The sequence below is a fragment of the Pseudomonas sp. Y39-6 genome, assembly GCF_023651955.1.
GTDB lineage: Bacteria > Pseudomonadota > Gammaproteobacteria > Pseudomonadales > Pseudomonadaceae > Aquipseudomonas > Aquipseudomonas veronii.
Map to the genome: position 1 here is coordinate 4,860,116 of NZ_CP069594.1, position 57,671 is coordinate 4,917,786.

52 protein-coding genes and 1 tRNA gene (1 of these 53 cut by a window edge) are annotated in these 57,671 nt (G+C 57.4%); 23 read left to right on the plus strand and 30 right to left on the minus strand.

The window, feature by feature from the left end:
• From JN756_RS22055 to JN756_RS22090, 8 genes are all read right to left on the minus strand, one after another.
• Positions 1-668, minus strand: partial view of a tRNA (adenine(22)-N(1))-methyltransferase gene (locus JN756_RS22055; RefSeq protein ID WP_026140332.1) — the 5' portion only. It extends 28 nt beyond the left edge of the window; only the first 668 of its 696 coding nucleotides appear in the window; the start codon lies at positions 666-668; the stop codon falls past the left edge of the window.
• A gap of 38 nt (positions 669-706) precedes the next feature.
• Entirely contained in the window at positions 707-1,858 is a 1,152-nt protein-coding gene (gene argE / locus JN756_RS22060) for an acetylornithine deacetylase (RefSeq protein ID WP_108524625.1), read from the minus strand.
• Entirely contained in the window at positions 1,855-2,532 is a 678-nt protein-coding gene (locus tag JN756_RS22065; RefSeq protein ID WP_057005961.1) for a DUF1028 domain-containing protein, read from the minus strand. Before JN756_RS22065 ends, argE begins: the two co-directional genes overlap by 4 nt.
• Positions 2,533-2,541: 9 nt before the next feature.
• Positions 2,542-3,273: a class II aldolase and adducin N-terminal domain-containing protein gene (locus JN756_RS22070; protein WP_046382614.1), complete on the minus strand. Its 732-nt coding sequence runs from the start codon at positions 3,271-3,273 to the stop codon at positions 2,542-2,544.
• A 50-nt stretch (positions 3,274-3,323) separates the two neighbouring features.
• Positions 3,324-4,154 carry an ABC transporter substrate-binding protein gene (locus tag JN756_RS22075; RefSeq protein WP_057005960.1) on the minus strand — a complete coding sequence of 277 codons (831 nt, stop codon included), beginning with the start codon at positions 4,152-4,154 and terminating at the stop codon, positions 3,324-3,326.
• A 28-nt stretch (positions 4,155-4,182) separates the two neighbouring features.
• Complete coding sequence (locus tag JN756_RS22080) at positions 4,183-5,055, minus strand: phytanoyl-CoA dioxygenase family protein (protein WP_017849369.1); 873 nt, start codon at positions 5,053-5,055, stop codon at positions 4,183-4,185.
• Between the two features lie 25 nt (positions 5,056-5,080).
• Complete coding sequence (locus JN756_RS22085) at positions 5,081-6,598, minus strand: amino acid ABC transporter permease/ATP-binding protein (RefSeq protein ID WP_046382612.1); 1,518 nt, start codon at positions 6,596-6,598, stop codon at positions 5,081-5,083.
• A 321-nt stretch (positions 6,599-6,919) separates the two neighbouring features.
• Positions 6,920-7,894, minus strand: a complete 975-nt coding sequence (locus JN756_RS22090; RefSeq protein ID WP_017849371.1) for a LysR family transcriptional regulator — start codon at positions 7,892-7,894, stop codon at positions 6,920-6,922.
• Positions 7,895-8,090: 196 nt separating this feature from the next.
• Here JN756_RS22090 and JN756_RS22095 point away from each other — a divergent pair, with 196 nt between their 5' ends.
• The 6 genes from JN756_RS22095 (at position 8,091) to JN756_RS22120 (ending at position 14,337) form a co-directional block, all read left to right on the plus strand.
• A complete protein-coding gene (locus JN756_RS22095) occupies positions 8,091-8,513 on the plus strand; it encodes a RidA family protein (protein ID WP_017849372.1) in 423 nt (140 codons plus the stop codon).
• Positions 8,514-8,567: 54 nt separating this feature from the next.
• On the plus strand, positions 8,568-9,017 hold the full coding sequence (locus tag JN756_RS22100; protein ID WP_046382611.1) for a type II 3-dehydroquinate dehydratase: 450 nt from the start codon (positions 8,568-8,570) through the stop codon (positions 9,015-9,017).
• An 88-nt stretch (positions 9,018-9,105) separates the two neighbouring features.
• Complete coding sequence (locus JN756_RS22105) at positions 9,106-10,356, plus strand: flavin-containing monooxygenase (protein WP_046382610.1); 1,251 nt, start codon at positions 9,106-9,108, stop codon at positions 10,354-10,356.
• Positions 10,357-10,431: 75 nt separating this feature from the next.
• Positions 10,432-10,788 (plus strand): VOC family protein, encoded by a 357-nt coding sequence (locus tag JN756_RS22110; protein WP_193040251.1) that lies wholly within the window; start codon positions 10,432-10,434, stop codon positions 10,786-10,788.
• Between the two features lie 341 nt (positions 10,789-11,129).
• A complete protein-coding gene (locus JN756_RS22115; protein ID WP_079444404.1) occupies positions 11,130-13,151 on the plus strand; it encodes an FIST N-terminal domain-containing protein in 2,022 nt (673 codons plus the stop codon).
• A 145-nt stretch (positions 13,152-13,296) separates the two neighbouring features.
• Positions 13,297-14,337 carry an alpha/beta hydrolase family protein gene (locus JN756_RS22120; RefSeq protein ID WP_201021349.1) on the plus strand — a complete coding sequence of 347 codons (1,041 nt, stop codon included), beginning with the start codon at positions 13,297-13,299 and terminating at the stop codon, positions 14,335-14,337.
• Between the two features lie 54 nt (positions 14,338-14,391).
• On the opposite strand, the gene JN756_RS22125 is transcribed toward JN756_RS22120, so the two are convergent.
• Positions 14,392-15,603 carry a YeeE/YedE family protein gene (locus tag JN756_RS22125; RefSeq protein ID WP_046486823.1) on the minus strand — a complete coding sequence of 404 codons (1,212 nt, stop codon included), beginning with the start codon at positions 15,601-15,603 and terminating at the stop codon, positions 14,392-14,394.
• Positions 15,604-15,742: 139 nt separating this feature from the next.
• Between JN756_RS22125 and JN756_RS22130 the strand changes: the two genes are divergently transcribed.
• Entirely contained in the window at positions 15,743-16,018 is a 276-nt protein-coding gene (locus tag JN756_RS22130; protein WP_017849380.1) for a metal/formaldehyde-sensitive transcriptional repressor, read from the plus strand.
• Positions 16,015-16,935, plus strand: a complete 921-nt coding sequence (gene dmeF / locus JN756_RS22135) for a CDF family Co(II)/Ni(II) efflux transporter DmeF (RefSeq protein WP_201021350.1) — start codon at positions 16,015-16,017, stop codon at positions 16,933-16,935. The genes JN756_RS22130 and dmeF overlap by 4 nt, the downstream gene beginning before the upstream one ends.
• A gap of 24 nt (positions 16,936-16,959) precedes the next feature.
• Here the strand turns inward: dmeF and JN756_RS22140 are convergent, their stop codons facing one another.
• From JN756_RS22140 to JN756_RS22160, 5 genes are all read right to left on the minus strand, one after another.
• Entirely contained in the window at positions 16,960-17,757 is a 798-nt protein-coding gene (locus tag JN756_RS22140) for a DNA/RNA non-specific endonuclease (RefSeq protein ID WP_046382606.1), read from the minus strand.
• A gap of 175 nt (positions 17,758-17,932) precedes the next feature.
• Complete coding sequence (locus JN756_RS22145; protein ID WP_128192370.1) at positions 17,933-18,898, minus strand: fimbrial protein; 966 nt, start codon at positions 18,896-18,898, stop codon at positions 17,933-17,935.
• Between the two features lie 13 nt (positions 18,899-18,911).
• Positions 18,912-21,461 carry a fimbria/pilus outer membrane usher protein gene (locus JN756_RS22150; protein WP_232565901.1) on the minus strand — a complete coding sequence of 850 codons (2,550 nt, stop codon included), beginning with the start codon at positions 21,459-21,461 and terminating at the stop codon, positions 18,912-18,914.
• Between the two features lie 112 nt (positions 21,462-21,573).
• Positions 21,574-22,254, minus strand: a complete 681-nt coding sequence (locus tag JN756_RS22155; protein ID WP_057005953.1) for a fimbrial biogenesis chaperone — start codon at positions 22,252-22,254, stop codon at positions 21,574-21,576.
• Positions 22,255-22,348: 94 nt separating this feature from the next.
• Positions 22,349-22,870: a fimbrial protein gene (locus JN756_RS22160; protein WP_017845895.1), complete on the minus strand. Its 522-nt coding sequence runs from the start codon at positions 22,868-22,870 to the stop codon at positions 22,349-22,351.
• 462 nt (positions 22,871-23,332) lie between these two features.
• Here JN756_RS22160 and arsA point away from each other — a divergent pair, with 462 nt between their 5' ends.
• A complete protein-coding gene (gene arsA, locus JN756_RS22165) occupies positions 23,333-25,093 on the plus strand; it encodes an arsenical pump-driving ATPase (RefSeq protein WP_169865558.1) in 1,761 nt (586 codons plus the stop codon).
• A gap of 147 nt (positions 25,094-25,240) precedes the next feature.
• Here arsA and JN756_RS22170 read toward each other — a convergent pair whose 3' ends face one another.
• Positions 25,241-25,516, minus strand: a complete 276-nt coding sequence (locus tag JN756_RS22170; protein ID WP_046382602.1) for a hypothetical protein — start codon at positions 25,514-25,516, stop codon at positions 25,241-25,243.
• A 299-nt stretch (positions 25,517-25,815) separates the two neighbouring features.
• Between JN756_RS22170 and JN756_RS22175 the strand changes: the two genes are divergently transcribed.
• The gene (locus JN756_RS22175) at positions 25,816-26,046 is read left to right on the plus strand and encodes a hypothetical protein (RefSeq protein WP_017845892.1); all 231 of its coding nucleotides are present in this window, start codon (positions 25,816-25,818) and stop codon (positions 26,044-26,046) included.
• A 210-nt stretch (positions 26,047-26,256) separates the two neighbouring features.
• Here JN756_RS22175 and JN756_RS22180 read toward each other — a convergent pair whose 3' ends face one another.
• The 3 genes from JN756_RS22180 to JN756_RS22190 all read right to left on the minus strand — a co-directional run bounded on the left by JN756_RS22180 (position 26,257) and on the right by JN756_RS22190 (position 29,779).
• A complete protein-coding gene (locus JN756_RS22180) occupies positions 26,257-27,270 on the minus strand; it encodes an isocitrate dehydrogenase (protein ID WP_079444408.1) in 1,014 nt (337 codons plus the stop codon).
• Positions 27,271-27,818: 548 nt separating this feature from the next.
• Positions 27,819-29,063, minus strand: a complete 1,245-nt coding sequence (locus tag JN756_RS22185) for a malic enzyme-like NAD(P)-binding protein (RefSeq protein WP_046382600.1) — start codon at positions 29,061-29,063, stop codon at positions 27,819-27,821.
• Between the two features lie 485 nt (positions 29,064-29,548).
• On the minus strand, positions 29,549-29,779 hold the full coding sequence (locus JN756_RS22190; protein WP_017845889.1) for a hypothetical protein: 231 nt from the start codon (positions 29,777-29,779) through the stop codon (positions 29,549-29,551).
• A gap of 141 nt (positions 29,780-29,920) precedes the next feature.
• Between JN756_RS22190 and JN756_RS22195 the strand changes: the two genes are divergently transcribed.
• Positions 29,921-31,582: a SulP family inorganic anion transporter gene (locus tag JN756_RS22195; RefSeq protein WP_026139891.1), complete on the plus strand. Its 1,662-nt coding sequence runs from the start codon at positions 29,921-29,923 to the stop codon at positions 31,580-31,582.
• Between the two features lie 60 nt (positions 31,583-31,642).
• On the opposite strand, the gene JN756_RS22200 is transcribed toward JN756_RS22195, so the two are convergent.
• The 3 genes from JN756_RS22200 to JN756_RS22210 form a co-directional block, all read right to left on the minus strand.
• Entirely contained in the window at positions 31,643-31,828 is a 186-nt protein-coding gene (locus JN756_RS22200; RefSeq protein WP_017845887.1) for a ribbon-helix-helix protein, read from the minus strand.
• Between the two features lie 131 nt (positions 31,829-31,959).
• Positions 31,960-32,274 (minus strand): hypothetical protein, encoded by a 315-nt coding sequence (locus JN756_RS22205; protein ID WP_108524639.1) that lies wholly within the window; start codon positions 32,272-32,274, stop codon positions 31,960-31,962.
• A 147-nt stretch (positions 32,275-32,421) separates the two neighbouring features.
• On the minus strand, positions 32,422-33,807 hold the full coding sequence (locus JN756_RS22210; protein WP_046483922.1) for an aminotransferase-like domain-containing protein: 1,386 nt from the start codon (positions 33,805-33,807) through the stop codon (positions 32,422-32,424).
• A 521-nt stretch (positions 33,808-34,328) separates the two neighbouring features.
• Between JN756_RS22210 and JN756_RS22215 the strand changes: the two genes are divergently transcribed.
• Together JN756_RS22215 and JN756_RS22220 are read left to right on the plus strand one after the other, a co-directional pair.
• Positions 34,329-35,114, plus strand: a complete 786-nt coding sequence (locus JN756_RS22215; RefSeq protein ID WP_017845884.1) for a sulfite exporter TauE/SafE family protein — start codon at positions 34,329-34,331, stop codon at positions 35,112-35,114.
• Positions 35,115-35,136: 22 nt separating this feature from the next.
• Entirely contained in the window at positions 35,137-35,889 is a 753-nt protein-coding gene (locus JN756_RS22220; RefSeq protein ID WP_017845883.1) for an SDR family NAD(P)-dependent oxidoreductase, read from the plus strand.
• 435 nt (positions 35,890-36,324) lie between these two features.
• On the opposite strand, the gene JN756_RS22225 is transcribed toward JN756_RS22220, so the two are convergent.
• A complete protein-coding gene (locus JN756_RS22225; RefSeq protein ID WP_201021351.1) occupies positions 36,325-37,842 on the minus strand; it encodes an efflux transporter outer membrane subunit in 1,518 nt (505 codons plus the stop codon).
• A gap of 87 nt (positions 37,843-37,929) precedes the next feature.
• Between JN756_RS22225 and JN756_RS22230 the strand changes: the two genes are divergently transcribed.
• The 3 genes from JN756_RS22230 to JN756_RS22240 all read left to right on the plus strand — a co-directional run bounded on the left by JN756_RS22230 (position 37,930) and on the right by JN756_RS22240 (position 42,932).
• The gene (locus JN756_RS22230; protein WP_046382597.1) at positions 37,930-38,550 is read left to right on the plus strand and encodes a TetR/AcrR family transcriptional regulator; all 621 of its coding nucleotides are present in this window, start codon (positions 37,930-37,932) and stop codon (positions 38,548-38,550) included.
• A 177-nt stretch (positions 38,551-38,727) separates the two neighbouring features.
• Positions 38,728-39,849, plus strand: coding sequence for an efflux RND transporter periplasmic adaptor subunit (locus JN756_RS22235; protein WP_057005946.1), 1,122 nt, complete (start codon positions 38,728-38,730; stop codon positions 39,847-39,849).
• Positions 39,846-42,932, plus strand: a complete 3,087-nt coding sequence (locus JN756_RS22240) for an efflux RND transporter permease subunit (protein ID WP_201021352.1) — start codon at positions 39,846-39,848, stop codon at positions 42,930-42,932. Before JN756_RS22235 ends, JN756_RS22240 begins: the two co-directional genes overlap by 4 nt.
• A gap of 242 nt (positions 42,933-43,174) precedes the next feature.
• On the opposite strand, the gene JN756_RS22245 is transcribed toward JN756_RS22240, so the two are convergent.
• From JN756_RS22245 to mobH, 4 genes are all read right to left on the minus strand, one after another.
• The gene (locus JN756_RS22245) at positions 43,175-43,429 is read right to left on the minus strand and encodes a hypothetical protein (RefSeq protein WP_082643913.1); all 255 of its coding nucleotides are present in this window, start codon (positions 43,427-43,429) and stop codon (positions 43,175-43,177) included.
• Positions 43,421-43,493 (minus strand) — tRNA-Asn (locus JN756_RS22250). Before JN756_RS22250 ends, JN756_RS22245 begins: the two co-directional genes overlap by 9 nt.
• A gap of 147 nt (positions 43,494-43,640) precedes the next feature.
• On the minus strand, positions 43,641-44,564 hold the full coding sequence (locus JN756_RS22255; protein WP_201021353.1) for a tyrosine-type recombinase/integrase: 924 nt from the start codon (positions 44,562-44,564) through the stop codon (positions 43,641-43,643).
• Positions 44,555-46,441 (minus strand): MobH family relaxase, encoded by a 1,887-nt coding sequence (gene mobH / locus JN756_RS22260; protein WP_201021354.1) that lies wholly within the window; start codon positions 46,439-46,441, stop codon positions 44,555-44,557. Before mobH ends, JN756_RS22255 begins: the two co-directional genes overlap by 10 nt.
• Before the next feature lie 1,066 nt (positions 46,442-47,507).
• Here mobH and JN756_RS22265 point away from each other — a divergent pair.
• From JN756_RS22265 to JN756_RS22280, 4 genes are all read left to right on the plus strand, one after another.
• Positions 47,508-49,256: an SEN1985 family protein gene (locus tag JN756_RS22265; protein ID WP_201021355.1), complete on the plus strand. Its 1,749-nt coding sequence runs from the start codon at positions 47,508-47,510 to the stop codon at positions 49,254-49,256.
• Between the two features lie 517 nt (positions 49,257-49,773).
• Complete coding sequence (locus JN756_RS22270; RefSeq protein ID WP_201021356.1) at positions 49,774-50,244, plus strand: DUF3577 domain-containing protein; 471 nt, start codon at positions 49,774-49,776, stop codon at positions 50,242-50,244.
• A 110-nt stretch (positions 50,245-50,354) separates the two neighbouring features.
• Positions 50,355-50,849: a RadC family protein gene (radC, locus tag JN756_RS22275; RefSeq protein WP_201021357.1), complete on the plus strand. Its 495-nt coding sequence runs from the start codon at positions 50,355-50,357 to the stop codon at positions 50,847-50,849.
• 187 nt (positions 50,850-51,036) lie between these two features.
• Complete coding sequence (locus JN756_RS22280) at positions 51,037-51,717, plus strand: DNA cytosine methyltransferase (protein ID WP_236255148.1); 681 nt, start codon at positions 51,037-51,039, stop codon at positions 51,715-51,717.
• Positions 51,718-51,804: 87 nt separating this feature from the next.
• Here JN756_RS22280 and JN756_RS22285 read toward each other — a convergent pair whose 3' ends face one another.
• The 3 genes from JN756_RS22285 to JN756_RS22295 form a co-directional block, all read right to left on the minus strand.
• On the minus strand, positions 51,805-52,308 hold the full coding sequence (locus JN756_RS22285) for a GNAT family N-acetyltransferase (protein ID WP_442966396.1): 504 nt from the start codon (positions 52,306-52,308) through the stop codon (positions 51,805-51,807).
• Positions 52,309-52,507: 199 nt separating this feature from the next.
• A complete protein-coding gene (locus JN756_RS22290; RefSeq protein WP_201021360.1) occupies positions 52,508-52,873 on the minus strand; it encodes a histone-like nucleoid-structuring protein, MvaT/MvaU family in 366 nt (121 codons plus the stop codon).
• Between the two features lie 131 nt (positions 52,874-53,004).
• Positions 53,005-54,155 (minus strand): IS3 family transposase gene (locus JN756_RS22295; protein ID WP_104502081.1). Its coding sequence is split into 2 segments (ribosomal slippage): positions 53,005-53,921 and positions 53,921-54,155, totalling 1,152 coding nucleotides; the frame shifts between segments, so codons are not numbered across the junction.
• Positions 54,156-54,324: 169 nt separating this feature from the next.
• On the opposite strand from JN756_RS22295, the gene JN756_RS22300 reads away from it, so the two are divergent.
• From JN756_RS22300 to JN756_RS32460, 3 genes are all read left to right on the plus strand, one after another.
• On the plus strand, positions 54,325-54,819 hold the full coding sequence (locus tag JN756_RS22300) for an SLATT domain-containing protein (protein WP_250690852.1): 495 nt from the start codon (positions 54,325-54,327) through the stop codon (positions 54,817-54,819).
• 475 nt (positions 54,820-55,294) lie between these two features.
• Positions 55,295-55,669 (plus strand): CCDC90 family protein, encoded by a 375-nt coding sequence (locus JN756_RS22305; protein WP_250690853.1) that lies wholly within the window; start codon positions 55,295-55,297, stop codon positions 55,667-55,669.
• A 165-nt stretch (positions 55,670-55,834) separates the two neighbouring features.
• Positions 55,835-56,473: a hypothetical protein gene (locus tag JN756_RS32460; RefSeq protein ID WP_250690854.1), complete on the plus strand. Its 639-nt coding sequence runs from the start codon at positions 55,835-55,837 to the stop codon at positions 56,471-56,473.
• A gap of 383 nt (positions 56,474-56,856) precedes the next feature.
• On the opposite strand, the gene JN756_RS32240 is transcribed toward JN756_RS32460, so the two are convergent.
• Positions 56,857-57,621, minus strand: coding sequence for an 8-oxoguanine DNA glycosylase OGG fold protein (locus tag JN756_RS32240; protein ID WP_350339032.1), 765 nt, complete (start codon positions 57,619-57,621; stop codon positions 56,857-56,859).
• Positions 57,622-57,671: the final 50 nt, after the last annotated feature.

The following is a 57,671-nucleotide window of genomic DNA, read 5'->3' on the forward strand; positions in this document are numbered from 1 at the left end:
ACTTGCCGGGCGACCTCTTGCACCTTGGCCGGCGGTAACGCCTGGCGGGCCTGTTCGAAACCGGCCAGGGTTTTCTGCTTTTGCCGCAGCAGGCGTTGCCACTTGGCCAGGAAGTCCGGGCTGCGGGCCTGCAGGTGCAGCGGGCCGAAGTACAACTCCTCGGCACTGTACACCCGCGGTTCGGCGCGCTCGGCGACGATGATCTCGTAGTAGAAGCGGTTTTCCCGCAACAACTCTTCGACAAGGATGCGGTAACCGTTGTCCATCAGCCATTGGCGCAACGGTTGTTCACCGCCGTTGGGTTGCAGGATCAGGCGCTCCTGGCCGGTGAGGCAGGCCTTGCCGCTGTCGAGGATGTCGCGGATGGTCTCGCCGCCCATGCCGCAGACGCTGATCGCACTGATCGCGTCGCCGGGTTCGATGGCTGCCAGGCCATCGGCCAGGCGCACGCTGACATGTCGCTCCAGGCCATTTTCACGCACGGTGCGTTCGGCGGCCTGGAATGGCGTCGCGGCCACCTCCCCCGCCACCGCCGCCGCGATCAGGCCGCGGCGCAGCAACGCCACCGGCAGGTAGCCATGGTCGGAGCCGATATCCGCCAACCGCGCCCCGGCCGGCACATGCGCCGCCACGCGTTCCAGGCGCATGGACAATGTGTGTTCGTTCAACTGGGGTCCCTTCTTCACCACGAGTGTCAGTGCGAGGGCTATTGACGCACAAACTCCACCACCCGCTCCAGCATTCGATCACAGGCATCCAGTTGTTGCAGGCTGATGAATTCATCCGCCTTGTGCCCCTGCTCCATGCTGCCCGGCCCGCACACCACGGTGGGAATCCCTGCCTGATCGAACAACCCGCCTTCGCTGCCGAAGGCGACGGTACCGAAGTCCCGCGAACCGCAAAACTGCGCGACCCACTCAGCGGCCTGGCTTTGCGACGAAGTCGCCAACCCCGGATAGCTGGACAACTCACTGAAACCGATCGCGCACTGCGCACTCACCGCCTGCATCGCCGGCAGCAGGGTGTGCTCGGCATACAACCGTAACTGGTGCGCCACCTGCCACGGGTCCTGGGCCGGCAGCGAGCGCACTTCGAAATCGAAGCTGCACTGCTGCGGCACGATATTCAGCGCCTTGCCGCCGCTCATCACCCCGGTTTGCACTGTGGAAAACGGCGGATCGAACGCCGCGTTCAGGTGTTGCGGCGCCTTGAGTTCTTCACCGAGCCGCACCAGCTCCCGGATCAAGCAGGCCGCGTATTCGATGGCGTTGACGCCCGACGGCGCATAGGCCGAATGACACGCCGCGCCATGCACATCGCAACGCATGGCCAATTTGCCTTTGTGCCCCAGCACCGGCTTGAGCTCGGTGGGCTCGCCGATCACGCACAACAGCGGCTTGACCGGCTGCGCGCGAAACCGTTCGATCAATGAACGCACGCCCAGGCAACCCACCTCCTCGTCATAGGACAGCGCGATATGCACCGGCATGCGCAACGACGCCCGCACCAGCGCCGGCACACAGGCCAACACACAGGCGATATAGCCCTTCATGTCGGCGGTGCCACGCCCGTACAACTTGCCGTCTTGTTCGGTGAGGTCGAACGGCGCCACGCTCCAGCGCTGGCCGTCCACCGGCACCCCATCGGTATGCCCGGACAACACGATGCCGGGCACATCCGCCGGGCCGATGGTCGCCAGCAGGTTGGCCTTGTTCTTGTGTTCGTTGAACACCAGTTCACAGGCGACGCCGTGGCCCTGCAAATAAGTACGCACGAAGTCGATCAACGCGAGGTTGGATTCGCGGCTGGTGGTGTCAAAGCGCACCAGTTGCGCCAGCAGGTCACGGCTGTGGCTCATCGGTCATCTCCCGGCACCGCATAGCCCGGCGCGATGTGCGGGTGGAGGGCGCGGTCGAGGTAGTCTTGCAGTTGCCCGCGATAGGCCTGCCACAACTGATCGAGGGCGCCGATCGGCTCGGCATCGGCCCAGTCCACGCGCAGATTGACGATGGGCCAGAGCAGATCGTCGACCACCATCAGGGCCGCCGAATGCACCGGCCCCGCTTCGCCGCCGAGGGCCTGGCCTGCGTGCATCGCGGCGAGCAGCCGGTCAGCCAGATGCCCCGAGGCGTTTTCGAACGCGCCGACCATCGCGGCGATCACACCGGGATTAGCCAGCATGTTCCCGGCCGCAACACATTGCTCGCCGCTCTGCGCGGCATGCAGGCCGAGAGTCTGCGCGCCGCTGAAGTGCGCGGTGCGACCCAGCCGATCGATCACCGTCACCTGCCGATAGTCGCGGTGGTCCTGCCCGGCGAACACTGCCGCCACGGCTTCACTCGGCGTCATGCCCTGCTCCAGCAGGTCGAGAATCTGCGGACCCAGGCTCGGCAAAGTGATGTTCTGCGACGCCACCGCGCCCACACCGGGGCGCAGCCACGGGCAACGCGCGCCCACGGCGATGCTCGACGAACTGATGGCGATCCCCAACTGGCCCGTCTCGGCACAGCGGGCAACAACGGAAAAGGTCATAGCGCTTCCTCAGTCGAGCACCGACGCATCGGCATCGATCATCATTTGCTTCATTTCTTCAAAATGCTGGCGCGAGAAATCGGTAATGCCTTCCCAGCCCCGCGCGGTTTTTTCCGCCACTTCATCGGACAACACCCGCAACGGCTGCCCGGTGGACCACGCCGTGACGAGGATCTGGCAGGCGCGCTCCAGGGTCCAGATATCGTCGAACGCTTCACCGATGGACGAAGCGGTCACCATCACGCCGTGGTTGCCCATCAATAGGCGGCTCTTGCCGTCGAGCAGGCCGACCAGGCGCGCGCCTTCGGCTTCGGTATCGGCCATGCCGCCGTAGAGCTCGTCCACCGCCACGCGGTTGAAATAGCGCGCGGTGTTCTGGTCGATCGCCGGGATGTGCGGCTTGGCCAGGCACGCCACCGCCGTGGTGTAGACCGGGTGCAGGTGCAGCACGGCGCGGGTGTGCGGCAGCAGTCGGTGGATCTGCCCGTGGATCGACCAGGCGGTGGCGTCCACGTTCGGGTGGTCGGCACAGCTGGGGTCATCGGCGTTCAATAGCAGCAGGTCGCTGGCGCGAATGCGCGAGAAGTGCTTCCACCTCGGGTTGAGCAAAAACTGTTTGCCATCGGCCGACACGGCAGCGCTGAAGTGGTTGGCCACCGCTTCGTGCATACCCAGGTGGGCGACGATGCGAAAGGTCGCTGCCAGGTCAATGCGCGTCTGTTCTTCGAGGGATAACGCCATGGATCGGTCTCCGCAGGGCGCGACCGCAAGACGGCGGCCGCGCAATAGGCTTACTTGGGCATCAGCGCCGCAAGGTCGGCATCGGTGGGGGCCTCGAAGTTGTACTTCTTGAGCAAGGCCGCGTATTCCGGCGTGGCGCGGTACTTCTCCAGGCCGTCGAGCAAGGCTTTTTTCACCGTGTCATTGCCCTTCTTCACGCCGAAGCCGTTCAGCACCGGGTAGATCAAGGCGTCGGAGGAAATCACCACGCGGCTGCCCAGCTTGTCGATCACGCCACGGGCCACGGCCGCGTCGGTGATCTGCGCTTCGACCGCATGGGCCAGCAACGCCTGGGTGGTTTGCGGGTCGGTGCTGTACTCGCTGATCTGGATCGGCTTCAAGCCCTTGGCCACGCAGTACTCGGCCGACAGTTTGTTCATCTGCGCGAGCCAGGACGTAGCGCCCATGGAACCGATCTTGTGGCCGCAGAATTCTTCCGGGGTCTTGGGTTGGAAAGCACTATCCTTGAGGGTCAGGATCGACTCACCGCTTTTCAGGTAGGGGATCATGTCGATGACCTTGACCCGCTCGGCGGTGATGTACATCGACGAGTTGGTCACATCGAAACGCCCGGCCTGCAGGCCGGTGATCAGGTTGGGGAAACGCGTGTCGAGGGTCTCGACCTTGCGCCCCATGACCTTGCCCAGGCCGTCCATGAACTCGATATCGAAGCCCGCTGGCTTGTTGTTATCCATGTACTCATAGGGGAAGAACGTCACATCGGAACCGGCGATGATCTTGCCGTCCTGCTGGAACGCCGAAGCCGCCAACGAGGTCATCGCAACCGCTGCGCCCAGCAGGCACACGGCAAGGGGACGAACACTTTTACGAAACGCTGTCATGGTCAATACCTGCAAGGGGGTTGGGAGGTTAGGCAGTGGCAGAATCTTGTCCGGCCTGTTGCACGAAGAAAGACGCGCCACGGGGTTTCTGCGGCAAGCGCAGTTGGTTGTCCGTGGAACGTATCAAGCCACTTTCTTCACCGGCCACCAGCAGGCCGGCATGTGCGCTGGGCAGAGGGTTTTCGCCGAATGGCAACGCGTCTTCAGCGGCGTAGACGCTGATGAACAGGGTGCGCGGCAGTTCGGTCTCGTTAGGGCTGGAGGCATGCAAAAGCCGGGTGTGCATGAAGCACACGGAACCGGCCGGGCCGTAGCAGGCGACCGGTTGCCGACAGTGTTGCGCGACCACGGCATCGTCCACCGCGCCGGTGAAACGCTGGTTCTGCCAGTGCGACCACAGCGGGCCTTTATGGCTGCCGGGGATCACATTCAGCGGGCCGTTTTGCGGGGTCACTTCGCTGACCATCAGCAAGGCGGTGATGATGTCGTCGTTGCTGTGGGGCGTGAATAAAAAGTCCTGGTGCCACTTCACCTGGGTCGCGGTGCGGGGCAGCTTCGAGTTGATCTTGCTGTGGTGAAAGCGCGTGCCACTGGCGCCGATCAACTGCGCGGAAATCGCCGCCATGCGTGAATGCAACGCCACGCGCTCATACACTGGGGAAATCTCGGTGGGCGAACTGACCCGCCGCAGCGACGGGTGATCGGCGCGATGGTCGCCCTCCAGATCGAAGCGTGCGCGGCCATCCACGGTGGTGCCCCAGCCCTGGTCATGGCGGCGACTTTCCTCTACCCATTGGTCGAAGTCGTGCTGCAACGCGGCCACTTCGTCCATCGACAACACGCCTTCCACCACCAGGTAGCCGTCGCGCTGGAACTGCTCGATTTGATGTTGCTCGATCATTTTGTTTTTCCTGAACGTTAGAGGGTCACGCCAGCGAGACGTCCTTGAGGAACGCCTCCACGCGTGGGTTCTGGCCGCTGCGCAATACCGCAGGCGTGTCGTCGCAGACCACACGCCCCTTCTCCATGAACACGATCCGATCGGAGACCTTGAACGCGAAATTCATCTCGTGGGTGACGATCACCATGGTGATGCCCTCCTCGGCCAAGGCTTCGATGACTTGCAGCACTTCGTTGACTTTCTCCGGGTCGAGCGCCGAGGTGGGCTCGTCGAACAGCATGATCTGCGGGCGCATCATCAACGCGCGGGCGATGGCCACGCGTTGCTGCTGGCCGCCGGAGAGTTGGTGCGGGTACTTCCAGGCGTGGTCGAGCATGCCAACCTTGTGCAGCAGCGCGTAGGCCTGTTGCTTGAGCGCGTCGGTACGCCCCAGGCCGTGGTATTTCGGCGCCATCAGCAGGTTGTCGAGCACGCTCAAGTGCGGGAACAGGTTGAAGCTCTGGAACACCATGCCGATGTTCAGGCGATGCTCGGCGTGTTCGACGTACTGCGGTTTCTGCGCGCCGGTTTTGTTCAGGTGGATGAACGGCTGGCCGTTGATCTTGATCTCGCCGTTGTCCAGTTGCTCCAGGCCGTTGAGCAGGCGAATCAAGGTGGTTTTGCCCGACCCCGACGGCCCGATCACCGACACCACTTCACCGGGCTGGACCTGCAGGTTGACCGAGCCCAGCACCTCGATGTCGTTGTAGGCCTTGTGCAGCCGCGTGGCTTGCAGCGCCGGGGCCCCGGTGGTTGCCGGACGTTGCAGCGCAACCCGTTGTTGCGTGGCCAGCGCCAGCACCGCCGCATCGGGAACCCGCGACACATTGCGTTGGTTGACGTCGAGAAAGCGCTCCAGGCGTTTGAGCAGGAAGTCGAACACGGTGACGATAAACACGTAAAAAAACGCCACCGCCGCCATGGTTTCGATCACCAGGAAGTTCTGCGAATACAGGCGCTGGCCGACCATCAGGATTTCCGTCAGCGAGATCACCGACACCAGCGAGGTGAGCTTGACGATGGAGATGTATTCGTTGGCCAGGGACGGCAGCGCCACCCGCACAGCCTGGGGGATCACCACGCGCCATTGGGTGCCGAAAAACTTCAAGCCCAACGCCCGCGCTGCCTCGCCCTGGCCTTTGGGGATCGAGAGCAGACCGCCGCGATGGATCTCGGCCACATACGCCGTTTCGCAGATCACCAGGGCCAACAGGCCGGACCAGAACGGGTCGGCCAGAATCGCCGACGTGCCGGGCAGCGCTTGCGGCAGGTTGTAGATAAAGATCAACAGCACCAACAACGGCAGGCTGCGGAACAGCCAGATATAGCCACGCGCAGGAACGCTGAGCAGCCCATGTCTGGATTGCTTGGCCAGCGCCAGCAGAAAGCCCAGACCGATACTCAAGACCCAGGTCAGGGTGCTGAGCTTGATCACCGTCCACGTTGCGCGCCAGAACTCGGCGTCACCCAGCAGACCCAACATATAATTCCAGTCGAATGTCATCGTCGCGCTGCCCTGCCCCAAAAAAGAAGTTGATCTGCGTCAATGAATTCAGAGTCGTGGGGACGGGCCCTTGGGGTCAATTCGTAAAACCCGGTCCACTGGGTAGGCAGAACCTACGCAGCCCGCCGCCACCCTCGAAACCACCAAAAATCAATGTGGGAGGGGCTTGCCCCCGATAGCGGCGCATCAGCAACACATCAGCAAGCTGACCCACTGCAATCGGGGGCAAGCCCCCTCCCACATTGGATAGGCTGTAGGCCCTGACCGAAAGGGTGCGCGCCTGAACTCACCGCGCCGAACACGCCACCTTTTGGTGCAAATTCAGCTCACACTGCTGAGCGAGCGCACCGCATGCGGGTCAAAAAAGCTCGGCGGGGCCATGCCGGGGATGTACTGGTCGGACACAAACATGCGGCAGCGCTCGGCAAACGCCGACACCACACGCGACAGCTGGGTGTTGCTCGCCGTGGCGTAGCCCAGCTTCATCGGCCGGTGCGCGCCCGCCAGGCGCAGGCGGATCACGCGTTTGCCGTCCTGGGACAGGTTCGATTTGGGCCGCGCATTCGCGAAGGAATAACCGATCCCGTTGCCGACCATGGCGCGCACCGTTTCGAGGTTGGTGGAGCGCATGATGATGTTCGGCGTGGTGCCTGCCTGCATAAACAGGCTGAGGAAATAGTCGCGGCTCCAGGGCGTGTCGAGCAGCACCACCGGGTACGCCTCCAGGTCCTGCATGCTGACCGCCGACAGACTCGCCAGCGGGTGGTACTCGCCGACCATCACATACGGCGGCAGGTGCGCCAGGGGTTGGAAATCGATGTCGGGGCTGGTCACCAGGTCGTAGGTCAGGGCGATGTCCAGCTCGCCACTGCGCAGTTTTTCCAGCAGTTCCTCGTGGTTGCCTTCGGCCTGGGTCAGGCGCACGCCGGGAAACGCACGACCGAAACCAAACACCAGCTCGGGGGTGATCATCGGCGCCAGCGACTCCAGGCAACCCACGCGCAGCGGCCCGCGCACGGTGTTCAACGACTCCGAGGCGATGGTGTAGAGGTTGCTCACCTGCTCCAGGATCTGTTTGGCTTCTTGCATCACCAGGCGCCCCACGGCCGTCAGCGAAATGCCCTGGGCGTGATGCCGGATAAACAGCTGGATGCCCAGCTCGGCCTCCATGTGAGTGATCGCCGCCGAGATCGACGGCGACGAAACATGGATGCGTTCAGCCGCGGCACTGATGCTGCCGGCCTCGCCCGACGCGACGAAATATTCCAGTTGGCGCTGAGTGATACGACTGAGCATCAGGCCTGTACCTCGGTAATGACTGTATGCCCAGCGCGTTGCAGGGTTCATGCCGGGATAGGCGCGGGCCCTGCGCAGGGCGATGACCTGCACGGGCTTCGGTTTTTCCTAAGCACTACCCCGCACAAATGCTGGTTTCGTCCGGCGACCGGCGATGTGAAGCTGATTGCATCCCGCTGCCGACGAGTCGCTCGCCATGCCCACTCATACCCGTATCCGCATGTTCAATACCAAACAGACCTATCCCAACCAGGCGCTGGACAACGACCTGTGCCAGGCCGTGCGCGCTGGTAACACCATCTATGTGCGCGGCCAGATCGGCACCGATTTCGACGGCAACCTGGTCGGCCTCGGCGACCCGCGTGCCCAGGCCGAACAGGCCATGAAAAACGTCAAGCAACTGCTTGAGGAGGCGGGTTCCGACCTGTCCCATATCGTCAAGACCACCACCTATCTGATCGACCCGCGCTACCGCGAGCCGGTGTACCAGGAGGTCGGCAAATGGCTCAAGGGCGTGTTCCCGATTTCCACCGGGCTGGTGATTTCCGGCCTCGGTCAACCGGAGTGGTTGATGGAGATCGATGTGATCGCCGTGGTGCCGGACGACTGGAGCGTATGAAGGCGGCCGACGCCCACCTCGTGCTGCACCTCGCCGAATAAGCCGGAGAACCTCATGCCCCACACCGTGTACTTCCTCAATGGCCCCAACGCCAACCTCTATGGGCTGGGCAAGGACGGCACCTACGGCAGTGCCAGCTTCGCCAGCATCGAAGCGCGTTGCCAGGGCCACGCCGCGGAGTTGGGCCTGACCCTGGACTTTCGCCAGAGCAACCATGAAGGCGTGCTGGTGGACTGGATTCAAGAGGCCCGCCTGAACGCCGACGCCATCGTGATCAACGCCGCCGGGCTGAGCTACAGCTCGGTGCCGATCCTCGATGCACTGCTGGCGTTCGACGGCCCGATCATCGAAGCGCACATGAGCAATATCTGGAAGCGCGAAAGCTTCCGGCATCACTCCTACGTGTCCAAAGCCGCCACCGGCGTGGTCGCCGGGCTGGGCGCGCTGGGTTACCAACTGGCACTCACGGCGGTGGCCGAACTGCTCGCAGAGCCGCCGCAGTGAACGGTATCACCCACGCGTCCACATTGGCGGTCCACCGCGACCGCGCCCGTTCTTTTCAGACAGACTTCTTACTATTCAGGCCCTTCCTATGTCAGTAGAAACCATCAACACCCTGGTAGTCGGCGCTGGCCAGGCCGGCGTCGCCATGAGCGAACACCTGTCCCTGATGGGCGTGCCGCATATCGTGCTGGAGCGCAGCCGCATCGCCGAGCGCTGGCGTTCGGAGCGCTGGGACTCGCTGGTCGCCAACGGCCCGGCCTGGCACGACCGCTTCCCCGGCCTGAAATTCGACGGCATCTCCCCCGAAGCCTTCCCGCCCAAGGAGCGCATGGCCGACTACTTCCAAGCCTATGTCGAAATGCTCAACGCCCCGGTGCGTACCGGCGTCGAAGTGCAGCAAGTGGAGCGCCATGTCGGGCGCCCCGGCTTCAAGGTAACCACCTCGGCGGGCGTGATCGAGGCCGCTAACGTGGTGGCCGCCACCGGCCCGTTCCAACGCCCCTCGATCCCGGACATCGTCCCCGCCACCGCGCCGCTGCATCAGTTGCATTCCTGCGCCTACAAGAACCCCGGCCAACTGCCCGAAGGCGCCGTGCTGGTGGTCGGCGCCGGGGCCTCCGGCGCGCAAATCGCCGAAGAACTGCAAAAGGCCGGCAAAACCGTGTACCTCTCGGTCGGCGAACACTACCGCCCTCCCCGCGCCTACCGCGGCCGCGACTACTGCTGGTGGCTCGGCGCCCTGGGCCTGTGGGACGAAGTCAAAATCCAGCCGAAGAAAAAACACGTGGCCTTTGCCGTCAGCGGCTACGAAGGCGGCAAGACCGTCGACTTCCGCCGCCTCGCGCATCAAGGGATCAACCTGGTGGGCGTCACCGAACAGTGGAACGCTGGCGTCATGACCTTCGCCCCAGGCCTGGCCGCCAACGTGGCGCAGGGCGATCGGGCGTACTTCGACGTACTGCGCGACGCCGATGCGTACATCGAGGCAAACGGCTTGCCGTTCCCCGAAGAACCGCAAGCCTGGGAACTGCTGCCCGACCCGCAATGCCTGCTGAACCCGACCCTCAGCCTGGACCTGGCCGAAGCCGGCGTGACCACGATTCTATGGGCCACCGGCTTCAAGTTCGACTTCAGTTGGTTGAAGGTGGATGCGTTCGACGAGAACGGCGAACCGTTCCACAAACGCGGGATTTCGGCGCAGAGCGGGATCTATTTCCTGGGCCTGCCAAACCTGGTGAACCGGGCGTCGTCGTTTATCTATGGGGTTTGGCATGATGCGAAGTACGTGGCGGATCACATCGTGTTGCAGAACGAGTACATGGCGTATGGCAAGGCTTAGCGCCTTGTTCCCAGCGACATTTCAACGCTCGAACCGTTACAATCGCCGCTTTGGACATTCGCCAAGGAGGCAACCATGAGCGTTCGTGGTCAAGATCGACAGATCGACAATATTGAATTCAATGTCAGCGACATTGCCCGCAGCAAAGCCTTCTACGGCAACGCCTTCGGCTGGACGTTCGTCGACTACGGTCCGACCTATACCGAATTCAGCGATGGCCGGCTGACCGGTGGTTTCACCACCGGGGAGCCGGTTCGACCGGGCGGCCCTTTAATCATCTTGTATTCGGACAATCTGGCAGACGCGCTACAGCGGCTCAAGGCTCTGGGCGCGGTGATCTCCCGCGAAACCTTTGCGTTCCCCGGTGGAAGCAGGTTCCACTTCATTGATCCCGACGGCTATGAACTGGCCGTGTGGACCGCGCAACCGTAGATCCAGTTGGAATACCGGCGGCTTCGACACTTTATGTTTGCCGACCTTGAGTTCAATGTCGCCCGCGACCAAAAGACAATTGCGCGCGCAAAGTATATTGGCCTCAATCAATGGGAAATCTGGCTGGAAGGTGTCAAGACCGGTGAAGTTGTCAGTCAACGCCCACACTGATCCGCGATAAAGGGGGCACACTTATTCGCCAGTTAAATGGCGGCAATAAATTGTCCTGTTCACTTTGTCGCACCCCCTCTGTTACGGCTCCAGCCCCCGCCATATCGGCCGATAACTTGATTAACCGCAAGCCCAACGCATGCGCCCCTCACTGGATCGAGCCCGCCGCCATGAACCCACTCAACCTTCTAAAAAAAGCCCGGGCCGATCGACAAGGCACCGCCACCCTCACCTGCACCGCCAATGAACTGGAGTCCTCATTGGCCAACCTGCGCATCGCGCCCGTGCTGATCACCGGTTTCATCTCTCCGCACCTGGACATCGACCAGATTGCCGCCAAGCTCAAGCGTCGCTTTCCCCACACCAGCATCAGCCTGTGTACCACCGCTGGCGAGTTGTGCAACGCGGCGAATTCGCTGTATTGCACTACCGGCGAGCGCTGGGACCGGATTGTCCTGCAGTTGTTCGACGACAGCCTGATCGCTTCGGCCGAGGTGGTGATGGTGCCGCTGGAGTGTGAGGACATCCGCAGCGGCGGCAAGCGCATGGGGATGAAGGAGCGGATTGCCAAGCTGACGAGCAATATCAAGCGGGTACAGGCACACACGCCGATCGACCATCGCGACACCCTGGCCTATGTGGTGTTCGATGGGCTGTCCGCGTCGGAGTCGTTTTTCATGGAGGCGCTGTATGAGTCGGGGCGCTTCCCCTGCCTGTTTGTCGGCGGTTCGGCCGGGGGTAAGTTGGATTTCCAGAAAACCCTGATCCATGACGGCCAGCGCAGTTATCAGAACCACGCACAGATCGTGTTCCTGAAAACCGCCGCGAATGTGCGTTTTGGCGTATTTAAAAGCCAGAATTTCAAACCGGCTGACTTGACCTTCAGCGTGCTGACCGCCTCCGAGGAGGACCGCACGATTGACCAGGTGATCGACAGCGCGGGCAATATCAAGAGCATGGTGCAGGCGCTGTGTGACGCGTTCAGTTGCGCGCCCCAGGCGCTGGAAGCGAAGTTGGCGGATTTCTCGTTTGCCATCCGCGTGGGCAATGAATTGTTCGTGCGCTCCATCGCACGGATCGACTATGAACAGCAGATCGTCCAGCTGTATTGCGACGTGGCCCCCGGCGAGGAGCTGGTGATGGTGCGGCGCACGCCGTTGCGTGAGGCCACCCGCACGGACTACGCGCAGTTCCTGCGCGGCAAGGGCGGCCAGCCGGTGGCGGGCATTCTCAATGACTGCATTTTGCGCAGGCTGAACAACCCCAGCGAATTGGGCAGCATGGCCGGGACGTTTGGCGATGTGCCGCTGGCGGGGCTGTCGACCTTCGGTGAAATCCTTGGCCTGAACCTGAACCAGACCCTGACCGCGATTTTCTTCTTTCGAGTGGCCAAGGGCGCCAGCTACAGCGACGAATACCTGGACAACTTCATTGCGCACTACGGCGAGTTCAAAGCCTTCTTCCTACGCCGCCAGGTAAATAAGCTGGCCGGATTGAACCATGTGGTGGTCAAGCAGATTGCCGCGTTCAAAAACAATGACTTCAGCGGCGCCCTGAATACCCGCGGGCTGGACAGCAATATCCTGCCGGTGTTCGAGGGCCTGGCAGACCTCGGCCAAGTGCTGGCCCAGGCCGAACGTCAACAGGCGGAAATCGCCTCGCAGATCAAGCATTACTCCGGCGAATTGCACGCCTCAATGGACGAACTGGTGGGCACCATCGACCAGCAGAACAGCGTGTCTGCAAAGGCCGGGGCGACGGTCGAGGGCTTGTCCAGCCAGGCGGATGATGCCGTGGTCGGCGCGCGGACCCTGGCCGGTTCGAGTTTGCGTATCCAGTCGATTGTGCAGGTGATTCAGCAAATCGCCGGCCAGACCAACCTGCTGGCGCTCAACGCCGCCATCGAAGCCGCGCGCGCAGGCGACCTGGGCCGCGGTTTTGCGGTAGTGGCGGATGAGGTGCGCAAGCTGGCGGAAATCACCCGCAAGAATGCGGCGGAAATCGGTGTGGATATCGACCTGCTGTCCGGCGAAATCCAGCGTGTTGCCCAGCAGATTGAAGACCAGTCCAGCGGCGTCGGCGCCTTGCGCGAAATGCTCGATGCACTGGAGGCGTCAAGCCGCGCCACCGAGGGGACCGCGCAACGGACCAAGACGATTGCGGATACGCTGACAGGGCTTACGCATGCGTAGGCCCCCACGGGATCGATGTCGGATGTTCGAGTAGCGGGAACAGCGTGTTCAGCCAGAGGGCGCGCGTGTTGGGCTGCTCGCGAGTATCTGGCTGGGCCGCCTTTCAGGCTATGATGCGGCGCTCACATCAAGGACGATAGAAACCGTGAAAACCGCCCTCACCGCTCTGCTCCTGATCTGCCTGACCACGCCCGCGCTCGCGGTCGACAACGCCATCGGCTTCCAAACCGCTACGCTGGCCGATGCTCACCATGAGCGTCCGCTGGAGATGGTCGTCTGGTACCCCGCCACCACCACCGCAACCGCCGAACCCATCGCCGACAGCGTGGCTTTTATCGGCGCCCTTGCGGTGCCCAACGCGCCGCCGGCGAGCGGCGAACATCCGCTGGTTGTGCTCTCCCACGGTTACGGCGGTAATTGGGGCAATCAGGCGTGGCTGGCCAGTGCATTGGCGCACCGGGGTTACATCGTCGCAGCGGTCAATCACCCGGGCACCACCACCAGGGATCGCAGCCCGCAAGCCGCCGCGCAGTTATGGCAACGGCCCAAAGACGTGAGCCGGGCCATCGATGCGGTGCTGGGGCAGCCGAAGCAATTTGGCGCGGTCGCCAAAAACCGGATCGCTGCGGCAGGTCATTCCCTCGGTGGCTGGACCGTGATGGAAATCGCCGGGGCACGGTTCGACCCCGACCTTTTCGCCCAGGACTGCGACGCACACCCGAAGTTGGGCGGTTGCATCGTCTACCACCAGATCAACCCCGCCAACACGCCAGCCGCAAAGGCCCAACTGGCCGCGGACCTGCGCGACAAGCGCGTCAGCGCCGTGGTGTCATTGGACCTGGGCCTGTCACGCGGTATGACCGACGCCAGTCTGGCCGCATTGTCAGTGCCGACGCTGGTGATCGCGGGAGCGGTGCCCTCGGAGGATATGCCCGCCGAGTTGGAGTCCGCCGACTTGGCCAGGCGCCTGCCAACAGCCTCGACGCGCTACGTAGCGATCAGCGACGCCACCCACTTCAGCTTTATGTCGATCTGCAAGCCCGGCGCGGTGGCGTTGATTGAGGAAGATTCGCCAGGCGATGGCGTGATCTGCCGGGACCGCGACGGCGCGCGGCCACGGCAGGTGATCCAGCAGCAGGTCGTCGCGCTGATCACACAGTTTCTGCAGCCGACACCCCACAATTAAAACAAAGGGCGGCTCAAGACAAAGCGTATCGGGGCAGCACGTGTGCGGGCATTCTCAGCACCCGCTCAACGCCACCTGCGGCCGCTCGCCGGCAAAGAAGAACGGGCGCAACCGCACGCCGACGCTGTTGCCGATGAACGCCGCCACCAGCCACACCCAGCCATGCAGGCTGCCGGAGGCGATGCCGCTGAAGTACGCGCCGATGTTGCAACCGTAGGCCAGGCGCGAGCCGTAACCGAGCAGCAGGCCACCGATCACCGCCGCCATCAGCGAGCGCGCAGGAATGTTCAGGTTGGGGGCGAAACGCCCGGCCAGGCCGGCGGCCAGGAGCGCACCGAGGACGATGCCAATGTCCATCACGCTGGTGATGTCTTCCCACACCGGCGCGGCCAGGGCCTTGGCGTTGCCCGGCATTTGCCAGAACGCCCAACTGCCCACCTCCACACCCAGGCCACTCGCCACCTTGGCGCCCCACAGCGCGAACGCCGAGGTGATGCCCCACGGTCGCCCGGCCAGGGCCAGGGTTGCGTAATTGAGCAGGGCCAGGCCAATCGCGCCCCACACCAAGGGCCAGGGGCCACGCAGGAAGCGGCGCAAGCCTTGATGCTCGCTGGTCACGCCGGCTTCCAGTTGACCATGACGGGCCTTTTCCAGGCGCACGCTGACGGCTGCGATAAGGCCGAACACCGCCAGGTTCAGAAGCAGCGCCGGCATGACGCCGACACTTTTGACGATCGACGTCGCCGGGAACGCCGGCAGTGCAAACCACCAGCCCACATGGTGCGTGGCGATCAACGAACCACAGATAAAGAAGAACAGCGTCACCAACATGCGCGCATTACCGCCGCCCACGGTGAACAGGGTGCCCGACGCACAGCCGCCGCCCAGCTGCATGCCGATGCCGAAAATAAATGCGCCGAACACCACCGATACCCCGGCCGGCGCTACCAGCCCGACCACCGGCTGGCCGAACAACGTGCCCGCCCCCAGCGCCGGGAAGAACAGCAATACCGCTATCGCCAGCATCACCATTTGCGCACGCAAACCGGCGCCGCGCCGGTCATTGATAAACACGCGCCAGGCCGAGGTGAAACCGAAGGCGGCGTGGTACAGGGTCAAGCCCAGCGCCGCGCCGACGACCAGCAACAGCACCTGGCGCATGCCGACAAGGTTGTGCAGGAACACGGCGCCCAGCACCAGGAGCACAAAGGCCACCAGGGGCGCGACAGGCTTGCGCGCAGAGGTTGTGGAAAGAGAGGTGCTCATGAGGTATCTCAATTCATTTGAAGGGGGTTGATGACCAGACCGTCGAGTATAAACCGAGAGGGTCTGTCTCTCGGCGGAAGATTGCATAGGGGGGCGGGGTATGCCATGCTCCGCGCCTCATAGGTAGGGGGGGTATATTTTGAGCCATATAGCGGCCAATAAAGACAGTCTGATCAAGCGCGTCAAGCGCATTGCCGGTCAGATTCAAGCGGTGGAAAGAGCGTTGGAATCGGACAGCGATTGCGCCAAGACCCTGCACCTGGTCGCCGCCACACGCGGCGCCATCAACGGCTTGATGGAAGAAATCATCGAAGAACATGCCCGGGCGCATGTGGCGGACCCATCCCTCAGCGAGGAAGAACGCAACCAGGGCGTCGAAGAGTTGCTTGAAGCCATTCGGCGGTACTCCAAATGAGCCTTGATCATACCCACGAGCATGTCTTCCTCGGCTCGGCCCACGAAGAAAACGCCAAGCGCACCTTATGGGTGGTGATGTTGACGGTGGTGATGATGGTCGCGGAAATCGCCGCCGGCGCCCTCACCGGTTCGATGGCCCTGCTGGCCGACGGTTTTCATATGGCCACCCACGCGGGTGCGTTGGGCATCGCCGCCGCGGCCTACGCCTATGCCCGACGCCATGCGTCGAGCCCGCGTTTCAGCTTCGGCACCGGCAAGGTCGGTGATCTGGGCGGCTTTGCCTCGGCGCTGATCCTGGCGCTGGTGTCCCTGGGCATTGGCATCGAGTCGGTCATGCGCCTGTTGCAACCGACCGACGTGCAGTTCGGCACCGCGACGTTGATTGCCGTGGTGGGGCTGGTGGTCAATATCGTCAGTGCGCTGTTGCTCGGCCACGGTCATAGCCACGGGCATGACCACGAACACGAACATGCCCACGGCCACCATGGCCACGATAACAACCTGAGATCCGCCTATGTGCATGTGCTCGCCGATGCACTGACCTCGGTGCTGGCAATCGCTGCGCTGCTGGCGGGGCGGTACCTGGGTTGGGTCTGGCTCGACCCGTTGATGGGTATCGTCGGCGCCATCGTGATCGCACGCTGGGCCTGGAGCTTGATGGGCGTGACTGCCGGCGTACTACTCGATCAGACCCATGAGCATGTTGCTGCGGAGATCCGGGAGCTGGTGGAACAACCGGGCGACGCGACGATTACCGACTTGCACGTCTGGCAGGTAGGGCCCGGTGTGCATGCGGCAATCGTGAGCGTTGTCGGCAGCTCCACAGCGGATGCCGACAGCATTCGCGAGCGCCTCAAACCGGTGCATGAAGTGAGTCACCTCACCGTCGAGTTTCGCACGCTCGATGTGGCGTAGCGCGACGCTGGGTGACTCCCCCTCTTACGTGCGCCCTACTGACCCGGAGACCGGAAGATTACCGAGCAACTTCAGCCCGGTACTCTTCACGAACGCGTCATAGTCCATTGGCCGCTGGATGCGCGTCTGCGCGTTGGGCAGCACGTAAGCCCAGGCGCGTTTCGACGAAGCGTCGTACACCAGCTTGAACAGGCGCGTCGGCACCCAGACCTGGTTGTCGCCGATGGTGCCGTAGCCGGGGTCAAACAACGGGCCGGTGAACACAAACACATCACCGCCAGCGCGCTTGGCGAACTTGCGCACATCCGCCTCGACCTTGCTCCAGATCTTACGGTTGTTGGTAGGGTCTTGCGGCACCATGTTCGACAGTGCAAACGACTGCGCCATGGCATGGGCGTTCGGTGCGTCGGCGGCCGGCGACTGGTGGCCACGGTCGACGGCCGGATGCTGGCTGTGGTAGTCACTCAACTCTGCACGGCCATCCTTGGGGATGCGCGGGTCGGGGTAAAACAGGTTGGTGCGCTCCTCGCCTTTGGCATCCTGCAATTGCTCGGCGTTCAGGCGCTCGACCACCACCAGCGGCGTCTTGCTGGTCTGCGAATAGAGCACCGCAAAATTGTCCGAGCACAGGGCCAGGGGCCGCATGCTGGCGGGCACGGTGGCAGTGTTGATGGGTTTGGCGGCGGGGAAAAGATCGGCACAGCCATCAAAGGAGGCACGTTGTTCGGTGGCCGTGTAGAGGTCAGGCAGACTGCGGGCATGGGCCGCGGTCGAGAGTAAAACAAGGGCCGACAGCCCGACTGCAATGTTGCGTAGGTACATGTTCTAGATCTTTTGGCTGAGGATAAACCGACAACCATCAACGATGGTGCGGGGGCTGTTGACCGTGAAAAACCAGGTTAGTGCCGCAGGGCCGCGCCTGCTCTAGCCCCGGCATTACAGCAGAAAATTCCCACACCCCACACCCCGCAGCGCTACGTCCGACCTTCGGGTTTGGTCAGTTGTAGGTCATGGTAAACGTCGCGGTGCTGTTGGCCTGGCCGGCGGTCACGCTGGCATCGGTCTGGTAGTAACGTGCCACCAACGGGATTGCATAGGGGCCGTCGCTGACCGTAGTGCCCGCGGCAATCGGCGTTCTCAGCGAGACGGGGGCATTGTTGTAGTAGAGCCTTACGCCAACTCCGGTTGCGGCGGTAGGAGACGCATTCAGTGCCAGCACCCCAGCAATCCCGGAGCTGTGGGCGTTGCCATCCAGGGCAACTTTGACCCGTGTATTGGCATCGCAGTCGAGCGGGATGGAAAAGTTGATTTCATCTCCCGCGCTTCCCGGGCCGGTGAACTGGCTTCGCGGCACATTGCCCATGGGCACGGGGATGGACGTATTGGAGACCGAACAAGCGACGGGAATGATGGTATTGCTGCCGGACAGGCTGGCGTAAGCAGCATAAAAATAATTAACGATACTGCCTGAGGCGAGTCTTCCATTCGTCAGAACACCGGCCCCAACTGCCCCCGAAGTGGTTTTTACCAACTGCACGGTAATTCCGGGTTCAGGCAGCGCAACAGTGCTGGGCCCGTTGAAGTTGACATCGTAAGGCATAGCGCCGCCGAAGAATAATACACGAATCCCCACACCCGCTATATTGGTGTTGTATACGTTATTCCCATATGCGCTGATGACTCTGAACTGTTCCATTGCAAAGCGATGCACATAATTCACACTGCAGCCGTAAAAATACCGGCCACCATTGTAGGCGCCGGTATTGGCGGTTGCCAAAACCGTGCCGATGGGAGTATCACGCTGGACAATCAACGTTCCAAAATTTACCGTTCGCGTCAACGCCGACGACACGCCATTGTAAAAACGGCACGATGCCAATGCGTTATTCGATAACACCGTTAAAACCCATGCCGCACTGCCAAAACAGAACAACCTAATCAGCGTCCGTTGTACACCCAGCATAAAAAGCCCTCCATTAATTGCATGACACCGATAACGTCCTGATGATTGAAAACGGCTGCGACCCTTCAATGGATATCGGTAAAACAAAAGCTGCTGTGCATTGTTGGTCCGCTTGCTCGCCCCACTGAACCTTCACTTCACCCTGTTCCGGCATGCCGCTTAGATAAACCTCCCCTTCCAGGCCGACAATGCCGCTGCTGGCAAACGTCGTCGACTCTTGCACCAGCGTTGCGCTGGCGCCGAACGTGACGGGTTTTCCCTGATATGTGAGGGCCATCAGTACCCGGCTGCCGACGCGGGTCTGGAAATCCGCGAGCACCAAGGCGCCACGGGTCGGGATGACCGATTGGGTATTGGCCTCGATGTCGATGTCATCGGCCAGTGTTTCGGTGCTCAACGCAATGCGGTTGCGACGATAGGTGCTGACATGAGGAACCAGCGCATAACCGCGCCAATCGGTATTGACCCCGGTGTTGTTTTGCACTTTGACCCCGGCAGCGCCAGGCGCGCGCACCAGCGCCATGGTTTCGCCCTGAGGTTGGGAGAAAGTAATGCCGAACGGGTGCGCAACGACGCCACCCTGCGCGCCATAGTTGAGTTGTCGGGAGTGTCGCTCGTAGTTGTAACCGAGCTTGGTTTCCGCGTAAGCGCCTTTATACGTCGCGTGAGCATTGCCGCTGTTGCCTTGCCCTGGGCTGGCATAACCCTGGCTGACGCTGTAGATCAGATTATCGTCCGGCAGCGTCGCGCCACTGAGCCCCAGTTCGTGGGCGGTCTTTCCCTGTGCATCGGTATTCAGGTTGTAATTCACCCAGCTATTACGCAGAGCACTCCCCAACGGCAACTGGATATTGAATGCCAGTTGCTGGTCATTGCGCTTGCGCCCGTTATACGCGGGGGTCTGCGTGTAGGCATAACTCAAACCGTAGGTCACGCCGCCCCGGCTCAGGTTATAACCGGCACTCAGGCTCCGTTCGTAACCGGTTTGTCGCCAGAAGTCCTGCTGATAACCATTGATATAAAAGTTGCCGTATTCGCCCAGGGACTGATTGATATTGAGTTGCGCACGGCTGCGCCGGTTATACAGGCGTCGCCAGTCATTGAAGTTGCCGGGGTCGATCTCATTGGCTTCCTGGAAATCGTAATAACCGCTGGTGGAATAACGGTAACCGGCCAGGGTGAACGTGGTGTTGGTGGCCGCGATATCCTTCGCATATTGAAAGCGTACCGACTGGCCATCGTGCCGGGAACCCTGGCGCAACTCGGTGCGGGCCTGGCTCACATCCATGGAAAGCGAGCCCCATTCGCCAAACCCGTGGCCGACACCCAAGGACGTCGCCGAATACTTCGCCGAGGCAAGGACACCCGCGTACACGGTGGTGTCGCCGGGCAACCCGTAAATCAGCGTACCCTGGGCAAATGCGGGGGTGCTGCTCTTGCTCGCCGTCGAACGGTATTCGCCCGCGACCAGCGAATACTTAAAGCGCCCTTCCCGGACCATCACCGGCACCGCCGAAAAAGGCTGAATCGAGCTGCGCACGCTGCCATCAGCCTCGGTGATGGTGACTTCCATATCGCCGCTGGAAGACGTGGGGTACAAATCCGTGATTTCGAATGCGCCAGCGGGCACATAAGTCTGATAGATGATGTAACCGTTCTGGCGCACCGTCACCTGGGCGTTGCTGCGAGCGATGCCTCTCACCACCGGGGCGAACCCACGCAGGCTGTCGGGGTACATGTTGTCGTCCGAGGCCAATTGAATGCCCTGATACTGCACGCTGTTGAACAACTCCCCCGGCGTGAAGCTGTCCCCCACGACCAACTGGCTCTTCAACGAATGCACATCACGCTGAAGGTACGTATTGAGGCTGGCCCATTGGGCTCGGCTGTCACCTTGGGTGTAAGTCGAGTAGTTACGTAGCCGCCAGGCGCCCAGGTTCAACCCGCTGCGCAGGTTCAGGTAGTAATTGTCATCGCTGCCGGAACGCCCTTCGCGCCGGGTGTTCGCACCGCTGAAACTGTAATTGAGCAGCGCGGCCGGCAGGCCTTGGTCCCACTGTTCAGGATCAATCTGCCCGCGTGCTTCACGGGTGAGCGCCGCTTGGGGAATGCTGATGTCCAGACGGCGCTGATGAAAGTTGAACACGCTGCCCGCATCTGGAATGTATGCCTGCAGGTTGCTGATGGGGGTTTCCTGGGGCAGTTCGCGCAACGCAGGAAACGCCTGCAACTTGACGCCCATCTCCTGTAATTGTCGTGGGGTAAGTTCAGGTTGCAACAGACCGTCCAGCGCAACGAAGTTAATATCACGACTGGCTATTCGTCGGTCGTTCAAGTAGAGGTCCACTGAATAACTTCCAGGCAACTGCCCGCCCTGATTGGAGAATGCGTCGAGGTCGACCCACGTTTGTTCTGCATTGTCGATCTCCAAGGCACTGGCATTGAAATACTCGCGCGCCAGCGCATTGGACGCACACAGCGTAATGCCTATCATGCATTTGAGTGCATGCGCGGCCAGCACCTTTAGTTTCAGGCGTAGCATTCCATTATTTATAGCGTTCATATAAGAAGCCCCGCAATCCGGGCAACACAGTGCCCGCCACCCCAACACCAAAGGGCGGTTGATCCAACGCATTAACGAAACAGGAAGCCGTTAAAATAACAGCCCTTATGAATTAGAGTGGCGCACTGGCCTGCGGCGTAATACCGCCATAATCATTGATGGCTTGCCAACTGACGGCTCCACTTGCACCTTCCGGCATCGGCCAGGCCAATGTACTTTTGGGAGCAACCATACCGGCATCGTTAATAACCTGGTCACCCACGCTCACGCGAAAAAAAGACACGTGATACGCCGTAGGGTTGTTGACCTGCAACGCTTTACCTACCCGCGTAAAGACCAGTGCCTTATAAGCATTCAGCGACTCTCCTGGCATTCCCGGCGGGCGATAGAAGAGTTTTATCCGACTCTTCACAGAAATCAGCAGTTGGTTTTCTTCGGTTTTTTCCGAGGCGGGAATCGACTTGATATTCACCCAGAACACCGACTCTCTGTCCTGCGGAAAATCCCCTCCGGTGCGAATGATGCGCAGCACATTCTCCTGCTCGGCATCCAGCCGAAACAGCGGCGGCGTCATGATAAACGGCGCCTTGCCAAGTGCAGTCTGCGCCCCGTCATCGACCCATGACTGAATCAGATACGGCTTGGTCTTCTCGGTGTTTTTCACCGAAATCGAGGCTTCTTTCCTTGAGCCGTCGTACACCACCCGCGTGCCCCCCACCACCACACCCGCAATAGCTGTATGCACCGTACCGACCAGCAGGCCGGCGGTTAACATGTATTTCAGCCACCCCATCGACGTATCTCCTACCGACGCTTTGCTCAAGCCTGCACGTGAGCAAACCCACTTGTTGAGAAGGCCGAGCAGCGTGCCCGGCCTGTCTTAGTGATCAGTTATAAATAACTGTGAAATCACTGACGGCGTTGCCGGAACCGGCCACCACTGGAGCGGTTGCCACATATTTGGCGAAGAAGTTGAAGGTGGTGTCGGCTACCGGAGAAAGAGGCTTGCTGACGGACGGGGAGCCCACGGGAATCAACGTAGCGGCATCCCCCTCATACACACCGATCGCCACACCCTCGGCGGTTCCAGCCCCACTCGTCAGGGCAATCAAACTGCTGTTATTCCCGTCGGTCGGGCCATCAAACTTTACGACCGCGCTGGTGGCCGTGGCCGGGCAGTTAGTCAGGACGATATCGAACCGGGTCGGGGCCGCGGTATCGCCGACATTGGCCAATGCCGTTGAACTGACCGTCCCCATTGTCACCGTCTGATTGGCAGTACCGGGTGTAACAGTACACGCGGCATCGGTGATCGTACCGGTGAAGTTAATAGTGCCGTCCGCCGCATGGCTGAGCGCCGAAAATGCAGAGCACGCCAACAATGTGCATACGATTAATTTTTTATTCACACGACTATTCCTTATCACGTCAAGTTATGCAGGCATTCAACTAACTACTGGGGAGCAAGTCTCAATGCCAACCTTTTTCTAGAGCAAACAACTCCACAGGCGGATGACTGTCAGCCAGCTCGTCTTTGCTTTTCAGATTTGCCCTCTTGTTGTGAGAGAGCGGCGTCGATGATCAAGGCTTTTTAAAGAAATACCTACGTCGAAAAATCGGTGTGTGCTGTGGGGCTTTTCTCTGTTTTCCAATTATTTGAATTGCAGCACGCTCGACGATGTGATCCGCAGGGCAAAAACCAGCCAAACAGGCTGTTCACTTGGGCTGTGGATTACCGCCCTCTTCCGACAGAACACTCCTCTATCAGGACGGTAAAAATTACCGTTTGATTGATATGACCCCATTGGCGATTCTGAACATCGGTCTAAACTGCAAAACCCAGTCATGCTCCGCAAGGGAGTCAGCGTGTCATGCAGCCCACCCTCAAATTGCTCGATCAACCCACCCGATATATGTTCTTCACCGGCAAGGGCGGTGTCGGCAAAACGTCGGTCTCAACCGCGGTATCACTCGCCCTGGCCGAGGCAGGCAAGAAGGTACTGCTGGTCAGCACGGACGCCGCCTCGAACCTTGACGAGATGCTCGGCGTCGAGCTGAGCAATCAGCCTGTCGCGGTGCCGCACGTGCCTGGAATGTTCGTGCTCAATATCGACCCAGGGACCGCAGCAATTGACTATCGGGCCCGGGTGGTCGAGCAAATGGGCGACCAGGCCCGCGATGAAGACATCGCCTTGGTGCGTGAGCAACTCTCCGGGGCATGCACGACCGAAATCGCAACCTTCGACGAGTTCTCCCACCTGCTGTCGCAGGGCAGCGCGGCGTATGAGCACATCGTGTTCGATACCGCGCCCACGGGGCACACGCTCAGATTGTTGAGCCTGCCAAAAGCGTGGAGCGGCTTTCTAAAAGGCAACGATCGTGGCGCATCATGCCTGGGGCCGCATTCGGGCTTGAAAATGCAGGAGCAGTTGTTCAATCAGGCATTGGTGGCGCTCAATGATCCAGCCCTGACCACCGTTGTTCTGGTGACTCGCCCTGATAAAGGCGCCCTCAGCGAGGCTGCACGCTCCAGCGACGAACTCCGTGAACTGGGCTTGAACCACCAGCGCCTGGTGGTCAATGCTGTATTTAAACGCAGCGACTTGAATGACCCGATCGCCGCCGCGATCGAAGCTATGGGCCAGCAGGCGCTCGACGAGATGCCCGCGTCACTGCGCCAGCTTTCAGCCGACTACATCCCACTCAAGGCCGTGGATTCGGTTGGCTTGCCCGCGCTTCGCGCACTGCTGACACCCGAGCTTGCTGTCCCAGCCAGCATCGCAAGCCCAGTACCGTCGCGCCTGGAATATCACGCACTCGCGGAATTGATCGCCGAGTTAGCCCACGACCAGCGCGGCCTGATCATGGTCATGGGCAAAGGCGGCGTGGGCAAAACCACCATTGCCGCCGCCATCGCCCTGGGACTGGTACAGCATGGCAAGTCCGTACACCTGAGTACGACAGATCCTGCAGCGCATCTGGCGGTAACCCTCAATGCCGACGTGCAGGGACTCAGCGTCGGCCGCATCGACCCTAAGGTCGAGACCCAAAAGTACGTGGACAAGATCGTCGCCTCCCGCGCGCCAAGCCTGACGGAAGACGAAACCGCCTTGCTCATCGAGGATCTGCAATCCCCATGTACCGAAGAGGTCGCGGTGTTCCACGCATTCTCCCGTGTGGTTGCGCAAGCCAGAAGTGCATTCGTGGTACTCGACACAGCCCCCACAGGTCACTCCCTGCTCCTGATGGACGCCACAGGCGCCTATCACCGCCAGATGGTTCGCGAATTCAAAGGCAAAGCCTCGGACCACATCGTCACGCCGTTGATGCGCCTGCAAGATGCGGACTACACCAAGATCATCCTCGTCACGCTGCCCGAAGCCACCCCGGTGTCGCAGGCGGCAGCGCTGCAGGATGACTTGCGCAGGGCCGACATCGAACCGTTTGCCTGGGTGGTCAATAAGTCGTTGCTGGCCACCGATACGACAGACCCGCTGCTACGAGCGCGCCTGGATAGCGAGCGCAAACAAATGGCGAGAGTGGCCGAAGAAACCAACCATGCTGTCATCGTAGTGCCGTGGACAGTGGAGCCGCCGGTTGGCGTCGCCGGGTTGAAGCGCTTGCTGGATTGAAGTGTCGCTCGGCTTGCTCACACCGTGCGCCTGGATGACTGGAACGACACCAGCAAAAAAGCCTGCATGGCTGCAGGCTTTTCTCTATCTGGCACGACCTGGCTGCGCTCAGCCAAGCGTACTGTCGATCAGAGCCGTGACTGCCTATCAGTCTTCAGACCCTGCTCTCAGCACCGAGACAAAGCGTTCCAATGAAGGATCTTGCTCAGCGTGCCGCTTAATCCGGCCGATGAACATCCACTCATATTCCGCCCAAAAAACCCGAGCAGTCTTGGGGGCTTTGCAGTCGAATACAACTTGATGGATCCCTGTTTCTCGCTGCCGAACGACGACACATTGCTCAAGGCCAACCAACAGTCGCTGCCCTGGCTCCAGGGGCGGAGCATTCAGCGCAAGGCGTTTCTCAATTGCTGTTTTGCGCATGATGACTGTCGTCCTTAAAATTCAGAAACCTTATGCATTGAATCAAAAGCAAAGCCAGCCGCATGGCGGTGTGCCTTGAACGCCAGGGCATCGGGCGGACCCGCGTGGCTCAGGCGCTTCGACAGCTCTGCACACGACTATCCTCCACTGGATCATATGTGCATAATATTATCATGCAGTGATAATAGAAAGGCAATCGACGTCGCCCTGGCCTGAGGCCCGGACGAGGTCTTTTGATTGATTGCCAGGAGGCAGAGACATGCATGAAAGCAGCACTACGTGAGCGCTTGGAGACCCGTATGAAACGTGAAGACGTAAAAACCAAATACGCTGAAGGCATTCAGTTTGATACCCATTTGATTGCCAACCCGGCCAACACCCAGGAGTGGATCGTCTTCTTTAAAAAGGATGCCGGAAGAAGCTTCTTCCTAGTCAATGACAACGAAGAAATCGAACCTTTTCGGTACCTTGATGATTTGATTCATGAGCTGCGCGAAATCGGTATCAAGGTAGCTGAAATTCATTTCTGAATTGTTTCCTTGGCACCTCGCGCATCTACAAGTGCGATCGCAGCAAATAATGATGTTGGATTAACGTCTATTAACGCCAACGTTACGGCAACAAAAGACTGCTGGAGGACTCGAGTATCGGAAGGTTTTCCAGCCAGCGGCCCTACGGGCAGGTCCGCGTGGAGCACAGCCAGCTCGCAGTGAGCTGGCGCGCGTTTCCTGACGCTCTACTCAGGCACGCAAGTAGGCCACCAAGGCATCGGCGAAGGACTCAGTGGTACCGGCCCCGCCCATATCGGGTGTCACTTGGTCACGGGAGTTTTCCAGAACAACGCGGATAGCAGTACGAATGCGCGTGCCCTTGTCCACCATGCCCAGGTAATCAAGCATGTCTGCGGCGGCCAATAACAATGCACACGGGTTCGCGATGTTCTTGCCGGCGATGTCCGGTGCCGAACCGTGGACCGCTTCGAAGATGGCTGCATCGGCACCGATGTTGGACCCCGGCGCCAAGCCCAACCCACCGACCAGGCCTGCGCACAGGTCTGAAAGGATGTCGCCAAACAGGTTGGTGGTGACGATGACATCGAATTGATGGGGATTCATCACCAACTGCATACAGGCATTGTCGACGATCATCTCGTGGAATTCGATTTCCGGATAATCCTCGGCGACCTCACGCGCCACGTCAAGGAACAGCCCGGAACACGACTTGATGATGTTGGCCTTGTGTACCGCGGTCACTTTTTTGCGGCCTTTGCTACGAGCCAGCTCGAACGCGTAGCGCACGATGCGTTCGGAGGCTGTGCGTGTTACGCGAATGCTTGCCAGAGCGACTTCGCCGTCTTCCGAAATACTTTGCCCTTCTGGCAGGTACGCCCCTTCGGTATTTTCACGCACCGTGATGATATCGATACCTTCAAAGCGCGAACGAGTGCCGGGGAAACTGATCGCCGGTCGGACGTTGGCGTAGAGATCGAAGTGGCGGCGAAGGTGGACGTTGATCGAGGAGAAGCCGCGGCCAATCGGCGTGGTCAGAGGGCCTTTGAGTGCGACGCCGTGTTTGGCGATCGTATCGATGGACGCGGGCGGCATCAGCTGCCCATGCTGCTGCAAGGCCTCCAAGCCGGCCTCAACGAAGTCGTACTGAAGATTGCAGTCAAGGGCATCGAGTACGCGTAGCGTCGCTTGCATGATCTCAGGGCCGATGCCGTCACCCTTGATGATTGCGATGGTTTTGCTCATGGTCTCTTCCTTAACAGCGCTGTGTCAGCCTGCTGTATTGATGGGGTCACTGAGACTGGTGTCACGAGTCTGCTGATAGGCATTGACTGTCTGACGGCTTTCACCGCGGCAGAGTGCTATGTTTCATCCTCCGCGCCGTGACCGCGCAGGTCATTGCGGATCAATTGACGAGCGACCTGAACGGGTGTCAGCTCTCGCTATGGATGCGGCGGTTACAGGTGAGCGCCCGGATCAAGCGTGCAGTCATTTGCTCCATCGATGACGCGCATAACATTAACATACAATGCTAATTCCACGTGGTAGAAAGCAGCGTTTTCCGGATGATACCAAGGTCTTAGAACGCCTGTGCGTGACAGGGTGAGATCGCTTTTAGGCAGGCATAAAAGGAAGACGGGTTGTGGCTCGGATCATTCAAGAACGGATGATCTTGCAAATGGCGGGCTGTCGATGTTCAGGAGCTGCGGCGGCCGGATATCCGCCGAGTGCGACAGCTGCCAACCGTGCAAAAGGTCGTGCAACTGCCGCACATCAGCCTGATTGACCTCCGCTTACAGCGGGTAGTGCGCCGGGTAATGCAGCTTCGCAACACCGGTGTCGATAGCGGCCTTGGCCACTGCGCCGGCGATTGCCCCGAGCAGGCGAGCATCGAGCGCTTTGGGGAGAATGTAATCGCGCCCAAACTCAAGCTTGTCGACGTTGAACGCTCGCAGCACTTCCACAGGGGTTGGCTCTTTGGCCAATTGGCGCAGTGCTTCCACTGCCGCAATTTTCATCGCTTCGTTGATCCGGGTTGCCCGAACATCCAGGGTTCCGCGGAAGATGAACGGAAAGCCCAGAACGTTATTGACCTGGTTCGGGTAGTCGGAGCGACCGGTCGCCATGATCAAGTCATCACGCGTGGCCATGGCCAACTCGTAGCTGATTTCAGGATCGGGGTTCGAGCAGGCAAACACGATCGGCTTGGGAGCCATCGCCGCCAACGCTTCAGCCGGAAGCAGATTGGCGCCAGACAACCCCACGAACACATCGGCACCGTTCATGGCTTCCATCAACGTGCGCGGGCCACCGTCGTTAACGAATTGTGCTTTGTATTGGTTGAGGTCTTTGCGCGCCGAGTGGATGACACCGGTACGATCGACCATGTACAGATTGCTTTTTTGCGCGCCAAGGCTGAGCAGCAGGCGCATGCACGCCGTGGCTGCGGCACCGGCGCCAAGGCAGACGATTCTCGCGTTCTCCAGCGTTTTGCCCTGAATCTCCAGCGCATTGAGCATGCCGGCCGCGGTGACGATGGCGGTGCCGTGCTGGTCGTCATGGAAGACCGGGATGTTGCACTGTTCGATCAGTGCGTCCTCGATTTCAAAGCACTCAGGGGCTTTGATGTCTTCCAGATTGATCCCACCAAAGGTGTCGGCGATACGCACGACGGTGTCGATAAAAGCCTGGGAACTCTCGGCATTGACTTCGATATCGATCGAGTCGATACCGGCAAAACGCTTGAACAGCAACGCTTTGCCTTCCATCACCGGCTTACTGGCCAAGGGGCCCAGATCGCCGAGGCCCAAAATGGCCGTACCGTTTGTGATCACGGCCACCAGATTGCCTTTTCCGGTAAAGCGATAGACGTTCTCCGGGTCCTTCGCGATTTCGCGAACGGGCTCGGCCACGCCAGGGCTGTACGCCAGTGCGAGTTGGGCGGCGGTATCGGCAGGCTTGGTCAGCGCAATGCCGATTTTTCCTGGGGTCGGGAATTCATGGTAATCCAGTGCAGCCTTCTTGAAGTCGGTAGTCATGCGAGCCCCTAATTAGACGTTGATTACAATATTATGTTAACACTATTATAATACAAGGCAACGAGGTCCTGAGCCACAGACCAGGATCGAGTTGCCGGCTTGAATGCTGCTGACGAAGGGGTTTGTCAGCCAGCAGACCAACGCTATTGGCCCTAAGACTTCAGGGCGGGCCTGTATTTTTTGGCCAATAGAGCCCTCCTATGCTTGAACCCGTTTAGGCCACCTTGCGTGGCCTTTTTTTTGCGCGCTCGAGAGCCCGGCGCGCTACGCACCAAGCACGACACACTAGGACTCGGGGTTTGCTTATCGCGTCTTGGAGCCGCCCTACGCACTTCGACAATCGCGTAAGGGCGTCGACGCGGCTCATGGGGCCGGATCAGCGTTGATCCGTGTCAGGCGATCGCGGAAAAGGATGGGGGGCGTCGATTCTTTCTTTAACAGAACTCAATCTTTACTGACCTGCTCAACCTTTCTGAGGGTGGCTGTCAGAAATGCACTTCGGCAGATTTGATACCCAGCTCGCGAAGCTCATGGATCAGATCATCGAGGCGTCCAAATGACTCCACTTCCTCGTTGTCATTGACCAGAAAATAGCTTCTCCCGGCATCCTTTTTGAAAAGAATGATCCACTCGTGCGTGTTGGCCGGGTTGGCTATCACATGCGTGTCGAAGTGCATGCCTTCCCCGTGTTTGGTTTTGACATCTTCGCGTTTCATGCGCGGTCTCCGAGCATAGGGCTCAGCTCTCTGAGCACTGAATCTAGAGCGTCGCCAGCGTTGTACCGAGGCTAGGCCAATTGCTTTGCTATTATCATAACGTGTGAATAGTATGCACATGCCACCAGAACGAGGCTAGTCATGATTGCGATACGAGAAGCTTGGAAAGCGGGCTTGTTAGGGCGCGAGCATTGGCTTGGAAATATCGTCTCAGGGATCATCGTCGGCGTCGTGGCGCTGCCCTTGGCCATGGCATTTGCCATCGCCTCCGGCGTCAAGCCGGAACAGGGGATCTACACGGCCATTGTGGGTGGTTTGCTGGTTTCGCTGTTCGGCGGAAGCCGGCTGCAGATTGCGGGCCCCACAGGCGCATTCATCGTCATTCTGGCCAGCGTGACAGCCAAGTACGGCGTTGATGGCTTGCAGGTCGCGACAATGATGGCCGGGGCAATTTTGTTGCTGCTCGGCATCACCAAACTTGGCGCACTCATCAAGTTCATCCCTGACCCGGTGATTGTGGGATTCACCGCCGGCATCGGGGTGATCATTTGGGTCGGGCAATGGAAAGACTTTCTGGGCTTGCCGAAAATCAGTGGCGAGCACTTCCACCAGCGGCTGTGGCACCTCATCCAGGCATTCCCCAACCTTCATGTACCCACGACACTGTTAGCCCTGCTGAGCCTGGCGCTAGTGATCCTCGCGCCTAAACTGCCGGGTTTAAAGCGTGTTCCCGGCCCGCTGATCGCGATGGTCGTGGTGACGGCGTTGCATGCCTATTTTCAGTTCGACGGGGTGGCCACGATCGGCAGTGCATTTGGGGGCATTCCTCAAGGCCTTCCCCAAATCGGCCTTCCAGCAATAACGCTGCCCCAGGTCATTGAGTTGATTGGCCCTGCGTTTGCAATCGCGATGCTTGGGGCTATCGAGTCACTGTTGTCGGCGATTGTCGCCGACGGGATGGCCGGCACCAAACATGACTCCAATCAGGAGTTGATCGGACAAGGCATTGCCAACCTGGTCACCCCTCTGTTCGGTGGCTTCGCTGCGACAGGGGCGATCGCTCGAACGGCCACCAACATCCGCAATGGCGGCAATAGCCCAATCGCGGGCATTGCCCACTCCCTCACGTTGATTTTGCTGATCTTCTTTCTGGCGCCGCTGGCTTCGGATATCCCGCTTTGCGCATTGGCGGCGATCTTGTTCGTGGTCGCTTACAACATGAGCGAACTGAAGCACTTCAAGCGCATGGTCAAACGCGCGCCCAAAGCCGACGTTGCCATCCTGCTAATCACCTTCGGCCTGACCGTATTCAGTGACCTGACGATCGCCGTGAACATTGGGGTGATTCTTGCCATGCTGCAATTCATGCGTCGTATGGCGTCCTCTGTCGAGGTACAGCTAATGGTCGAAGATGAGCTGGAGGCAGAGTTGCGTACAAATGGACATGCACATCTTCCTCCCGGTGTTTTGGTCTACACCATCGAGGGGCCTCTGTTCTTTGGCGCCGCAGAAACCTTTGAACGTGTTTTGGCGCAAACGCACACCGATCCCAGAACGTTGATTATTCGCCTGAAGCGCGTGCCGTTTATGGACATCACGGGCTTGCAAACGCTGCTCGAAGTCATTGAGCAACTGCACAAGCGCGGCATTGTCGTAAAGCTGTGTGAAGCCAATGAGAAAGTGCTTGGCAAACTCGACCGGGCCGGGATTCTTCAGGTGCTCGGTTCACAGCATTATCATGCCGACTTCAATGGCGCACTGGTCAGTCATACCCAGATCAACGAGAGTCAGGGCGAGACGTAGGAGACAGTGAATGACGCGCGATGAGCAGGCACTTGTCGTGCCCGCTCATACAGGGATGAATTACTTGGCATTGGCCGCAATTTTGCTTTTGGTCGCGTAGGACACGCCATGCGTCTCGAGGTAGTCCCGAATCAGCTGACGAACGACCTGAGAAGGTGTCAGGTCCTGAGACGCGCAAAGCTCCTCAAGGGCTTTTTTCTTGACGGGATCAATGAGCACAGTCAGTCGTGCAGTCTTGTTTTCCATGGAATTGCCTGTCGCCTAAATCGATCAATGATAATCAAATTATAATAGCAGGGCATTCATTTGTCACCGCTTAGGTTCGCCGCTGCACTGTTCGATCCGAAAGCCCGAGCACCTTCGAAAACACATGGTGGTCACGTAGCGGGGGCGATTACCAACTCCGACGGAAATCCTTTCTCCATCATCGAATGAAGCTCAAATGCGCTGGTGATCTTGAGTTTCGTGCCTTCACCAAACAGCAGCGGTAAAGGCCTGGCCGGATCGTATGCTGTTGCTTGTAGGGTTTTGCTCGCCGGAATCATGCCCTCCCTCCTCCGCCATATGGCTAAAAAAAACGCCAACAGCAAAGAAAGCCATCCGACGATGGGCAGCCAGATCACACGAACCCTAAAAAACCGCGAGGCCGAATGGGTGACAGGCTGCGCAAGGTTTTGGGCGAGTCGTATCATGAAAGGACTAGGCTGACATCCGGCTTGCCAACTCTCGCGGCAGAGAAGGTGAGCCGAGGAACGTCGCACGAGCGGCGCTCAATCTTGAGAGCGCAAAAGACCTCAAGACAATCGCCTTCAGGCCTCCCGCCGACCGCCCCACAACAATCAATAAAACAACCGCGGCTCCGGCGCAGCCAGCAGGCTGACCAACTTGGTCAACGCAAACCCCAACTCCGCGCGGCTAGGGCCCATCAGGGCGATGCGTACCCCACGGGTGCTGGCGCTGCGCTGGGCCAGGAACTGGCTGCCACTGACCACGATCACGCCGTTGGCGCGCGCGAGGTTGGCGAACTCGTCGCTGGTCCAGGGCTCGGGCAATTCGAGCCATACATGGAAGCTGTTGGGTTGGGTGCGAATGTCGTACGAGCCCAGTAGCTGCCGCGCCAGGCGCTGGCGCTCCGCAGCTTCCTCCTGTTGCACCCGCACCAATTGCGCCCCACGGCCACTGGTGATCAGGTTGCTGGCCAATTGAGCCATCAACGGCGACGGCATCCACACACTGCTGCGCACCATGGACGACAGCCGCGATAGGGTTTGCGGCGGCGCGTACAGGTAACCGATGCGCAGGGCCGGTAGCAAGCTCTTGGACAGGCTGGTCAGGTATACCGAGCGCTCCGGGGCATAGGCCGACAACGGCTTGTGCGCGGGGCGTGTCTCAAGAAAGCCGTAGATATCATCATCGATGATGTACAGATCAAACTCGCGGGCGATCTCGGCGATTTCCAGGCGACGCGATTCGGGCATGATCGAGTTGGTGGGGTTCTGGTGCGTGGCCACCGTCACCAGCAGCGTGGGCCGGTGCTCGATGCACGCGGCCCGCAGCGCCGCCGGTACCAGGCCGTACTCATCGACCTGCACCCCGTGCAGGCGACGGCCTAGGCTGTGGGCCAGGGAGATGATCCCCGGATAGCAATATTCCTCACACAGAATCATATCGCCGACGCTGGACAGGCCGCCGATGGCCACCAGCAAGCCGTGTTGGGCACCAGCCGTCAACACGATCTGTTGGGCATTGGCGTCCGGCAGGCAGCGCTGCACCCACAACGCGCCGGCCTCCTTATGCACGGAATGGCCGCCGTCGGTGACGTAATCCAGGATCGATCCCAACTCGGGCGCCTGCGCCAACTCCTCGATTGCTCCTCGCAGCCAGTCGCTCATGCCGGCGTCGCAGGGCTTGATGATCGACAGGTCTATCTGCCCGGTATCTACCTTGGAGGCAACGCCGAGTCTGGCCACCGGCGCCAAGACACCGCGGGTCGGCAGCACGAATGTGCCTCGCCCCACTTCCCCGATCACCAGGCCGCGCTTGGCCGCCTCGTCGTAGGAGCGGCCGATGGTGCCCGGCGTCACTTTCAACGCCTCAGCCAGTTCCTTGAGGGTAGGCAGGCGCTCGCCCGCGGCCAAGTGCCCGGAAGCGATGTCACGCGCCAGTGCGTCGGCGATCATCAAGTAAACCGGCTGGCCATGGCCGCTGTATTCAGGAACCCACATAGGAACGACACCAGAAACAACTGAAGCGCGAAATCCTACCATGAAATTTTTCATAAGCGTAATCGCACAACAATCGACTCAATATTATTCGACTCAAAACATTACACCGATCAAATACATGTCATTGATTTTCTACCGAAACACAAGACTTCAGCCGTCACCGCAAGGCAACGCGACCGAATTTTGCACGGAGCATCTGCGCCATAGCAGAGGGAAAGTGCAGTCCAGCAGCAGCTGCTGCAGATTTTATTGCCAATTAAAATCAATAAAATCATTAGGTTATGATCAGTCAAGCGAAACAATGTCAATTTAGGTATCAAAAACATATTGAGTCGATTTATTTCAAGGAATTAGAATGATTGCATCGATTCAATATTCTTTACCCATCCACATCAAAATATGGAACTTCACCTGAAATGGAAAGCGCAAACCTCAAGACCGCAGCCGACGCTGCCACAGCCGCGCCGACCACCTTTACGAAGTCCTTTCCTGATCGCCACATTGACTAAACAGGTACCACCATGGAATTACTCGGATCGTTCTGGGCCCAGCACTGGATACTGGCCATCATGCTGCTGGGCACAATCGCTTTTGTCGCCGGCTTCGTAGACAGCATTGCCGGGGGGGGCGGGCTGTTCCTAGTGCCTGGTTTCCTGCTGGTGGGGCTGCCGCCGCAGGTAGCGCTGGGCCAGGAAAAGCTGGTCAGCACCCTAGGCACTCTGGCCGCCATCCGCAACTTCTTCGCCAACAGCAAGATGGTGTGGAAAGTGGCGCTGGTGGGCGTGCCGTTCGCGCTGCTGGGCGCTTACATGGGCGCCCACCTGATCGTGTCGATTTCCCCGGAAACCGTGGGCAAGATCATCCTGGCGCTTATCCCTCTTGGCATCTTGATCTTTCTCACGCCCAAGGATCGGCCGGTACAAGAGCACACACTCAGCAACCGCATGCTCTTCACCGTAGTGCCCCTGACCTGCTTGGTCATCGGTTTCTACGACGGCTTTTTCGGGCCGGGCACTGGCAGCATGTTCATCATCGCCTTCCACTACCTGCTGAAGATGGACCTGGTGTCCAGCTCGGCCAACTCGAAAAGCTTCAACTTCGCCTCCAACATTGGCGCGCTGGTCGCCTTCATTGTGGCCGGTAAGGTGGTGTACCTGCTGGCCCTGCCACTAGTGGCCTGCAACATCCTGGGCAACCACATAGGCAGCGCCCTGGCCATCCGTAAAGGCAACGATGTTGTGCGCAAGGTGCTGGTGCTTTCGATGCTTTGCCTGTTCGCCAGCCTTGGCGTGAAGTACCTGGCTTGATTCAACCCTCAAGGAGAACCTGATGAAAACTGCATTTGTGACCGGCGCTTCGGCTGGCTTCGGCAAGGCCATCTGCCGCGCATTGATCGCTGACAATTACCGCGTGATCGGCGGCGCCCGCCGCGCAGATAAATTGGCGGAACTGAAGCGCGAACTGGGCGAGCACTTCATTGCCCTGCCCCTGGACGTGACAGACGCCGCCTCGCTGGACGCGGCTTGCGAATCGATTCGCGACTCGTCGCTGCACATCGACCTGCTGGTGAACAACGCCGGCCTGGCACTGGGTATCGACCGCGCCCAGAGCGCCGATGCCAAGAACTGGGAACGCATGATCGCCACGAACGTCACCGGCCTGGCCATGGTCACCCACAAGCTGCTGCCGGCCATGGTGGAAGCTAACAACGGGCTGATCATCAACATCGGCTCCATTGCCGGCACGTATCCCTACCCGGGCGGCAACGTATATGGCGCCAGCAAGGCCTTCGTTAAACAGTTCAGCCTGAACCTGCGCGCAGACCTCGCAGGCACCAGGGTACGGGTCAGCAACATCGAGCCGGGGCTGTGCTCGGGCACGGAATTTTCACTGGTACGCCTGGCCGGTGACCAGGACGCGGTGAACGCGCTGTACCGCGACGTGGAGGCAATCCGCCCTGAGGATCTGGCCAACACAGTAGTGTGGATCGCAGGCCAGCCGCCGCACGTGAACATCAACTCGGTGGAAATCATGCCGGTAGCCCAGAGTTACGCCGCGCTGAACATCGCCCGCAACCTGTAGCCCGGGCATGCCGGTGGCTGGCACCAGGGCAGGGATTTATGCCGGGCCAAGCGTTCCAAGCGTTGCTATAACGCGCCACTACCCATGAAGGAGTCTTATGGATACCGCGCGACACCGCCAATACCCTGCTCGCTTTCCGGTAGTCGCCCGTGAATGCAGCTTTACCTAGGCCGTGGCTAAGTGAAACGACTGCAGTGACTTTCATGGGGCTTACCTCTGAATCGAAGGATCAGAGACGCATTCATGCTGTTCACGCTGTGCGCTTTGATCGCCCTGGCGAAATCCAAGGCAAAAAAAGCCTGCATCGCTGCAGGCTTTTCTCTATCTGGCTCCACGACCTGGACTCGAACAGAAAAATAAACATTTGTTCTACAATGAAATTATTCTGTTTTTTAGTCTATACATCCCTACGATCATCCTGATCCAGCCCGTATTTTATTGGAGTTCTTTCGATATCCCTGGATCAGAAAAAAACATTCGAGTTTCCGCTCTTTTTGAGACAACGCGAGCATCTGAGTCATCTCGCTGCCAACCGCCGCCCAATGCTTTGAACGTGGCCACTGCAGCGCGAGCCGATTCAGTTTGTGCCTGGGCTCTGCCATCAGATGCCGCTAGGAGATGCTCATCGGCATCCAGCACTTCGATCAAGCTGACCACGCCTTTTTCATAGGCGGCAAACGATGTCGCTCTGGCTTTCGCATACGCCGACTCGCCCTGGGCGAGCTGGGTCGATTGTTGCTCGCGGTTGATCCGTGCCGAAACAGCGCTTTCCACATCTTCGCAGGCCCGCAGAACGGACTGGCGGTAAGCGGCCAAGGCTTCGGCTTCCTGGCCCTTTGCCAAATCAATCTGGGCGTTGATGCGGCCAAAATCGAACAGCCGCCAGCGTAATCCCAGTGCCGCCGAAGCCTGACTGGCGCCGTTGCTGAACAGGTTCGCGCTGGATACCGATGTAGCACTGCCGAGCAGCGCTGCCACAGACAGTTTGGGGTAGTACTCGGACATGGCTTCGCCGATACGCGCGCTGGATGCCGCAAGACGGCGCTCCGCGACGATCAAGTCTGGACGCCGACGCAGCAGGTCGGCAGGAGCGCCCATGTCCGAGAGGCCTGGCACCTCAGGGATGGGCGCCAGCTTAGTCAACTGCGCGCTGTAAGTGCCGGGCGCCTTGCCCAACATGACATCCAGCGCATTCATTGCCGTGTCAATGCCTGCTTGCAGTACCGGCACGGTGGCCTGCGCTTGGCTCAGCGCGCCTTGGGCCTGGTTCAACTGCAGTTCAGCCGCCAGGCCTTTTGCGTAAAGATGTTCGATGGTGGTGAGCAGTTGTTGTCGTGTGTCGACTTGCCGCCGGGCAATTTCCAGGCGTGCTTGCAGGCCACGGATGCTGATGTAAAGGTCGGCTGTTTGCGCGACCACCGCCAGGCGTGTGGCAATCGCTCCGGCTTGCGAGGCCTGATAATCGGCGAAGGCCGCTTCTTTACCTCGGCGCAGCCCGCCAAACACATCCAGCTCCCAGCCGGCATTCAAGTTCGCCTCATAGGCACTGCCGTAGCGATTATAGGAAGGGGCTGAATTCAGCACTTGGCCCAACGGCGTCTCCAATGACTGACGGGCTCGGGCCGCTTGACCGTTGACGGTAGCCGACGGCAGGAGGGCTGCGTTAGCTGCGCCCAAACCGGCGCGAGCCTGCTCGATCCTTGCGCTTGCCTGGGCTAAATCGAGGTTCTGTTCAAGTGCTCGATTTATCAGCTGACTGAGTATCGGGTCATTAAATGCATTCCACCAAGCAGCGAGATCGGCATTTGCCGCATCCACTTGTCGTGCCTTGGACGTTTGCGCCGAGAAATGCTCGGGCAATTCCACACTGGGTTTTGAGTAGTCGGGGCCCACTGCGCAACCTGCAACCATACCCAAACACAGTAAGACGGCGAAACGAAGAGGAGGATGCATGGGGTACCTGCGAAAGGGTCGATTTGTGACGATATTACAATTTGGTCACAAGTTGTCAACCACCGTTGGGATGAGTAAGCTGCTCGCATGAATCAGCCATCAGTTTCTTCGCCCAGCGCCCGTGGCCCAGCCGATCACGACATTCGAGACCAGATTGTTGCGGCGGCCAACGAACATTTCAGTCAATACGGTTATGGCAAAACAACGGTTTCTGACCTAGCCAAGGCCATCGGCTTTTCCAAGGCTTACATCTACAAATTCTTTGAATCCAAGCAGGCGATTGGTGAAGCAATCTGTACAAATTGCCTGACTGAAATCGTTACGGCAGTGGAGCAAGCCATCAATGTAGACGGCATCTCGCCGACCGAACGTTTTCGGCGCCTGGTCAAAACCTTAATCGCTACAGGTGTGAGCCTGTTCTTTAACGACCGTAAACTCTACGATATCGCAGCGTTCTCCGCGTCGGAGCGATGGCCCAGCTCACAAGTCTATGACGCTCGGATCAAGAGCTTCGTGTTGCAAATCGTGCGTGAGGGGCGAGAGCTCGGCGAGTTTGAACGCAAGACTCCGCTGGACGAGACGGTAGAGGCGATTCATCTCGCTCTGCGGCCCTTCATCAATCCTCTGCTACTGCAGTACAACCTCGATTTTGTTGAAGAAGCCCCTTCTCTCATCTCCAATCTGGTTCTGCGCAGCCTGATGCCTTAAACCTCTGCTGACGGATGCGCTGCGCATCCGTATCAGCGTGTGCGCCTGAAAAAACTAGCTATCGAGCCTCTTTGCTTTGCTCTGATCAAGTGGGCGACGTTCATTCATCTCGGCAGTGACTATTGACAGAAATGGTCACTTGAATAAGCATGGTGCATCCGCTACCGAGAGGTCTTTATGATCCAGCGCCACCGCATGTCACTCATTTTCATTGTCTTGTTGCCGTTTGCCCTAGCGGCCTGCAACGAGGCCACGCCCGCCGATCCTCGCCTTCAAGTGCCCTTGGTACGCATCGGCGTGGTTCAACCCTCCGCGCCTGCAGCACGGGTATTCACCGGTATCGTCGCGGCTCGAGTTCAGAGCGATCTCGGTTTTCGGGTGCCAGGGAAAGTCTTGGAGCGCTTGGTGGACTCTGGGCAGAGTGTCAAACGTGGGCAGCCACTCATGCGTATCGATGCCAACGACCTGACGCTGACCGCGAGGGCGCAGCAGGAAGCGGTGCTGGCCGCTATGGCTCGAGCCCGGCAGGCCTCCGATGATGAGCTTCGCTACCGTGATTTGGTGTCCGTCGGTGCGGTATCTGCCTCAGCTTACGCAGGGATCAAAGCGGCTGCCGACTCGGCGAAAGCTCAGCTAAACGCTGCCCAGGCTCAGGCCGATGTGGCGAAAAACGCGACCGGTTATTCGACGTTGGTGGCGGATGCTGACGGGGTGGTAGTGGATACCTTGGCGGAGCCGGGACAGGTAGTTGGCGCAGGACAGAGGGTGGTACGCGTTGCCCATTCAGGGCAGCGCGAGGCCGTGATCCAGTTACCCGAGACGCTACGTCCTGCGCTGGGCTCGGCGGCGACGGTTGAGCTCTACGGGCAGAACCAGCGTGCAGGCAGCGCCCGTTTACGTCAGCTGTCCGACTCTGCGGACCAACAGACCCGAACGTATGAAGCGCGTTATGTGCTGGAGGGGGCGCTCTCCAACGCCACCCTGGGTTCGACTATCTCAGTGTCTATCGCTGACACGGATGTTGCTGATGCCAAGGAATTACAGGTGCCCATAGGGGCCCTCTACGACGCGGGTAAAGGCCCGGGTGTCTGGGTGGTTGAGGGAGAACCGGAGCATGTGGTGTGGCGCCCGATCAAGGTTCGCAGCTTGAATAACGAGGCCAGTGTGCGCGTGACGGGTGATCTCCAGGTGGGTGATCGTGTCGTCGCATTGGGTGCACACCTATTGAATGAGGGAGAGAAGGTCAGGACTGAACTTGCCGGTGCCACGCAAAAAACGGTGGTTGAGGTGAGTCGATGAGCGGCTTCAATCTTTCGGCGCTGGCAGTACGCGAGCGCTCAATCACCCTGTTTTTGATCCTGCTGATTTCTGTGGGTGGGTTGTACGCCTTCTTCAAACTGGGGCGTGCGGAAGACCCCGCATTCACCATTAAACAAATGACGGTGGTCACAGCCTGGCCTGGAGCGACGGCCCAGGAGATGCAGGACCAGGTGGTAGAAAAGCTGGAAAAACGCATGCAGGAACTGCGTTGGTACGATAGGACCGAGACCTTTACCCGGCCCGGCTTGGCATTTACCACGGTTTATCTGCTCGATAGCACGCCACCCTCAGCCGTCCAGGAGGAGTTTTACCAGGCACGCAAAAAAGTCCTGGATGAGCAGAAGGGGTTGCCGTCTGGGGTGATCGGCCCGATGGTCAATGATGAGTATTCCGATGTCACCTTCGCGCTCTATGCGCTCAAGGCCAAGGGCGAGCCGCAACGTCTGTTGGTGCGCGAAGCCGAGAGCTTGCGCCAGCGTTTGCTGCATGTAGCGGGTGTGAAGAAGGTCAACATCATCGGTGAACAGGCCGAGCGCGTTTTTGTCGAGCTGTCCTACGAGCGCCTGGCGACGCTGGGCATTTCTGCACGAGACATCTTCAGTGCGTTGAACACGCAAAACATGATAACGCCGGCCGGTTCGGTAGAAGCGAAGGGGCCCCAGGTTTTCATCCGCCTGGATGGCGCGTTTGATGACCTGCAGAAGATCCGCAATACCCCGCTGACAGTGCAGGGCAGAACCCTCAAGTTGTCCGACGTGGCTGAGGTCAAGCGCGGTTATGAGGACCCCGCGACATTCCTGGTACGCAACAACGGCGAGCCAGCACTGTTGCTCGGCGTGGTCATGCGCGATGGCTGGAACGGTCTGGATTTGGGGAAGTCGCTGGACGCTGAGGCAACAGCGATCAATGAGCAGATGCCTTTGGGCATGAGCCTGACCAAGGTCACGGATCAGGCGGTGAATATTGACGCATCCGTCAACGAGTTCATGGTGAAGTTTTTTGCTGCCTTGGGCGTGGTGCTGCTGGTGTGTTTTCTCAGCATGGGCTGGCGTGTCGGCGTTGTGGTTGCCGCAGCGGTGCCGCTGACCCTGGCGGCCGTGTTCATTGTCATGGCGGCCACGGGCAAAGACTTCGATCGAATTACCCTGGGCTCGTTGATTCTGGCGCTGGGACTGCTGGTGGACGATGCCATCATTGCCATTGAAATGATGGTGGTGAAGATGGAGGAAGGCTACGACCGAATCAAGGCCTCCGCTTATGCCTGGAGCCACACGGCCGCGCCGATGTTGTCGGGGACGTTGGTGACGGCGATCGGCTTTATGCCCAACGGTTTTGCCAAGTCGACCGCTGGTGAGTACACCGCGAACATGTTCTGGATCGTTGGCATTGCGCTGATCACTTCCTGGGTGGTGGCCGTGGTGTTTACCCCTTACCTGGGCGTCAAACTGCTGCCGCAGATCAAGGTGCCTGAAGGTGGGCATACGGCGATTTACGGTACACCGAACTACCAGCGTTTCAGGCGCCTGCTGGGCAGTGTGATCCGCCGCAATGGCCTGGTGGCGACATCCGTCGTGGGCTTGTTTGTTGTTGCGATTATGGGCATGGGCGTGGTCAAGAAGCAGTTCTTTCCAACATCCGACCGACCTGAGGTGCTGGTTGAGGTGCAGATGCCTTACGGCACCTCTATCGAACAGACTGATATGGCGGCGGCCAAGGTCGAGGCGTGGTTGACTCAGCAGCCGGAAGCCAAGATCGTCACCGCTTACATTGGCCAGGGCGCGCCGCGCTTCTATTTGGCGATGGCCCCTGAGCTACCCGATCCATCCTTCGCAAAAATCGTCGTCCTGACGGCGAATCAGCAAGAGCGTGAGGCGCTCAAGATTCGGCTCAGGCAAGCCACGACCGATGGTTTGGCGCCCGAAGCCCGCGTGCGGGTGACGCAGTTGGTATTCGGTCCTTACTCACCGTATCCGGTGGCCTTTCGGGTGATGGGCGCCGACCCCGCAGTGTTGCGGGATATCGCCGCGCAGGTGCGTGAGGTCATGACCGCCAGCCCCATGATGAGGACCGTCAACACCGACTTGGGCGAGCGCGTGCCGGCACTTCATCTCACGCTGGATCAGGATCGCCTGCAAGCATTCGGCTTGACCTCGACCGATGTCGCGCAACAGCTGCAATTTCTGCTCACGGGGGTGCCTGTCACCGAGGTGCGTGAGGACATTCGTTCGGTTCAGGTGGTCGCTCGCTCCGCTGGTGAGACGCGTCTTGATCCATCGAAAATTGCCGCCTTCACGCTGACCGGCGCCCAAGGCCAGCGCGTGTCGCTGTCCCAGGTAGGGACGGTGGATGTGCACATGGAGGAACCCATTCTGCGGCGGCGTGATCGGACGCCGACCATCACCGTGCGCGGTGACGTGGCTGAAGGTCTTCAGCCTCCCGATGTCTCCAACGCCTTGATAACGCAGCTGCAGCCCATCATCGAAAAACTGCCGGCGGGCTACCGCATTGAGTTTGCCGGCTCGATCGAAGAGTCGGGTAAAGCGAACAAGGCATTGCTGCCGTTGTTCCCGATCATGATTGCGCTGATGTTGCTGACCATCATCATTCAGGTGCGCTCGATGTCGGCAATGATGATGGTGTTCGCCACCGCGCCTTTGGGCCTGATTGGTGTGGTGCCAATTCTGCTGTTGTTCCAGCAGCCGTTCGGGATCAACGCCTTGGTGGGATTGATTGCCTTGTCAGGGATTCTGATGCGCAACACGCTGATCCTCATTGGCCAGATCCACTCTAATAAGCAAGCCGGTCTGTCGCCTTATGACGCAGTGGTCGAAGCCACTGTGCAGCGTGCACGGCCAGTAATTCTCACGGCGTTGGCGGCGATGCTGGCGTTCATTCCGCTGACCCATTCGGTGTTCTGGGGAACGCTGGCGTACACCCTGATTGGCGGTACGTTTGCCGGCACAGTACTGACCTTGGTGTTCCTGCCAGCGATGTACACCCTCTGGTTCAAGATCAAGCCTGAGCCCGCGCATGAGCTTGCAGCGAACACTCATGTTGCTTGATACCTGCGGGCCTGGGCTGCGGCACCATCATCTGCATCGCTGTGACCGTGCGAGCCGCCGGACGCTAATCAAACTTTGGGAGAACCACCACGGCGTGGCGTAGCCTTAAAGGTTCTGGCTACCGGGGTTGCTGTCAACGACAGCGCTCTGCCCGACCTTTTCTACGCCTGGGGAGAATTCGGCTCAAGGCTCGAATTGTTGGGCGTTCTGCGGCTGCGGATGAAATTATCCACCGATGAAAATCAGAAGCGCAGCTCGCTGGAGCGTACAAACACGTGCAGCGACAGCAAGACCGTCAGCCGGGTAAGCGCGCGGCCTTTATAGGTGTCGATCCGTTCCTGCAATTCAGGCAAGCGCGATAAGGGTTCTACCCTTGAAATGGCTGGCACCCACCGGGGTCCGACAGAACGCCAAAACGAAAAAACCCGCCAGAAGGCGGGTTTTTCGGGGTGCTCAGAGATTTTAAAAGCTTTCTCTGAAACCTTGTCTGGCTCCACGACCTGGACTCGAACCAGGGACCCAATGATTAACAGTCATTTGCTACCTGTTAGTCACAACGGGGCCACGAAAAACGTGGTGGAGACGTACATCGAATCTATAGCTCAACAAGAATAAAAACTGCCACGCGTCAAAAATAGTCGCGTATCAGCACGATGTCAAAGCAGCAAAATTTCTTGTCCTGTAGGAAAAGTGGACAGCTGCAGCCAGCTACCGCATCTCCTCCAGTGCATACCTCACCTGGTCAACATCCACGTGGACGTATTTCAGGGTCGTACTGATGCTCCGATGCCCCAAGAGGTCCTTGACGATGTGCAAATTGCACTTGGGTTGCCTCATCAAGTCAGTAGCAATCGTATGCCTGAAACGGTGCGGGCTCACGTGGACCCCAAGCTTTCGACTGAGCGCCGTGTAGAAATGCGAGAGCTGATTCATATCCATCGTTCTGCGCATATGCCGCTGAGAGAACTTGTTCACGTTGAAGAGCTGCTCGGTGGAACTAATTCCTCGTGCTTTGGCATTGAGGAGCAGAATCCTCAAATGTTTGGAGAGCTTGCTGTGGATCGGGACATGGTGCTCATCAAAGTTTTTTGAGACCTCTGGATGAATGCAGATTGTCATGGTCTCCAAGTCCACATCGAGTGGGCGAAGGTTCAAAAGCTCATTCGCCCGAATTCCCGTATAGAAAAACGTCTCGAATACGGTCCTCCAAAACCACGCGGGATGGAACGACGCCATTACCAAGGTTTTCATTTCAGAGCGGGCCATACCCACAAGGATGATTCTCGAGTCTCGAATCAAGCGCTGCTTAACGGTTTTCGGCGGGCGATTAGGACAACGTACACCACACCCTTCGAAAGGGTTCTCAAGGAGGCTGGTCAGATTGTTTTTGATTGCGTAGCCGAAGAGCGCCCTCAGATGACGAGCGTAGGTGTTCCAGCTCACCTCTTTGATGTCGGATCCCAGGATCGACCGACGCCAGCTTAAGACTGTTTTCCTATCGATCTCATCAATGAGACAGTCCCCCGCAAACCGAATCAGTGCATTGGTGGCGACACGGTATCCCTGCTCCGTTGTAGCTCGCAGGCGCATCTCAAAGAAATAGATCTCCGGTAACTCTGAGATCACATGCATGGTGCTTCATCCTTGAAAGTAGGTAACCCTTTCAACGCCAAATAGGGGTTGTCATAGGGTTTCTCGGTAAATATCTGAAGCGGATCCTTGAGCAGATAGCCTCTAATGTCTCTGGTCTTACGTGGACCTCTCACCTCACAGGCCCATATATTCAACCCGCTTGCGCACTTCTCATGAATACTCAGCTTCTCAAAGCACCGCTGCACCCAGCGCCAATCGGTGGTGCCCTGCTCTCTTGCTACCCTTGCCAACTCAGGATGCTCTTGGGCATACCGCTGGAAGATTCCGGGTGTCACCAGAAATGCAGTACCGGCTACGCTGTGCACTTTGGCTTTGGCGTCATTGATGATGACTTTATGGGTTAACACACCCTGTCGAAGCCATCTCACAAAGGCTTCTCCCTGCTCTTTTTCACTCAACGCCTCAGACCTCACGGGCAAAATCTCCGGTAAAGATCGAGGTTTGGGATAGGCGTCAAAAGCGTCAGTAGGTGCAGCATCCACAGTGGAAGAGTGATACGAAGAAGAACTGTCGTTCCCCTCGGTCATACACGTCTGTTGTCCCTCCCAGAGATCGTCTGGATACTGCGTCGCCTCCATGTATTCCAGCGGTACTAATTTGTAGCTTGTCTTTGTAGGTTTTTCCGTAAGAACGGGCGACGTGTCCACGGGAATAGCAGGCGGTTTCTGTGGGAACGACGCAACCTCAATGTGCGTATCTTCCCCTGAAGGCTCTAGGACAGGACCCAATGTGATAAAGCCCGCAAAAGACGGTGGGCGCTCACCTTTCTCCCAGATAAATGCAGGTGCGACTTTGAGAAAGGTGAGTGTCTTTTGCCATTTGCCGCTTTGGACCGTGGCAGTCCATATCGCCTTTCCTTCAGCATTCATTTGAATGATCGCGTTGTCCTGGAGGACGTTGAACAATGTGGAGTTCGATGAGGGAATCGAATCCGCGCCCTGAGATAACAAGTGAGCCCTTAGCTTATCGGCCACTGTTTTGCTCACCAGCCACAACGCATCATCAGTCAGCCACCCATCTGAAGCCCGGGGCTGGTTCAACTTCAGTTGGTCAGTTACGAGGTAGCGCAGCCCCTCAATTAACAGACGTTGCGCAGAGTGCTTCGGTGCCGCCAAGGCACGCGATGGATTGCCACCAAGCTCTTGGGCGACTGACGCCTGGTCAGCCTGGATGACGAGTTCTCCCAGCGTGCCGGCGTGTTCGTATTGGCCCGCGAGGACATAAATGAGCGCGCGCCAAGGCTCTGTATAGGCGCTCAACCAATCCAAAATGGGCTTCGTGAGTATCTGCGTGTAGAGCAGTCCAGCGGCCGCGCCGTGGAGCTTGTACTGACGCTCCTTCAGATACTTGAAGCGGTACTCCCGAGAGATAGGGCCGTGCCACGGATACCAGCGGGTTCCGTCAGCAAAATGCACTTCCACATCAACCGCTATCTTGCCGATGTCATGAAGCAATGCGGCGTAGGCCAACGCCGCATTCCAGGTTTCGGCCTGTGCGGCTTGAGTTTCAGGAGTTGCTCCCACAGGCAGCAAATGGGACTGACGGATCTTGAGCGCGAACGCAACGATCTCCAGCCCATGGTCGAGCATTCCGCCAGGATACGCATGGTGGTGGTTTTCTGAGGCGGGCAGTTGCTGGACCAACTCGGCGTATCGCCTCACAGGCTCCAGATAGAGGTCATCAAACTGGGATCGGGAGAGTGAGGTGCGTTGCCAGATATGCTCAAGCAACTTGCTTCGTCGCGGCGTAGACAAAAGCTCCGATGCTGTCTTAGGAGCAAGGTACTCCTGAGTATTCGCGGCAGGGGTTTGAGATCCAGTTTGAGCGGCCTTTTTCAGCTTCGATTGCCAGAACATTCAGCTATTCACCTGCTTCAGTCGTTGGAGAGCCTTTTTGCTTTTTCAGCTCAATGACAGCCCATTTGCAGGTAGGCCTGTTCCCCTTAGACTCCCTTCCAATAGACCCTTCCGTTTCGCCGTCGCTTTATGGCTTTTTCGGATGATCAAATCGACGGGAAAACTGATCTGCGATGCAGCATGTTTAATGCTTGTTTATTGGCAATAATGACGCGGGGGCAATTTCAATGTCGCCTACAAGATCTATCGTCAAAACTGTGTATTAGCCCGCACTTAACAATGGTAGCGGATCCTATTCACGCTCCAACGGAGCATAATCCTTGCGCAAACAGAATGCTGTCACCATACGTTCGTGCGATGACCAAGTGATGCCTCACCAACTGCGTTGACTCGAAGCCGACACCTCCTGATTTTTTCAAAAATACGCTTTTCACTCTTTTTCCAAGTGACGTCTTTTCGTGAGCATTTACTCTCGTCCATCTGCCCCCAAGACGCCATAACCATTTCTTAGATAACCTGGAGAGGACAGTCTTTGGTGGAGGTACTGCGTCTATATTTATGTCTATGAAAAATAGCCCTCTGTAAATCACCTCTGCCATGTGCTTTTTAAGAGATCTGGAACATGCACGTGACCTAGTAACGACTAAAGAAACGGATTTCAAAGCAGATGAAGCCGCTTATCAACGTGTTTCGTTGTGCATATTTCTTGATCCGCCCCATGGGACTATCTGAACGGACTGCACATAGTGGCCTGTTGACATCCACGAGATAAATCAGGAGTATTGCATTGAACCATTCATAGTTTCTGCCAATAAACCCCTCAAAAAACTCAATCACGGATGATGTATGGCTCACGAAACCGAAATACTTCTCCTCAAAAATTCCAACTCAACTTACTCTGCAGATAGAAATAAAAAATCAGCTTACTGCATTGAGTCTGCAACCTGCCGCGCCCCACCAAGACCACAACTACTGTGTTCACCAGCACACGACCAACCACTGCAAACACTTCAAAGCTGCAACCAATCACAATATAAACATATATATCTATTAAGGCGCGAAAAAAATGCCCCAAAATGAAAACGATTTAAATGCAGGCTACAAACAAGCCAGTAAACAGATCGCACGGAGCAAAGCACTAACACATGCTGTCGAACTATTAACTACGCGTCGAGAGCACTGCGCAATCGTTCCCCGAGACTATATCGACAGAGTGGTTTCAAAAATGTCAGATCCTTCCCAGCATTCCGACTACACTAGTGCGGCAAAAGTTTGTAAGACTGAAGATATAGACTCATGGAAAAATTTCCGAAAATCTGTTGTAGGAGCACGTACACCCAGCGAACTTACGGTCGCCTATCTCTCTGGCCCCGAACCGACAAACGACTTAGAGGTTCTAATTGAACTGGGCGTAAGGCCGGAAAACATATGGGCATTCGAGATCGACAAAGACGCATTCACTTCTGCAGTAGTTGATATAGAACGCACAAAACTCCGTGGCGTTAAACTTATGAACGTGAGCATTGAAGATTACTTTCTATCCACACCAAGGCGTTTCGATATAATTTATTTTGACGCTTGCGGCCCTTTGCCGAGCAAAGTAAGAAAAACGACCCAAGCCATTGTTAACATTTTTAGGCACTCAGCACTTTCTTCGCTAGGCGTGTTAATTACAAACTTCAGCGAACCTGACATCACAAAAAAAGAAGTACTAGACAATTACGGTCATTTAATAGCTGCCTACTTATATCCCAAAGCTTTTCTTGACAGTTTCGACGACCCCGATCAAACCTGGACAGATGGCGCCGGAGCTAATGGTTATGATTTTGGCTTACCACCTGAAGAATATAGGGATGAGTACGAGGAGAACAACGACTTCATTAACATTGTTAAGGCCGATTTCAGTAACTACTACGGAGCGTTCATCACAAGACACATCGCAGATATTGCATCGATAATTTCTCCAACAATTCGCCTGCTCAATGCTTCGCTCCACAAAGAGATCATTACAGATATCAAGGAAGCAGCGGCTCGAGGTCGACGATTTGTGACTAGCCCTATAGAGGAAGAGAGCTACCAAGAAAACAACACAAACACCAAAGATATTGCACTAGAATTGAGCACCGAGTTCCAAATTGACGAAAATACATTTGACATGGATGGTGACGCCTTCACCGACCCAAACATGTACTCGTTACTATTTACGCTAGCCGCATGCGACATATCAGGTGTAAACCACCAGGTCAAATCCACAACACCTGAAGTTAAAAAATTCTGCACCAACTGGTTGAACCAGCTTTCTGGAAAGCCTAGCTCAGTTACTGCAGCAGACGCCATTGCTTGCTTTTACACCTTAAGGCACGATAAAGACTTCTGGGCCGCACCACTGGAACGCATTTCAAAATTCAACTATAGAAGAAATATGCGTTTTCTTTGTGATGTGCCCACTGAAGAGATTGCATTTTATCCGGCCTTTGCACAAATTTCCTATCCTTCTCACAGCAATATAAAAGAATCAAAAAGATATAGCTATACAGCAGAGGGAAAACAGACAAAAATGCTACTTGATGTAATGCCATTCGATGAATGCAGATATATTTACGACTGGCTCTCCACCGCACCTCTGATTGGTGGTGACTGGCAGGATGAATCTCGACAGCTGGTTTTTAGATTTGCACTAGATTGTATTGCCAAAAACATTAGATGGTATCAAGATGACTTCCTGTACGGATGTCACTCCGTAGGTATTGACTATGAATATTTTGACCCGCCGTGCTACAAGCCCCGAGAGGAAATAGTATCAACCACCATGTAAAAACCAATCTCGAGTGAAAGATCAAAACCAAAACACATCAAACTGTTTTTACAGTTTATAGCGCCTCTGTTGCTTTGACAGAAGCAACAGAGGCATTTTTCACCGATCTCAACTAACAAAATTTAACGTTCACTTTTCATAGGCCCCCACCTAATTAGCGGCCTTATTCGAACGACTTCGAGGGGCATTGCGACAAAGCTATTAGTACGTACCTACAAGCCGAGACCAGAATGTTCCTACAAAAACTGTCGCACTTAGGACTTGATCAAAGCTTTTAGCGCTTTCATGCTTCCTACCGTTTACCTCTGACGTCGTCAGCATGATACTGAGGGCAGCCTAGATCTAGAAAGCTGCAGTGCGTGCTACACGCGCCGATCACTCGACCGCCATCGCATTCAACATTGCGGTCAGTCGTCAGCGTCATTGACGATCGAATGCCTATCACACCACCCAACGGGGAAATCACTTTCCCTGGGGATGAGTGACTCCTCGTTTTCACTAAGACACGGAGAAACTCATGACCCAATCCTTCACCAACGAAACGAAATACTACGACCTGCACACTCGCGGTATCGGCTACCTGTGTCGCGCGCGAGAGGTCCAAGTGCGCAAGGCAGAACCGTTTATGGCGGTGACCGTTGCTGCGCTCCATGGCGCCGCTGACGACGTTGAATACACCTACATCGACTGTCGAGTGACGGGCGCAGAAGCGGACACGCTGATACGCCACTGCAAGGAAGAGATCAACTCAGGGGATAAGGTCCTGGTGTGCTTCACCATAGGTGATATCTGGATCTCACCTTTCACATACCAGAAGGGCGACAAAAAAGGTCAGCCTGGTGCGAGCCTCAAAGGACGACTGCTCTATCTGTCCATGATCAGAATCAACGGTGAGACCGTGTTCAGGGCTCCGCCCAAGGAAACAACACAGGACACCCAACTAAACGCAGTTATGGAAAACTCAGCGCCCGCCGCAAGCGAGCTCTGACCGACAGCGAAACCCCCAGGCGCCCGTCCGGGCGCCCTCACCCACACTCGAGGGACAACGACTCCCTCGGGGACCGCGTGCCTCCTGCAATCCATAAAGAGGTTTACGCGATGAGTCACACTAACGCCTTAAGCACTGCGGCCCTATCCACAATCACCTGTCGTGAGGACGAAGATCAGTTGATTGAGACCGCCCTCCAGATCCTCGATCGCCGGCTCTTTACCCGAGGGCCAAAGCTTGAGGATCCACACGAGGTGCGCAACTACCTGAAGCTGCAGCTTGCTGGGATGGATCACGAAGTCTTTGCGGTGATCTATCTGGACAGTGTGCATAGGCCCATTAAATTCGAGGTGCTTTTTCACGGAAGTATCAGTAGCGCGGTCATCCATCCCAGGCAGGTTATCAAGCGCGCGTTAGCGCATAACGCCGCGGCAATCATCATCGCCCACAACCATCCCTCAGGATGTCACACACCCAGCCTGGCAGATCGACGACTCACCGCTTGCCTCAAGAAGTCGCTGGAACTCGTAGAGGTCAGGGTGTTGGACCACTTCATCATTGCTGAAGGCACCCCGCTCTCACTGGCGGAGTATGGCTGGCTCTAACATCGACCAAGGCGCCCTCCCCGGGCGCCCGTTTTTCATCATCCAGGCCCAGCACTGCCGACCTCACTCAGGAATTCTCCCTTCATCGACGGGCTCAGCTTTTATGCGGGCTCAACGTTCAGGATCAAGGATGAATGAGCTGGCTCTTTTCTCAGGTGCTGGTGGAGGAATACTCGGTGGCCAACTCATGGGATGGCGCACCGTCTGCGCCGTTGAGTGTGATGCCTACGCCGCACAAGTTCTCGCGCAACGACAAAACGATAGAGCCCTGCCGGCTTTCCCGATTTGGTCTGACGTGTGCAGTTTTGACGGTAAGCCGTGGCGAGGCATTGTTAATGTGGTATCTGGCGGGTTTCCGTGCCAGGACATTTCTATTCAAGGCCGAGGTGCCGGCATCGAGGGGACTCGATCAGGCCTTTGGAAAGAAATGGCAAGAATCGTCGGTGAGATTCGACCCACTTATGTGTGGCTGGAAAACTCCCCAATGCTCGTTACCCGAGGTCTTGCCCTGATCCTCGGTGACCTTGCCCAAATGGGGTATGACACGCAATGGTGTCGTGTATCAGCGGCTGAATGCGGCGCGCCCCATAAGCGTGACAGGATCTGGTTGTTGGCCTACTCCAACAGCGAGCATGGCCAAGGGATCATCCCCCAAGTCGCTGAAGCGCAGGTGTGGAAGGGACCGTACGAGAGACCGACTGGACCATGCGGTGATGGCGTCAGACGGTGGCCAGTTGAACCCGGAGTGGGTCGAGTGGTTGATGGGTTGGCCCAGCGGGTGGACCGGATTAAAGCCCTTGGAAATGGGCAGGTACCAAGAGTGGTGGCAAGCGCATTCGAAATTTTGAAGAACGAAGCAAACGCCTGAGGATGGCAGACGAGACGCCAAGTCACGCGGCATTGAACCTTGCGGTGGCTACGAGACCTGAACGCTATTTTTGCAGTAGAGGCTGATTCAGTCTTTCGGCAGAAAGCTCTGCATATGCGTTGTCTGCCAGTACGGATCGTCTTCCACATCCACTGTCTCAAACCCGTGCTTTTGCCAGAAGCTAATCGCACCAGGGAGAAAGGGATGGGTATGTAAGTACAGCACGTCAATGCCACCTACGACGGCTAGCCTCCTCAGAGACTCATACAACCTCGCGGCGAGCCCCAAGCCTCGTTGATCTGGGCTCACGAACAAGCGAACCACTTCGACGACCTTGAGGCCCGAGTAGTCGAGTTGAGGAAAGCGATGATCGTAAGGAAGGTAGCCGATAGTTGCGACAATCTCGTTGCCTTTACGAGCGACCAGAAACTGCCCCTTTCCTGACTCTAAATATGCCTCCTTGAATCCCGCGAGATCAGGTGGCAACGCTGTTTGGTTCAGCGTTGGAAAAATCTGCGCCCTGGCCCCCATAATGTATTCGATCACCTCTTCACTTTCCGTGGACTGAACAGGCTCAATAACGATGTCGATTTGATCTTTTGGCATGAAGTGAGGATGACTCGTGGGGTATGTGTTGGCAGAAAATACACGATTTAGGTAAAATTCAACGTACTGAATATAGATCCGAGATCCTGTAAGAGACATTTCAAAAAAGAGGCTGCTCCTCTCCCCAGGAATCCGAAAAAACAAAGGGCCCATCAAGGGCCCTTATGTTGGCAAAGCATCGATCTCACTTCGACAGCCAAGACTCAACCGTGTCTGAGCCATGCTCGGACTTCCATTCCTTCAGAGTCTTGTGGTTGCCGCCTTTGGTCTCCACCACTTCGCCCGTATGCGGGTTCTTGTACACCTTCAACTGACGCGCTTTGCGGGTAGCCGTTACCGGCTTGGCCACTGCTGCACGGAGACCGGCTTGAGGATCAAGGATATTGATTACGTCTTTCAAGCTAAAACCATACTCACCCAATAGAGCACGGAGCTTCTTCTCAAATTCAATTTCCTTTTTCAGGCCAGAATCGTTTTTCATGAATTCAAGCTCTGCGAGCTGAGCGGCCAGTTGCTGTTCAAGCTTACGGTATTCCACTAGACGAGACATTGATTTTTTCCTTGCTGTTGAGGTCAATAGCGGTTGGCATGGCTAATATGCTAGGGCAATAGTACTTATCAGTCACGAAATAAACCGTTTCTAAGATATTTGTTTTGATGGACTGAATCGCCCCGGGCTTTCTAGACACTCTCAAGGCTCGCTGCGTAACGCTTTTCAAACTCTACCGGTGACAGCTGATTGTTGAAACTGTGGCGTCGTTTTGGGTTGTAAAACATCTCGATGTAATCGAACACATCATCTCGAGCATCCTGGCGTGTAGTGTAGATTTTACGCTTGATCCGTTCCCGCTTCAGCAACTGGAAAAAGCTCTCCGCCACAGCGTTGTCGTGGCAATTACCTCGACGACTCATGCTGGCTACCAGGTTGTTAGCTTTCAAGAAGCTTCGCCAGTCTGAGCTGCTGTACTGACTGCCTTGATCCGAGTGGATCATCACCTCTTGCTTCGGCTTACGTCTCCAAACCGCCATCAGCAGTGCATCAATGGCTACGTCGCTGGTCATCTGCGACTTCATTGACCAACCAATGATCTGGCGTGAAAACAGATCGAGCACCACGGCCAAATACAGCCAGCCTTCATATGTTCGGATGTAGGTAATGTCTGTGACCCAAACTTTGTTGGGTTCTCTGACATCGAATTGGCGCTTCAGTAAGTTCGGTGAGGCAACGGCTGGCTTACCGCCGTATTTTCCAGGCCTCCGTCGATACCCAGTCTGAGAACGTAAACCTTCAAGGCGCATCAACCTAGCCACCCGGTGACGGCCACAGCTCTCACCAACCTCTCGCAGGTCATCATGGATCTTTCGATAGCCATAAACGCCACCGCTTTCCAGCCAGGAGTGTTTGATCAATCCAAGCAGTCGCTGATCGTCCTTGGCTCGCGCAGATTTTGGTTCTGATAGCCACGCGTAGTAGCCGCTGGGATGAACCTTGAGCGTCAGGCAAAGCCGTCGAATCGCGTAATGACCCGCTTGCTGCTTAATAAAGGCGTACTTCAGCCGCACTCCTTGGCAAAGTACGCGGCGGCCTTTTTTAAGATGTCTCGCTCCTCCGTCACCCGTTTCAGCTCGGCACGTAGACGACGAACCTCAGCGCTCTGATCATCCTCCTCAACGCGCTGTTCCTGAGGCTTGGTGTAGCGCTTAACCCAGGCATAGAGGCTGTGCACAGACACACCCAATCGTGCAGCCACCTCCGAGACAGGAAGCTGCTTTTCGGTCACTTGCTTGACCGCCTGGATTTTGAATTCTTCGGGATAACGCTGGTTGCTCATGGCACCTCCTAATGGGCCTCATTTTAAGGCTTGGAGGTGTCTACGAAACTAGGGGCGATTCAGACTTGCACCTCGACACTAAACCAACCTACGCTAGAAATATTATGGCTAATGAAGCCACGTAGCGGTTCAGTTAGATCCTCATCATACGCTTTGCAAGGACGAATCCATGTCATCTGATCTTGAACTACCAGAAAGCTCGGAGGCACTGTTAAAAAAATGGTACACGCGCTGCAGCACTGCTGCGGTTGGGCACTATAAAACAGCTGAACGCTACTCCAAATTCAATGCCAACCTAACCGGCCTAGCAGCCGTATTCTCAACCATAATTGGCACGACTGTTTTCGCTACGCTGCAAGATGAGCCGAGTTTATGCTTGAGGATTTTCCTAGGTGCTTTTAGCTTGGCAGCAGCTGTGCTCGCCGCCCTTTCGGCGACAATGGGTTTTCAGGACAAAGCGGAAAAGCATAGAACGGCCGGTTCAAAATACAATTCGGCAGGACGGGAGCTTGAACAGCTCGGAACGAACCCTTCAATTACACAAGAACTGCTGGAAAAAATACGTACACGGCTTGATGCATTAGCTGAGGAGTCTCCCCACCTACCCCGTAGGGTCCATAATGAAATAGCAGACTCTAGTCAACTATCAAACTGGAAGAAGTAAAAGTAGCTACTTTGCATTCCAAATTCTTTTAGACACGATAAGTGCTGAGACCTAACACTCGAGGATGGTGGCTTTACAGGCGATCGCCAAAGCACTTTTGAGCTCATGATTAGACAACGTGATCCATCAATGACTGAATACTGCATCCTCCCCGCTCATTGAATCGTATGAAGCGTTCGGATGCGTCGGAAACGGCCTACAGAACCTACAAAATTTCAGGAAATGTCTGACTGGATCATCGAATCGTTTAAGCCGATTATTTGATCTGGTTAGCTGTCGTCGACAGCACCTGTCCAGGTGACCATGATCCAGAAGGCCACGATGTGCACTAGTGCATTGATCAATTGAAGCTCACAACGCATTCGGAAGCGTGGGCATCGCCGATACGCTCGCCGACGGAATGCATCCACCCCACAGTGACGGGAGCCTACCGTCAGGTGGGACTCTGAGTCGCTTGCCAACCGCAGGAGACACGATGAAACTATCGCTAGCCCTTTATGACGCGCTGACTTCTATCAGTGTGCCAAATAACAAAGCTAAAGCTGTTGTAGATGCTTGGGAGGACGACGTGAAACATTTCGCATCAAAATCTGATTTAGAGCGAACCGAATCGCATCTTGAGGGCTCAATCTCAGGACTCCGTACCGATCTTACGGCGCTCATAAAAGAGCAAGGTGCAGATCTACGTACATTGATCGAGCGTCAAGCAAGCCAATTTCACGGCGCCGTTTCTAAGCTTGAGTCAAACATCACGGTACTTCGCTGGCAGTTTTGGCTTCTAGTCATTTGCTTCGGCTTCCCCATCATAAAAAATCTTTATGAGGTTTACGGAAAAGTCATTGCGTCCTGATTTATAGCTTTACCCTCTCAGCCAGCAGTACTCAACCTGCGGCCTACTAGCTACTAGACGTCGGCGTTGTCCACGTCCTGATTCAAACCTATTCAGCCCATGCGGGGAACACTCCCCGTGCGGGCGACGTGTCTCTCCGTTTTGGGCTTTTTTTTGGAGAGACACGTGAAATTTGAAAACCTCACCTCGCTTCAATCAAAGCTGCTTCAGCTACCAGTCATCCTCTCGCAAGACGCCTGGCATGAAGCAGTTTATCTAGAGCAACCAGCGAGCCTTGGTGACCTGGGAAACCGCTTAGGCGAAACCCTCCAAGCCGCGTATGCGTGCCTTTTGTATAGGACCGAAAAAGTAGAAGCGGTCGAGCCGTTCTACGAGTTCGGCCTGTACCGTTTTCTACCTAGCGGTGATTGTGTCGATCGACACTGGTTGGAGTTACGCTTAATCGTGGAGCACGTAATGGATCAACCATCCACGCTGCGTATCGTGCTTCGCAGTGAAAGCTCATCTCTGGACTTGAAGGTACCTGACGTCTTTTTTGAGCCAGGCCTAATGATGATGACCAATGGCGTGCATTCACTCATCGAACAGGGACTGTTGGATGTGCATCCTTATCTCAACCGTCACCTTGTCGGCGATTGGGGAGATTTGTGCGACCAAGACAAGCTGAGTAATGAACAGGCGCTTCAGTACGGTGAACGCTTGTTCTCGTCCTACGAGATTGAAGCTGGGCAGGAACGAAAGCTCTGGATCATCACGGAGAGGGATAGAAGCGTCACCACCTTGCTTCTACCCTCCGAGTACTGATTCATCACACACCGCATTTTAACAGTGGCTCATCACCCATCTACGCGCCCTTCAAGGCGCGTGGAGGGCTTTCCCAAACTCCCTTCACCCTTCACCCGCAAGGGTCCGAAACTGATTGTTGGATACGCTTCCACAGCTGCAACGTCGGCACATCTTTAGACTGAATCCGGATGCACCAACTCACGACTCTTGTGGCAACGGTGCTACAGCGCCCCTGAAGTCATCTGCACCTATCTACAACTGGTTTTCAACATGGATACCACTACGGCGAAAGACAAGTAACGAAATATCAGTATTCGCTTATGAAGCCGGCCAAATACCCTGCACAAGGCATTCATCTATGACGCGGGGCCATAGAATGTTGAGCATCTATCCTGCAGATATCAATAAAATGGTGGGGCCTGCGTAGCCCAGGAAGTCATGATGTGCCCGCGCCATGGATGAGGAGATGTGCCACCAGAGCTGAATAGCATTTCCTCCGCCCTTTCCGGAGTAATGCCTAGCCTCACGCCAATGTCCTCAACAAGAACACAGAAATCTTCGTAATCAACACTCGTCACTCTGTCGATCACTCTCACCCTCAGGTGAACGGGGCTAGAGGCTGCCTTAACTTTTGTCCCATAGTCAATTGCTACGGCAGGCCACGCCCATTGCCCGGTCAACATATGGACACTTCGTGCAGTCCATTGATCGAGGATGTATCCATCCGCGTTTGGACCGGCAAAAAAGATTATTTTCGTAAAGTAAGCGGGTCCCATTGACGGCAACTGCCCAGCCGCTCGCAGAGCTGAAAATGCAGCAAATGCACTACGTCGAGTGTGAACTCCATTTCGGATATCGTCACAGAGGGGAAGCCAGGACGCCTTAGCCGTCCAGAAGTCACGTCCATGATGGGCTTTCATCCCCCCCCACGCCATCGTAGCTAGGACACAGACCTCAGTACTGACCACATTAGACGGACTTCGCCATAGAGCTCTCAACGAAGCCCTCGTGGGAGCTGCCATCGGAAGCCCCGCAAGTGATTGTAGCGAAGCAGCAATGTGACCAGCCCACCGATAGGGGCTCTTCCCTGGCCAAACAGCCAGCGAGGTCGCTTGATGAGCAGTGAAAACAGAAAACTCGGAGGCTTTGAGCGGTGGTGGGGGCATTGATCAACGAGTCCATATTCTGGTTTTAGCTCCGATTGTAAACCAGAAAT

Bases quoted from the DNA above. Each gene is read 5' to 3' on its own strand.
- JN756_RS22180 (WP_079444408.1), bottom strand. From the start codon at position 27,270: ATGAGCAAAACCATCGCAATCATCAAGGGTGACGGCATCGGCCCTGAG.
- JN756_RS22235 (WP_057005946.1), top strand. From the start codon at position 38,728: ATGATCCAGCGCCACCGCATGTCACTCATTTTCATTGTCTTGTTGCCG.
- JN756_RS22200 (WP_017845887.1), bottom strand. From the start codon at position 31,828: ATGGAAAACAAGACTGCACGACTGACTGTGCTCATTGATCCCGTCAAG.
- mobH (WP_201021354.1), bottom strand. From the start codon at position 46,441: ATGTTCTGGCAATCGAAGCTGAAAAAGGCCGCTCAAACTGGATCTCAA.
- JN756_RS22220 (WP_017845883.1), top strand. From the start codon at position 35,137: ATGAAAACTGCATTTGTGACCGGCGCTTCGGCTGGCTTCGGCAAGGCC.
- JN756_RS22300 (WP_250690852.1), top strand. From the start codon at position 54,325: ATGTCATCTGATCTTGAACTACCAGAAAGCTCGGAGGCACTGTTAAAA.
- JN756_RS22100 (WP_046382611.1), top strand. From the start codon at position 8,568: ATGCCCCACACCGTGTACTTCCTCAATGGCCCCAACGCCAACCTCTAT.
- JN756_RS22185 (WP_046382600.1), bottom strand. From the start codon at position 29,063: ATGACTACCGACTTCAAGAAGGCTGCACTGGATTACCATGAATTCCCG.
- JN756_RS22095 (WP_017849372.1), top strand. From the start codon at position 8,091: ATGCCCACTCATACCCGTATCCGCATGTTCAATACCAAACAGACCTAT.
- JN756_RS22085 (WP_046382612.1), bottom strand. From the start codon at position 6,598: ATGACATTCGACTGGAATTATATGTTGGGTCTGCTGGGTGACGCCGAG.
- JN756_RS22070 (WP_046382614.1), bottom strand. From the start codon at position 3,273: ATGGCGTTATCCCTCGAAGAACAGACGCGCATTGACCTGGCAGCGACC.
- JN756_RS22080 (WP_017849369.1), bottom strand. From the start codon at position 5,055: ATGATCGAGCAACATCAAATCGAGCAGTTCCAGCGCGACGGCTACCTG.
- JN756_RS22110 (WP_193040251.1), top strand. From the start codon at position 10,432: ATGAGCGTTCGTGGTCAAGATCGACAGATCGACAATATTGAATTCAAT.
- JN756_RS22290 (WP_201021360.1), bottom strand. From the start codon at position 52,873: ATGTCTCGTCTAGTGGAATACCGTAAGCTTGAACAGCAACTGGCCGCT.
- JN756_RS22075 (WP_057005960.1), bottom strand. From the start codon at position 4,154: ATGACAGCGTTTCGTAAAAGTGTTCGTCCCCTTGCCGTGTGCCTGCTG.
- JN756_RS22105 (WP_046382610.1), top strand. From the start codon at position 9,106: ATGTCAGTAGAAACCATCAACACCCTGGTAGTCGGCGCTGGCCAGGCC.
- JN756_RS22065 (WP_057005961.1), bottom strand. From the start codon at position 2,532: ATGACCTTTTCCGTTGTTGCCCGCTGTGCCGAGACGGGCCAGTTGGGG.
- JN756_RS22225 (WP_201021351.1), bottom strand. From the start codon at position 37,842: ATGCATCCTCCTCTTCGTTTCGCCGTCTTACTGTGTTTGGGTATGGTT.
- JN756_RS22205 (WP_108524639.1), bottom strand. From the start codon at position 32,274: ATGATACGACTCGCCCAAAACCTTGCGCAGCCTGTCACCCATTCGGCC.
- JN756_RS22255 (WP_201021353.1), bottom strand. From the start codon at position 44,564: ATGCATGTGATCTCAGAGTTACCGGAGATCTATTTCTTTGAGATGCGC.
- JN756_RS22115 (WP_079444404.1), top strand. From the start codon at position 11,130: ATGAACCCACTCAACCTTCTAAAAAAAGCCCGGGCCGATCGACAAGGC.
- JN756_RS22090 (WP_017849371.1), bottom strand. From the start codon at position 7,894: ATGCTCAGTCGTATCACTCAGCGCCAACTGGAATATTTCGTCGCGTCG.
- JN756_RS22210 (WP_046483922.1), bottom strand. From the start codon at position 33,807: ATGTGGGTTCCTGAATACAGCGGCCATGGCCAGCCGGTTTACTTGATG.
- JN756_RS22155 (WP_057005953.1), bottom strand. From the start codon at position 22,254: ATGGGGTGGCTGAAATACATGTTAACCGCCGGCCTGCTGGTCGGTACG.
- JN756_RS22190 (WP_017845889.1), bottom strand. From the start codon at position 29,779: ATGAAACGCGAAGATGTCAAAACCAAACACGGGGAAGGCATGCACTTC.
- JN756_RS22195 (WP_026139891.1), top strand. From the start codon at position 29,921: ATGATTGCGATACGAGAAGCTTGGAAAGCGGGCTTGTTAGGGCGCGAG.
- JN756_RS22305 (WP_250690853.1), top strand. From the start codon at position 55,295: ATGAAACTATCGCTAGCCCTTTATGACGCGCTGACTTCTATCAGTGTG.
- JN756_RS22230 (WP_046382597.1), top strand. From the start codon at position 37,930: ATGAATCAGCCATCAGTTTCTTCGCCCAGCGCCCGTGGCCCAGCCGAT.
- JN756_RS22140 (WP_046382606.1), bottom strand. From the start codon at position 17,757: ATGTACCTACGCAACATTGCAGTCGGGCTGTCGGCCCTTGTTTTACTC.
- JN756_RS22175 (WP_017845892.1), top strand. From the start codon at position 25,816: ATGAAACGTGAAGACGTAAAAACCAAATACGCTGAAGGCATTCAGTTT.
- JN756_RS22270 (WP_201021356.1), top strand. From the start codon at position 49,774: ATGACCCAATCCTTCACCAACGAAACGAAATACTACGACCTGCACACT.
- dmeF (WP_201021350.1), top strand. From the start codon at position 16,015: ATGAGCCTTGATCATACCCACGAGCATGTCTTCCTCGGCTCGGCCCAC.
- JN756_RS22170 (WP_046382602.1), bottom strand. From the start codon at position 25,516: ATGCGCAAAACAGCAATTGAGAAACGCCTTGCGCTGAATGCTCCGCCC.
- JN756_RS22265 (WP_201021355.1), top strand. From the start codon at position 47,508: ATGCCCCAAAATGAAAACGATTTAAATGCAGGCTACAAACAAGCCAGT.
- JN756_RS22215 (WP_017845884.1), top strand. From the start codon at position 34,329: ATGGAATTACTCGGATCGTTCTGGGCCCAGCACTGGATACTGGCCATC.
- arsA (WP_169865558.1), top strand. From the start codon at position 23,333: ATGCAGCCCACCCTCAAATTGCTCGATCAACCCACCCGATATATGTTC.
- JN756_RS22145 (WP_128192370.1), bottom strand. From the start codon at position 18,898: ATGCTGGGTGTACAACGGACGCTGATTAGGTTGTTCTGTTTTGGCAGT.
- JN756_RS22150 (WP_232565901.1), bottom strand. From the start codon at position 21,461: ATGAACGCTATAAATAATGGAATGCTACGCCTGAAACTAAAGGTGCTG.
- JN756_RS32240 (WP_350339032.1), bottom strand. From the start codon at position 57,621: ATGCCCCCACCACCGCTCAAAGCCTCCGAGTTTTCTGTTTTCACTGCT.
- JN756_RS22280 (WP_236255148.1), top strand. From the start codon at position 51,037: ATGGGATGGCGCACCGTCTGCGCCGTTGAGTGTGATGCCTACGCCGCA.
- argE (WP_108524625.1), bottom strand. From the start codon at position 1,858: ATGAGCCACAGCCGTGACCTGCTGGCGCAACTGGTGCGCTTTGACACC.
- JN756_RS22240 (WP_201021352.1), top strand. From the start codon at position 39,846: ATGAGCGGCTTCAATCTTTCGGCGCTGGCAGTACGCGAGCGCTCAATC.
- JN756_RS22125 (WP_046486823.1), bottom strand. From the start codon at position 15,603: ATGAGCACCTCTCTTTCCACAACCTCTGCGCGCAAGCCTGTCGCGCCC.
- radC (WP_201021357.1), top strand. From the start codon at position 50,355: ATGAGTCACACTAACGCCTTAAGCACTGCGGCCCTATCCACAATCACC.